This window comes from Streptomyces sp. NPDC034111, assembly GCF_055575375.1.
Window position 1 is genome coordinate 1 of sequence record NZ_JBVIST010000014.1, and the last position, 57,671, is coordinate 57,671.

49 protein-coding genes, 1 tRNA gene and 1 pseudogene (1 of these 51 running past the window's edge) are annotated in these 57,671 nt (G+C 70.6%); 33 read left to right on the top strand and 18 right to left on the bottom strand.

The genetic code is table 11. From position 1 onward, the window contains the following. From ACZ55A_RS26160 to ACZ55A_RS26170, 3 genes are all read right to left on the bottom strand, one after another. A partial coding sequence (locus tag ACZ55A_RS26160) for an AMP-binding protein (protein WP_468844640.1) occupies positions 1–807 on the bottom strand: 807 nt, incomplete at its 3' end. A 148-nt stretch (positions 808–955) separates the two neighbouring features. Beyond that, positions 956–3,286, bottom strand: coding sequence for a SulP family inorganic anion transporter (locus ACZ55A_RS26165; protein ID WP_468845046.1), 2,331 nt, complete (start codon positions 3,284–3,286; stop codon positions 956–958). Positions 3,287–3,652: 366 nt separating this feature from the next. Continuing rightward, positions 3,653–4,639 carry an ATP-binding protein gene (locus ACZ55A_RS26170; RefSeq protein ID WP_468844643.1) on the bottom strand — a complete coding sequence of 329 codons (987 nt, stop codon included), beginning with the start codon at positions 4,637–4,639 and terminating at the stop codon, positions 3,653–3,655. A gap of 101 nt (positions 4,640–4,740) precedes the next feature. On the opposite strand from ACZ55A_RS26170, the gene ACZ55A_RS26175 reads away from it, so the two are divergent. After that, entirely contained in the window at positions 4,741–5,598 is an 858-nt protein-coding gene (locus tag ACZ55A_RS26175) for a Fic family protein (protein WP_468844645.1), read from the top strand. 371 nt (positions 5,599–5,969) lie between these two features. Here the strand turns inward: ACZ55A_RS26175 and ACZ55A_RS26180 are convergent, their stop codons facing one another. Beyond that, positions 5,970–6,875: an HAD-IB family hydrolase gene (locus ACZ55A_RS26180; protein WP_468845050.1), complete on the bottom strand. Its 906-nt coding sequence runs from the start codon at positions 6,873–6,875 to the stop codon at positions 5,970–5,972. Positions 6,876–7,358: 483 nt separating this feature from the next. Between ACZ55A_RS26180 and ssd the strand changes: the two genes are divergently transcribed. From ssd to ACZ55A_RS26215, 7 genes and pseudogenes are all read left to right on the top strand, one after another. After that, on the top strand, positions 7,359–8,636 hold the full coding sequence (gene ssd, locus ACZ55A_RS26185) for a septum site-determining protein Ssd (protein ID WP_468844648.1): 1,278 nt from the start codon (positions 7,359–7,361) through the stop codon (positions 8,634–8,636). Continuing rightward, on the top strand, positions 8,633–9,805 hold the full coding sequence (locus tag ACZ55A_RS26190) for a TadA family conjugal transfer-associated ATPase (RefSeq protein WP_468844651.1): 1,173 nt from the start codon (positions 8,633–8,635) through the stop codon (positions 9,803–9,805). Before ssd ends, ACZ55A_RS26190 begins: the two co-directional genes overlap by 4 nt. After that, on the top strand, positions 9,802–10,719 hold the full coding sequence (locus tag ACZ55A_RS26195) for a type II secretion system F family protein (RefSeq protein ID WP_468844654.1): 918 nt from the start codon (positions 9,802–9,804) through the stop codon (positions 10,717–10,719). Before ACZ55A_RS26190 ends, ACZ55A_RS26195 begins: the two co-directional genes overlap by 4 nt. 417 nt (positions 10,720–11,136) lie before the next feature. Beyond that, positions 11,137–11,697: a type II secretion system F family protein gene (locus tag ACZ55A_RS26200; protein WP_468845053.1), complete on the top strand. Its 561-nt coding sequence runs from the start codon at positions 11,137–11,139 to the stop codon at positions 11,695–11,697. Positions 11,698–11,803: 106 nt separating this feature from the next. Continuing rightward, positions 11,804–11,965, top strand: a complete 162-nt coding sequence (locus ACZ55A_RS26205) for a DUF4244 domain-containing protein (RefSeq protein ID WP_468844657.1) — start codon at positions 11,804–11,806, stop codon at positions 11,963–11,965. Next, positions 11,952–12,350 (top strand): TadE family type IV pilus minor pilin, encoded by a 399-nt coding sequence (locus ACZ55A_RS26210; protein WP_468844660.1) that lies wholly within the window; start codon positions 11,952–11,954, stop codon positions 12,348–12,350. The genes ACZ55A_RS26205 and ACZ55A_RS26210 overlap by 14 nt, the downstream gene beginning before the upstream one ends. Before the next feature lie 13 nt (positions 12,351–12,363). Then, positions 12,364–12,597, top strand: a pseudogene (locus ACZ55A_RS26215) (Rv3654c family TadE-like protein); the annotation flags it as partial. Between the two features lie 171 nt (positions 12,598–12,768). On the opposite strand, the gene ACZ55A_RS26220 reads toward ACZ55A_RS26215, so the two are convergent. Next, entirely contained in the window at positions 12,769–15,234 is a 2,466-nt protein-coding gene (locus tag ACZ55A_RS26220; protein WP_468844663.1) for a DEAD/DEAH box helicase, read from the bottom strand. 81 nt (positions 15,235–15,315) lie between these two features. Here ACZ55A_RS26220 and bldG point away from each other — a divergent pair, with 81 nt between their 5' ends. From bldG to ACZ55A_RS26255, 7 genes are all read left to right on the top strand, one after another. Further along, positions 15,316–15,657, top strand: a complete 342-nt coding sequence (gene bldG / locus ACZ55A_RS26225; RefSeq protein WP_004571875.1) for an anti-sigma factor antagonist BldG — start codon at positions 15,316–15,318, stop codon at positions 15,655–15,657. A gap of 111 nt (positions 15,658–15,768) precedes the next feature. Continuing rightward, a complete protein-coding gene (locus ACZ55A_RS26230) occupies positions 15,769–16,212 on the top strand; it encodes an ATP-binding protein (RefSeq protein WP_468844666.1) in 444 nt (147 codons plus the stop codon). Positions 16,213–17,068: 856 nt separating this feature from the next. Further along, complete coding sequence (locus ACZ55A_RS26235) at positions 17,069–19,474, top strand: sodium-translocating pyrophosphatase (RefSeq protein WP_468844668.1); 2,406 nt, start codon at positions 17,069–17,071, stop codon at positions 19,472–19,474. Between the two features lie 229 nt (positions 19,475–19,703). Next, positions 19,704–20,288 (top strand): small secreted protein, encoded by a 585-nt coding sequence (locus ACZ55A_RS26240; RefSeq protein WP_468844671.1) that lies wholly within the window; start codon positions 19,704–19,706, stop codon positions 20,286–20,288. 110 nt (positions 20,289–20,398) lie between these two features. Next, positions 20,399–21,946, top strand: coding sequence for a DUF7059 domain-containing protein (locus ACZ55A_RS26245; protein WP_468844672.1), 1,548 nt, complete (start codon positions 20,399–20,401; stop codon positions 21,944–21,946). Between the two features lie 121 nt (positions 21,947–22,067). Further along, positions 22,068–22,265, top strand: a complete 198-nt coding sequence (locus tag ACZ55A_RS26250) for a hypothetical protein (protein WP_468844674.1) — start codon at positions 22,068–22,070, stop codon at positions 22,263–22,265. A 173-nt stretch (positions 22,266–22,438) separates the two neighbouring features. Further along, on the top strand, positions 22,439–22,852 hold the full coding sequence (locus tag ACZ55A_RS26255) for a hypothetical protein (RefSeq protein ID WP_468844677.1): 414 nt from the start codon (positions 22,439–22,441) through the stop codon (positions 22,850–22,852). A gap of 20 nt (positions 22,853–22,872) precedes the next feature. Here the strand turns inward: ACZ55A_RS26255 and ACZ55A_RS26260 are convergent, their stop codons facing one another. Continuing rightward, the gene (locus ACZ55A_RS26260; RefSeq protein ID WP_468844679.1) at positions 22,873–23,298 is read right to left on the bottom strand and encodes a DUF2752 domain-containing protein; all 426 of its coding nucleotides are present in this window, start codon (positions 23,296–23,298) and stop codon (positions 22,873–22,875) included. Continuing rightward, positions 23,295–23,894: a hypothetical protein gene (locus tag ACZ55A_RS26265; RefSeq protein ID WP_468844681.1), complete on the bottom strand. Its 600-nt coding sequence runs from the start codon at positions 23,892–23,894 to the stop codon at positions 23,295–23,297. Before ACZ55A_RS26265 ends, ACZ55A_RS26260 begins: the two co-directional genes overlap by 4 nt. A gap of 507 nt (positions 23,895–24,401) precedes the next feature. Between ACZ55A_RS26265 and topA the strand changes: the two genes are divergently transcribed. From topA to ACZ55A_RS26290, 5 genes are all read left to right on the top strand, one after another. After that, complete coding sequence (topA, locus tag ACZ55A_RS26270) at positions 24,402–27,245, top strand: type I DNA topoisomerase (protein ID WP_468844683.1); 2,844 nt, start codon at positions 24,402–24,404, stop codon at positions 27,243–27,245. A gap of 120 nt (positions 27,246–27,365) precedes the next feature. Beyond that, on the top strand, positions 27,366–30,626 hold the full coding sequence (tmk, locus tag ACZ55A_RS26275; protein ID WP_468844684.1) for a dTMP kinase: 3,261 nt from the start codon (positions 27,366–27,368) through the stop codon (positions 30,624–30,626). Positions 30,627–30,899: 273 nt separating this feature from the next. Beyond that, positions 30,900–32,147: a DNA polymerase III subunit delta' gene (locus ACZ55A_RS26280; protein ID WP_468844687.1), complete on the top strand. Its 1,248-nt coding sequence runs from the start codon at positions 30,900–30,902 to the stop codon at positions 32,145–32,147. A 297-nt stretch (positions 32,148–32,444) separates the two neighbouring features. Continuing rightward, entirely contained in the window at positions 32,445–34,028 is a 1,584-nt protein-coding gene (locus ACZ55A_RS26285) for an alpha/beta hydrolase (RefSeq protein ID WP_468844690.1), read from the top strand. Positions 34,029–34,134: 106 nt separating this feature from the next. Beyond that, positions 34,135–34,208 (top strand) — tRNA-Thr (locus ACZ55A_RS26290). Positions 34,209–34,558: 350 nt separating this feature from the next. On the opposite strand, the gene ACZ55A_RS26295 is transcribed toward ACZ55A_RS26290, so the two are convergent. The 5 genes from ACZ55A_RS26295 to ACZ55A_RS26315 all read right to left on the bottom strand — a co-directional run bounded on the left by ACZ55A_RS26295 (position 34,559) and on the right by ACZ55A_RS26315 (position 37,790). After that, positions 34,559–35,221, bottom strand: coding sequence for a nitroreductase (locus tag ACZ55A_RS26295; protein WP_468845056.1), 663 nt, complete (start codon positions 35,219–35,221; stop codon positions 34,559–34,561). A gap of 180 nt (positions 35,222–35,401) precedes the next feature. Further along, positions 35,402–36,013, bottom strand: coding sequence for a flavin reductase family protein (locus ACZ55A_RS26300; protein WP_468844692.1), 612 nt, complete (start codon positions 36,011–36,013; stop codon positions 35,402–35,404). Positions 36,014–36,016: 3 nt separating this feature from the next. Further along, positions 36,017–36,244 (bottom strand): MbtH family protein, encoded by a 228-nt coding sequence (locus tag ACZ55A_RS26305; RefSeq protein ID WP_468844695.1) that lies wholly within the window; start codon positions 36,242–36,244, stop codon positions 36,017–36,019. Positions 36,245–36,291: 47 nt separating this feature from the next. Next, positions 36,292–37,011, bottom strand: coding sequence for a tryptophan 2,3-dioxygenase family protein (locus ACZ55A_RS26310; protein WP_468844698.1), 720 nt, complete (start codon positions 37,009–37,011; stop codon positions 36,292–36,294). A 2-nt stretch (positions 37,012–37,013) separates the two neighbouring features. Beyond that, the gene (locus ACZ55A_RS26315; protein WP_468844700.1) at positions 37,014–37,790 is read right to left on the bottom strand and encodes a thioesterase II family protein; all 777 of its coding nucleotides are present in this window, start codon (positions 37,788–37,790) and stop codon (positions 37,014–37,016) included. 217 nt (positions 37,791–38,007) lie between these two features. Between ACZ55A_RS26315 and ACZ55A_RS26320 the strand changes: the two genes are divergently transcribed. The 3 genes from ACZ55A_RS26320 (at position 38,008) to ACZ55A_RS26330 (ending at position 40,853) form a co-directional block, all read left to right on the top strand. Then, entirely contained in the window at positions 38,008–39,204 is a 1,197-nt protein-coding gene (locus ACZ55A_RS26320) for a cytochrome P450 (protein WP_468844703.1), read from the top strand. Between the two features lie 50 nt (positions 39,205–39,254). Beyond that, positions 39,255–39,461, top strand: coding sequence for a ferredoxin (locus ACZ55A_RS26325; protein ID WP_468845059.1), 207 nt, complete (start codon positions 39,255–39,257; stop codon positions 39,459–39,461). 63 nt (positions 39,462–39,524) lie between these two features. Beyond that, positions 39,525–40,853, top strand: a complete 1,329-nt coding sequence (locus ACZ55A_RS26330; protein ID WP_468844706.1) for a cation:proton antiporter — start codon at positions 39,525–39,527, stop codon at positions 40,851–40,853. Here ACZ55A_RS26330 and sigJ read toward each other — a convergent pair. Further along, positions 40,843–41,730 (bottom strand): RNA polymerase sigma factor SigJ, encoded by an 888-nt coding sequence (gene sigJ / locus ACZ55A_RS26335; RefSeq protein ID WP_468844708.1) that lies wholly within the window; start codon positions 41,728–41,730, stop codon positions 40,843–40,845. The two genes, ACZ55A_RS26330 and sigJ, sit on opposite strands and share 11 nt — an antisense overlap. Here sigJ and ACZ55A_RS26340 point away from each other — a divergent pair. Both ACZ55A_RS26340 and ACZ55A_RS26345 read left to right on the top strand, forming a co-directional pair. Beyond that, positions 41,680–43,458 carry an MFS transporter gene (locus ACZ55A_RS26340; protein WP_468844711.1) on the top strand — a complete coding sequence of 593 codons (1,779 nt, stop codon included), beginning with the start codon at positions 41,680–41,682 and terminating at the stop codon, positions 43,456–43,458. The genes sigJ and ACZ55A_RS26340 overlap by 51 nt on opposite strands. Before the next feature lie 285 nt (positions 43,459–43,743). Further along, positions 43,744–44,238 (top strand): winged helix-turn-helix domain-containing protein, encoded by a 495-nt coding sequence (locus ACZ55A_RS26345; protein ID WP_468844714.1) that lies wholly within the window; start codon positions 43,744–43,746, stop codon positions 44,236–44,238. 111 nt (positions 44,239–44,349) lie between these two features. Here ACZ55A_RS26345 and ACZ55A_RS26350 read toward each other — a convergent pair whose 3' ends face one another. Next, positions 44,350–44,904, bottom strand: coding sequence for a YceI family protein (locus ACZ55A_RS26350; RefSeq protein WP_468844716.1), 555 nt, complete (start codon positions 44,902–44,904; stop codon positions 44,350–44,352). A gap of 86 nt (positions 44,905–44,990) precedes the next feature. Between ACZ55A_RS26350 and ACZ55A_RS26355 the strand changes: the two genes are divergently transcribed. The 8 genes from ACZ55A_RS26355 to ACZ55A_RS26390 all read left to right on the top strand — a co-directional run bounded on the left by ACZ55A_RS26355 (position 44,991) and on the right by ACZ55A_RS26390 (position 54,089). After that, the gene (locus ACZ55A_RS26355) at positions 44,991–45,875 is read left to right on the top strand and encodes a sigma-70 family RNA polymerase sigma factor (protein ID WP_468844719.1); all 885 of its coding nucleotides are present in this window, start codon (positions 44,991–44,993) and stop codon (positions 45,873–45,875) included. Positions 45,876–46,021: 146 nt separating this feature from the next. Then, positions 46,022–47,614, top strand: a complete 1,593-nt coding sequence (locus ACZ55A_RS26360) for a tryptophan halogenase family protein (RefSeq protein WP_468844721.1) — start codon at positions 46,022–46,024, stop codon at positions 47,612–47,614. Positions 47,615–47,638: 24 nt separating this feature from the next. After that, positions 47,639–48,244: a flavin reductase family protein gene (locus tag ACZ55A_RS26365; RefSeq protein ID WP_468844722.1), complete on the top strand. Its 606-nt coding sequence runs from the start codon at positions 47,639–47,641 to the stop codon at positions 48,242–48,244. Further along, positions 48,241–49,311, top strand: coding sequence for an LLM class flavin-dependent oxidoreductase (locus ACZ55A_RS26370; protein ID WP_468844725.1), 1,071 nt, complete (start codon positions 48,241–48,243; stop codon positions 49,309–49,311). Before ACZ55A_RS26365 ends, ACZ55A_RS26370 begins: the two co-directional genes overlap by 4 nt. 23 nt (positions 49,312–49,334) lie before the next feature. Next, positions 49,335–51,068, top strand: a complete 1,734-nt coding sequence (locus ACZ55A_RS26375; protein WP_468844727.1) for a non-ribosomal peptide synthetase — start codon at positions 49,335–49,337, stop codon at positions 51,066–51,068. 48 nt (positions 51,069–51,116) lie between these two features. Further along, entirely contained in the window at positions 51,117–52,328 is a 1,212-nt protein-coding gene (locus ACZ55A_RS26380; protein ID WP_468844730.1) for a cytochrome P450, read from the top strand. Positions 52,329–52,367: 39 nt separating this feature from the next. After that, the gene (locus tag ACZ55A_RS26385) at positions 52,368–53,711 is read left to right on the top strand and encodes an FAD-dependent oxidoreductase (RefSeq protein WP_468844732.1); all 1,344 of its coding nucleotides are present in this window, start codon (positions 52,368–52,370) and stop codon (positions 53,709–53,711) included. 126 nt (positions 53,712–53,837) lie between these two features. Next, positions 53,838–54,089 carry an antibiotic biosynthesis monooxygenase family protein gene (locus ACZ55A_RS26390; RefSeq protein WP_468844734.1) on the top strand — a complete coding sequence of 84 codons (252 nt, stop codon included), beginning with the start codon at positions 53,838–53,840 and terminating at the stop codon, positions 54,087–54,089. Positions 54,090–54,102: 13 nt separating this feature from the next. Here ACZ55A_RS26390 and ACZ55A_RS26395 read toward each other — a convergent pair whose 3' ends face one another. The 4 genes from ACZ55A_RS26395 to ACZ55A_RS26410 form a co-directional block, all read right to left on the bottom strand. Further along, a complete protein-coding gene (locus tag ACZ55A_RS26395; protein ID WP_468844736.1) occupies positions 54,103–55,128 on the bottom strand; it encodes an isocitrate/isopropylmalate dehydrogenase family protein in 1,026 nt (341 codons plus the stop codon). A gap of 562 nt (positions 55,129–55,690) precedes the next feature. Next, positions 55,691–56,119, bottom strand: coding sequence for a lasso peptide biosynthesis B2 protein (locus ACZ55A_RS26400; protein ID WP_468844739.1), 429 nt, complete (start codon positions 56,117–56,119; stop codon positions 55,691–55,693). After that, on the bottom strand, positions 56,116–56,367 hold the full coding sequence (locus ACZ55A_RS26405; protein WP_468844741.1) for a lasso peptide biosynthesis PqqD family chaperone: 252 nt from the start codon (positions 56,365–56,367) through the stop codon (positions 56,116–56,118). The genes ACZ55A_RS26400 and ACZ55A_RS26405 overlap by 4 nt, the downstream gene beginning before the upstream one ends. After that, positions 56,351–57,671, bottom strand: the 3' portion of a protein-coding gene (locus ACZ55A_RS26410) for a lasso peptide isopeptide bond-forming cyclase (protein WP_468844744.1). 515 nt of this gene lie beyond the right edge of the window; only the last 1,321 of its 1,836 coding nucleotides appear in the window; the start codon falls outside the window, past its right edge; its stop codon occupies positions 56,351–56,353. Before ACZ55A_RS26410 ends, ACZ55A_RS26405 begins: the two co-directional genes overlap by 17 nt.

Genomic DNA, 57,671 nt, shown 5'->3' on the forward strand with positions numbered 1-57,671 from the left:
GCCGGAGGTGTAGAGGATGAAGAGCGGGTGCTCGGCGTCGAACGCCTCCGGGGTGTGCTCGGCCGACTGGCGCCCCACGGCCTCGTGCCACCACACGTCCCGGCCCTCGTGCCAGGCGATGTCCTCCTGGCCGGTGCGGCGGACGACGAGGACGCTGCGGACGTTCTCCGTTCCCGGCCGGGTCAGGGCCTCGTCCACGGCGGGCTTGAGCGCGCTCGGCTTGCCCCGGCGGTAGCCACCGTCCGCGGTGATCACCACCCGGGCGTCGGCGTCCTCGATACGGGTGGCCAGCGCGTCGGCGGAGAAACCGCCGAAGACGACCGAGTGCGGTGCGCCCAGGCGCGCGCACGCCAGCATGGCGATGACCGCCTCCGGGATCATCGGCAGGTAGATGGCGACCCGGTCGCCGGCCTGGACGCCCAGCTCGGTGAGGGCATGGGCGGCCTTGGAGACCTCGCGCTGCAACTCGGCGTAGGTGAGCGCGCGGCTGTCGCCCGGCTCGCCCTCGAAGTGCAGGGCGACCCGGTCGCCCAGGCCGTTCTCCACATGCCGGTCCACGCAGTTGTAGGCGACATTGAGCTTGCCGTCGGCGAACCACTTCGCGAAGGGCGCGTTGGACCAGTCGAGGGTCTGGGTGGGCGCGGTCTGCCAGGACAGGCGTCGGGCCTGCTCCGCCCAGAAGCCCAGCCGGTCCGCCGCGGCCTGTTCGTACGCGGCAGCCGTGACGTTGGCATGCGCGGCCAGATCGGAGGGCGGAGCGAACCGCCGTTCCTCCTTGAGCAGGTTGGCCAGGCTTTCGTTGCTCACGACTTCTCCCATTCCCAGGGCGTGCGTTGTGTCCCAGGTCATAGCTCATCAGCCCGGGACGGACCCTGACAAGGGCTGTGGACAAAAATTGGTGTAGACCTGTAGGTCGGTGGGCTGTTCCTGGGGTGTTGGGACGCCGCCGCGCAGGTCAGGCGGTGAGCGGAGCGGGCTCGCCGCGGACCGCGCAGAACCGCCCGGTGGCCTCGTCGAGCACGTACGCCTGCGCCTCGCCGACATGGAAATACATCCCGTGCAGCGCGAGCGTGCCCTCGGCCACCCGCCGGGCCACACAGGCGTGTGCCCTGAGGTGATCGAGCTGTTGCATGACGTTGACGAGCGCCAGCCGCTCCTGGTCGTCGGTCACCGGACGTCCGCTCAGGGCCACTTCGCCCCGCCCCAGCCGTCCGATGCGCTGCATACGGGCCAGACTCGGCCGGCCGTGCCGCAGCCAGCGGGAGAGCGAGGTCGGCTCCGCATCGTCCGGCGCGGCGGAGTTCAGCAGCGCCCCCATGGCGCCGCACCCCGAATGTCCGCACACCGTGATCGAGCCGACCCGCAGCACCTCCACCGCGTACTCGACCGCCGCTCCCACGGAGTCGCAGGAGGCGTCCGAGCCGGGCGGCGGCATCATGTTGCCGACGTTGCGCACGGTGAAGAGATCACCCGGACCACTGGAGGTGATCATGCTCGTGACCAGCCGGGAGTCCGCGCAGGTCAGAAAGAGCTGGGTGGGCCGCTGGCCCTCGCGCGCCAGCCGCGCCAGCTCCTCACGGACGAGCGGGGCCGTATGGCGCTGGAACGCGCTGACCCCACCGAGGAGTTGGCCGCCGCTGCTCTCCGGGGCCGCGGTCAGCTCCGGGGCGGGACGGGTGCAGTGGTGGTTGCGCCAGGGCGTCCACGGCCGGCAGGAGTGCGCGCCGGACGGCTCGGCGAGCGGCCGCCCGGTACGGCCGCCGAGGGTCACCCAGCCGCCGTGCGCCCGATGGGCCGCACTCCAGGACTGGAGCGCCTCGTAGGCGGCGTGGTCCATGAACGAGCCGCACAGCTCGACGACGACCTCAGTGTGCGGCGGCACCTGCGCCAGCGTCCGGGTCAGCCGCGGCACCGCGAGGAACGTCAACTGGCCGCTGACCCGCACCCGGTAGGCGGCACCCTCCTGCGTGACCGAGATACGGGTGTGGGTCAGCCGGCGCAGTGCCAGGAAGGCCGCCACCGCGACACCGGCCAGTACGCCCTGGAGGACGCCGAGCAGGACGACCCCGCCCAAGGTGCCGGCGTACACCGGGAATTCGCGGTGCCGTTGCACATGCCGGATGTGCGCAAAGCTCACCATCCGTACGCCGATGACCATCACCAGTGCGGCGAGCGCGGCCAGCGGGATCAGCTCCAGCGCCGCGGCCAGCAGGGCCGTGCACAGCAGCACCCATACGCCGTGCAGGACGGTGGCGCGGCGGGTGGCCGCGCCCGCCCGGACGTTGGCCGAACCCCGGATCGCGCCCCCGGAGACCGGCAGCCCGCCCAGCAGCCCGGAGACGGCGTTGGCCACGCCCTGGCCGCACAGCTCGCGGTTGAGCTGCATCCGGCCCGTGGGCGCGCCCGGCCGCTCGGCCGCCAGCCGGTCCACGGCCACCGCCGACAGCATCGACTCCATACTGGCGACGAGCGTGACGGTCAGCACCGCTGCGGCCAGCGCCGGAACGGACGCGTCCGGCAGCGCGGGCAGCTCCGGCAGCCGCCAGGACGGCAGATTCACGCGCGGCACCGTCATCCAGGCGCTGACTGCCGTCGCGGCGAGCACGGCGGCCAGTGGGGCGGGCAGCACCCGCGCCCAGCGCCCGACGCGGCCCGGCAGCCGGTCCCAGCCGACCAGCACGGCGACGGTGAGCGCGCCGATCAGCAGCGCGGCGGTGTGCGGATGCGCCAACTGCCCTGGTAGCGCCGCCGCGTTGTCGAGCGCCGAACTGTCGGGGCTGCCGCCGAGCACCACATGGAGCTGCCCGATGGCGATGGTGGCCCCGATGCCGGCCAGCATGCCGTGCACGATCGCCGGGCTGAGGGCGAGCGCCGCCCGGGCCACGCGCAGTGCGCCCAGGGCGAGTTGGGCGAGACCTGCCAGCACCGTGATGGCGCAGGTGGCGCGCCAGCCGTAGCGCTGGACGAGGTCGGCGGTGACCACCAGCAGGCCGGTGGCCGCGCCGCTCACCTGGAGGGGAGCGCCGCCGAGCAGTCCGGCGACGAGGCCCCCGACGACCGAGGCGACCAGTCCGGACTGGAGCGGGGCACCGGTGGCCAGGGCGATGCCCAGGGACAGGGGTACGGCGAGCAGGAACACCACGATCGAGGCGGAGAGGTCCTGGCGGAATGCGGCCAGGCCGGCCTTCTTCGCAGGGGGTTCCTCGGGGTGCTGAGGAGGCCCGGGCGGGATCCCGTTGCGGTCCGGGGTGCGCGGTGGCGGCGGCGACTTCTCGATCTGCGGCATTCCCGTCTCCTCCGGGGCGACGCGGTCGCGCGGGGCGCGATCGTGGGCGGCGGTGTACTGCGGCATGACGCGAGCCGGCCGGTGGACGTCGCGCGGGGTGACGGTCCGGTGACTCTCAAGCATCGGTAAATGAATCGTAATGACAGGTAAAGGGAGCGAGAAGCCTTTGCGGGCATTTGCCGCAATCTGTCCATCTATTGGGTGAATATGGCGGTCTTTAGCTTGTCCTTTTCGTGCCTTTTTCTTGACGTGCGAGCCGTTCCTGGGTGCAGCAGAGCGGCCCGCCACCGGAAATGCGGAAAGGGGCGGGCACGGGATGTCTGGCGCGGGTCTGGAGGCCGGGCCGGCCGCGACCGGCCCGTGCGGTCAGGCGGGCTGGGGGGCGGCCGCTCCCTCGCAGAGCACGAAGGCGGGGTCCACCTGGGCGGCCAGGTCGACGCCGGTCTTCGCATTGCCCCAGCTCTCCGCGTTCTTCAGATGGAAGTGCACCATCTGGCGCGTATAGCGCTCCCAGTCGCGCTGCCCGTAGGTCGCGTCGGCCGTGTCGTGCAGCGTCTCCAGGGCGCGACGGTTGGCCTGCTCCAGGTAGGCGAAGCCGGCCGGGCGGCCCTTCTCCATGGCGCGCACCCACTCGGAGTGCCCCAGGGTCACCAGCAGGTCCTCGCCCACCTCGTCACGCAGGAACGCCAGGTCGTCGGGGCCCTGGACCTTGTTGCCCACGACCTTGAGGGGGACACCGAATTCCCGCGCGTACTCCTTGTACTGGCGGTAGACCGCGACGCCCTTACGGGTCGGCTCGGCAACCAGGAAGGTCATGTCGAAGCGGGTGAACATGCCGGAGGCGAAGGAGTCCGAGCCGGCCGTCATATCGACGACGACATACTCCTGGCGCCCGTCGACCAGGTGGTTCAGGCACAGTTCGACCGCGCCGACCTTGGAGTGGTAGCAGGCCACGCCCAGATCGGAGTCGGTGAACGGGCCGGTCGCCATCAGGCGCACCGGCGCGCCGTCGAGCTCGACCGGCCGCGCGCAGGCGTCGTAGACCGGGTTGTCCTCGACGATCCGCAGCAGCCGTGAGCCCTCGCCGGGCGGAGTGGTCTTGATCATGGATTCGGCGGACGGGATCCGGGGGTTGCTGCCGCGCAGGTAGTCCTTGATCAATGGGAGACGAGCGCCCATCGCGGGCAGTGCGGCGCACTCCTCCTCGTCCAGGCCGAGGGCGGCGCCCAGATGCTGGTTGATGTCGGCGTCCACCGCGATGACGGGCACCCGGGCCGCGGCGAGGTGCCGGATGAACAGGGAGGACAGGGTGGTCTTGCCACTGCCGCCCTTGCCTACGAAAGCGATCTTCATGTTCACCAAGGGTAATCTCGCGGTGTCGTTCGGTGAGAGATCCGCGTGAAGAAGACCACTCCTTCGAGGGGTCCGGCCTGGTGGTGCGTAGGGTCGTACCCATGGCTGGAATCTCCCGGGGGACGTCCCCCGAACCCCCGCAAGCGAGCGCCGACCCGCTCGCCACCCTGGCCTCGCTCCCGGGAGTCGCCGACTCCGTGGACTCCGTGCGCAAGGGCGTCGACCGGGTCTACGGCCACCGGATCATGCGGCGCCGCAGCAATGAGGTCACCTCCGAGGCGGCGCTGCGCGGAGCGCGTGGTACCGCGGCGCTGGCCGGGGCCGACTGGGCGCTCGAAGAGGTCAGGCGCCGTACCGACTTCGGCACCGAGGGCGAACCGCAGACGGTCGGCGCGGCGCTGCGGCTGACCGCCGAGGCCGGGCAGCTGCTGAGCGTGTGGCGGCAGTCGCCGCTGCGGGTGCTGGCGCGGCTCCACCTGGTGGCGGCCGGCGGCAAGGCGCCGGACGAGACCGTGGGGCGGCCGCGACTGGCCGGTGAGCCGGTGGACGAACCGCTGATCGAGCTTGCGCTGCCGGACGCCGACGAGGTCGCCGGGCGGCTGGACGGCCTGTCGCGGCTGCTGCTGGGCGGCACCGAGGCGCCGGCCCTGGTGGTCGCGGCCGTGGTGCACGGTGAACTGCTCGCGCTGCGTCCGTTCGCCTCCCACAACGGGCTGGTGGCCCGGGCGGCGGAGCGGATCGTGCTGATCGGCAGCGGGCTGGACCCGAAGTCGATCTGTCCCGCCGAGGTCGGACACGCCGAACTGGGGCGCGCGGCATACCTCGCCGCCCTGGAGGGCTATGTCTCGGGCACTCCGGAGGGCGTCGCCGCATGGATCGCGCACTGTGGGCGCGCGGTGGAACTCGGCGTACGGGAGAGCACCGCGGTCTGTGAGGCGCTCCAGCGCGGCGCGGCCTGAGAACGGCATAAGCGGCGCGGACGAAGCCCCGGGCCGCCGTCCCGGAATTCGGCCGTCCCGCATTCGTCCCTGAACAGGGTTGCGGCGGTACCAATGGGTGGTACCGCCGCTGGCATGTCCGCCGGGTTACCAAGCGTGCTCGAATATTTGCCCATCAGGTCGGAATCTTCGTCCGGTTACCTGGTGCGGCTGGCCCGTAATCGACGGGTCGGCGTCGCGTGGGTGCTCGACATTCATGCATCGGTCCGTGGGCCACTTGCTGCGTTAAAGGTGTTCCTCTCGGATGTCCTTGGTCTCGCGGGCCGTTAAGTCCTTTGTACTACTCGGGCCGGTGAAGTGGAACCCCGGACCACAGATCTTTACGTTTGGCTTCAAACACGGGCATTACGGGCGACGTCGACAGGGCCAATTCGGCCAAGTCGCAGCTTTGTGGTTTTCCGTCGGCTCGCGTACCAGACGAGCGTCGCGGTGGCCATGGCCGCACCGACCGCGGCCATCGCGGCGAGGGCCGGCCGTGAGGGCATCGACAGCTCCGGCAGTCGCTGCTTGAGCGGGACCGGACGGCTGAAGGTGAGCACCGGCCAGCCGCGCGCGGCCGCCTCGCGGCGCAGCGCCCGGTCGGGATTGACCGCATACGGGTGACCGACCGCCGACAACATCGGGACATCGGTGGCCGAATCGCTGTACGCATAACAGCGCTCGAGGTCGTAGCCCTCGGACTCGGCGAGCTCCCGCACCGCCTCGGCCTTCGTCGGGCCGTAGGCGTAGTACTCCACCTCTCCGGTGAAGCGGCCGTCCGCCCCGACGACCATACGGGTGGCCACCACCCGGTCGGCGCCCAGGAGTTCACCGATCGGTTCGACGACCTCGGCGCCGGACGTCGAGACGATGACCACGTCCCGCCCGGCGGCGTGATGTTCCTCGATGAGCGAGGCCGCCTCGTCATAAATGATCGGGTCGATCAGATCGTGCAGCGTCTCGGCGACGATCTCGCGCACCTGGGCCACGTCCCAGCCGCGGCACAACGAGGAGAGATATTCACGCATCCGCTCCATCTGATCGTGATCCGCGCCGCCGGCGAGGAACACGAACTGGGCGTACGCGGTGCGCAGTACGGCCCGCCGATTGATCAGGCCGCCTTGGTAGAACGACTTGCTGAAGGTCAGCGTGCTCGACTTTGCAATGACGGTCTTGTCCAAGTCGAAGAACGCAGCAGTACGGGGAGTCGAGTGAGGCACGGAGTGGTTTTCCACGGGGTGAGCATAGGCGCCCACCATTCGGCGTAAGGTGTGGCGCGTGGGTTTGCCTGAGAAGGCTGTCGGGTACACCATGGAAGTCACGGATCGTTCGCGACCGTGCTAACCCGGTCCGGCTCCTCCCCCCCCCGAGTCGGCCGTGGGGACGACCCCCGCTCTCCCCCCCGGCGGGGGTCGTCGCATGTCCGGACGCATTTTCCGCCGTCGGACGCCGATGTGCCTCTCGTTCCGCCCTTGCAGACCCTGCCGCGCGGACGCGCTCTTCCGGTCACTCAGTGTAGTTAACAGGATGCTCTGCGGAAGCTCGATCACGCCAGTCCTTCATGTGCCCCTCTTGCGCCCCAGAAGTAGCCCTTCGTCGCTGGAATAGGTGACAGGGATATTCACAGTCGCGGAGTTGTCCACAGATTTGGATCAAGATCCACTTGGATTTCCCGATCGCTGCATCGTGAAAGTCCGCGAGTTCGCGGATGTGCGAGTTGCGTAGCGATAGGGGGACAGAACGTGGCCGGAACCACGCGTACGGAACGACCGGACCGAACCGCCGCGGAGCGGGGTGGACCACTCCTCATCACCGAGGACGAAAGGCTCCTCGACGATCTTCTACGGCTGTGCGCGGCGGCCGGTGCGCTGCCCGAAGTGGCGCACGGCCCGCCCGGCCGCAAGGGGGCCTGGGAAGCGGCACCGCTGGTCATCGTCGGCGACGACTGCGCAAGCCGGCTGCACGGCGCCGGACGCCGCGACGGCGTCATCCTCACCGGCCGGCACACGGACGACCAAGCGACCTGGCGCCAGGCCGTCGCCATCGGGGCGGAGCGGGTCCTCGCCCTCCCCGACGGCGAACGCTGGCTGGTGGACCGGATCGCCGACGCGGTCGAGGGCACCGGGCCGCCGGCCCTGACCGTCGGCGTCATCGGCGGCCGGGGCGGCTCCGGAGCGAGCACCCTGGCGGGCGCCCTGGCCGTCACCGCCGCCCGTACGGGCCTGCGCACCCTGCTCGTCGACGGCGACCCGTTGGGCGGCGGACTGGACGTCCTGCTGGGCGGCGAGAAGGAGAAGGGCCTGCGCTGGCCCGCCTTCGTCGAATCGCGCGGCCGGGTGGCCGGCGGCGCCCTGGCGGAGTCACTGCCCCGTCTGCACTCCCTGCGCGTCCTCAGCTGGGACCGCGGCTCCGACGTCGCGATTCCGCCGGCGGCCATGCGCGCGGTGATGGCCGCGGCACGCAGGCGCGGTGGGGTCGTGGTGGTGGACCTGCCGCGCCGTGTGGACGAGGCAACGGCGGAAGCCCTGACCCAGGTGGACATGGGACTGCTGCTCGTTCCCACGGAGTTGCGCGCGGTGGCGGCGGCCCAGCGGGTGGCGGGCGGTGTCCAGCAGTTGCTCGACGACGTACGGATCGTGGCGCGCGGCACCCCTGAGCGTCACGGGCACGGTCTCCCTCCGGAGGAGATCGCCCGCCTCATGGACCTGCCCCTGGCCGGCGAATTGCCCTGGGAAGCGGACCTGTTGGCGGATCTGTCACGCGGTCTCCCGCCCGGCGCCCGGGCCCGTGGACCGCTGGCGCGGTTCTGCGCGGGGTTCTGGGCACGGGTGGCGGCCGGTGGGGGCGAGGGGGCAGCCGGGGAGGGAACGGCCTCGGGAGCCGGCCCGTGGCCTGAACCGGGGGCCGGGTCCGGCGCGGGCACGGCGCCGGGGCCGGGGGCCGCTTCGGGCCCGGGCCGGGGAGCGGCGGCGGACCAGGTGGCTTCCCCGGCGGGCGGCCGGGGCGGAGACCGGCCATGAATGCGGGGCAGGGACAGGAGCTGCTGGAGGCGGTGCGCCGGCGACTGGCCGAGGCGGGGGCCGAGCCCACACCGGCTCGGGTGGCGGTGGCGCTGCGCGAGGAGGGCCGGCTCCTCGGGGATGCCGAAGTGCTGGGCGTGGTGGCCGCGTTACGGTCCGAGATGGTGGGCAGCGGGCCCCTGGAGCCGCTGCTGGCCGCGCCCGAGGTGACCGATGTGCTGGTCACCGCACCGGACGAGGTCTGGGTGGACCGCGGTGCCGGACTGGAGCGCACGGACGTCCGCTTCCGGGACGCGACGGAGGTACGCAGACTCGCCCAGCGCCTGGCGGCGGTCGCCGGCCGGCGCCTGGACGACGCCCGCCCGTGGGTCGATGCCCGGCTCCCGGACGGCACCCGGCTGCACGCCGTGCTGCCCCCGGTGGCGGTGGGCGGGACCTGTCTGTCCCTGCGGGTGCTGCGACCGCGCGCCTTCGGCCTCGCGGAGCTGGTGGCGGCCGGGACGGTCCCGCCGGGCGGCGACCGGCTGCTGCGGGCGATGCTCGCCGCCCGGCTGTCGTTCCTGATCAGCGGCGGTACGGGCTCCGGCAAGACCACGCTGCTGAGCACCCTGCTCGGGCTGGTCGGGCCCGCCGAACGGATCGTCCTGGCCGAGGACTCCGCGGAGCTGCGCCCGGACCACCCCCACGTGGTGCGGCTGGAGACCCGCCCGGCAAACCAGGAGGGCGTCGGCCGGGTGACGCTACGGGACCTCGTACGACAGGCCCTGCGCATGCGCCCCGACCGGCTGGTGGTCGGCGAGGTGCGCGGCGCCGAGGTCACGGACCTGCTGGCCGCGCTCAACACAGGACATGAGGGCGGCTGCGGCACGGTTCATGCCAACGCCGCCTGCGATGTCCCGGCGCGCCTGGAGGCACTGGGGTCGTCCGCGGGCCTCGACCGCGCCGCGCTGCACAGCCAGTTGGCGGCCGCGCTCTCGGTCGTGCTCCATCTGGTCCGCGACCGCTCCGGCCGGCGCCGGATCGCTGAGCTCCATGTCCTGGAGAGGGACCGCGACGGCCTCGTGGTGACCGTACCGGCCGCCGTCTGGAGCCCTGGCGGCTTCCAGGAGGCGCGCGGATGGGGGCGGTTGGTGCGGCTGTGCGAACGGGACGGGGGTGCGGGCCGATGAGCGGGGCCGGGGTGGCGGTGCCGGTGCTCGCGGTGCTCTGCGCGGGGGCCGCGGTCCGGCTGGCCACCGGTGGGCGGGGCGACGCAGCGCGGCGGGCGCGGGCGCTGTTCGGGGAACGGGACGAAGTGGGAGCGGCAGCGGGGCGGTCGGTCCGGTGGTGGGCCGAGGGGGTGCGGAAGCGGTGGTGTGCGCGGTGGCCCGCCGCGGGGGAGGCGAAGTGGCGGCGCGGCCGGTGGGGGGACATCGGGCGGGAGGTCTGGTGTCTGCCCGCAGGGCTGGTGCTGGGGGCGCTGGGCGGGTCCGTACTCCCGGTGCTCGCCTCGCCGGTGGCCTGTCTCCTCGTCCGCCGGTGGCTGGCCGCCCGTGGGGCGGAGCGGGCGCGGAGCCGGCGGACCGCGGAGGTGATCGGGGTGTGTGCGGCGGTGGCGGGCGAGCTGCGGGCCGGACGGCAGCCCGCCCAGGCCCTGGCCACCGCGGGGCCGCCGGGCCCTGGAGCGGCGGCCTCGGCGGTGGCGGCGGCGCGCTACGGCGGGGACGTACCCCGGGCGCTGCGTACCGCGGCACGGCTGCCGGGGGCCGAGGGGCTGGCCGGTGTGGCGGCCTGCTGGCAGGTGGCGGTGGAGGGCGGCGCCGGTCTCGCCTCCGGGCTGGAGCGGATCGCGGCGGGGCTGCGCGCTCAGCGGGATCAACGCGAGGAGCTACGGGCCCAGTTGGCGGGACCTCGGGCCACCGCGCTGATACTCGCCCTGCTCCCGGCCGGCGGACTGTTGATGGGCGGCGCTCTCGGCGCCGACCCGTTGCGGGTGCTGCTGCACACCCCCGCCGGCTGGGCCTGCCTCGTGGCCGGCGGACTCCTGGAGTGGGGCGGGGTGGCCTGGACGGCCCGGATCGTCGCGGATGCCGAAGGAACGTAGGAAGGGAGGGGGATTTTCGTGGTGCCGGAAGTTGTCCACAGGATGGGGATGACCATCGCGGTGGTGACGGCAGCGTTGGGGGCCTTGGCGGTGCTGCGCGTCCTGGCGCTGGTGCGGGAGGCCCATCGCGGGCGGACCGTGCGGAGACGGATCCCGGCGGTATGGGGCGGCGCCCCGTCCGGGTACGGCGGGAGAGACGGCCCCGCCGGGCAGCAGAGGCCGGCGAGCCTCCGCCGGCGCCGACGGAACGGCGACCGACAGGACGACGCCGACGGCGGCGCCCACAGCGACGGCCCCGACGGCCGACGGGACCGCCGTAGCCGTGGCAGCCGTAGCCGTGACAGTCGTGGCAGCAGTCACGGAGGGGCCGGCGGCGGACCGAGGGCGTGGGCCGGGCCCCTGGGGGCGGCCGTCTTGGTGGCTGTCCTCATCGGCGGGGTGCCCGGTGTCGTGTCAGGGCTCGTCGCGGGCTGTGCCGTACATCGCTGGCTGTTGCGCCAACGGGGCGCGGAGGCGGCGCGGTTGGCGGTCGCGGGGGTACGTGCGGAGCTGGCCCCGGCCGCTGATCTGCTGGCGGCCTGCCTCGCTGCGGGGGCCGGGCCGCGGGAGTCGGCCGAGGCGGTGGGCCGCTCGCTCGACGGACCCGTTGCCGCGCGGCTGCGGCAGGTGGCCGCGGAGCTGCGCCTGGGCGGCGAACCGGCCGTCGTATGGCGGCGGCTGGCCGCCCTCCCCGGCGCCGAGGGGCTGGCCCGCTGCATGGAGCGGGCGGGGATATCCGGGGTGCCGGCCGTCGAGTCGGTCTCCCGGATCGCCGCCGAACTCCGCGCCGAGCAGGCCAGAGCGACCACCGCGCGGGCCCGCCGGGCCGGGGTGCTGGTCACCCTCCCGCTCGCGGCGTGCTTTCTGCCGGCGTTCCTCGCCCTCGGGGTGGCGCCGGTGCTGATCGGCCTGGCAACGAGCCTGCTGGGGCGCATGTGATCCGTAACTGAGCAGTGGAACAAGCAATTTCAGGACCGGTGAAGGGGCCGGTGGAACGGGGGACGGAATGTTCGGAAGGGTTCGACGCTGGTGCACGAGGCTGCGCATGGTCGCGGCCGATGACCGCGGGATGACCACGGCGGAGTACGCCGTGGGGATGCTCGCCGCATGTGCGCTGGCCATGGTGCTCTACAAGATCGTGACGAGCGGAGCCGTCAAGGGGCTGCTCCAGTCGGTGGTCGAGCGGGCGCTCCATGCCCAGCTCTGACGTCCGGGGGACGCGGCCCCGGGCGCGTGGCGCTCCACGACCGTCGCGCGACGCCGGATTCGCGACGGCGGAGACGGCGGTGGTCCTGCCGTTGTTGGTGGCGGTCGTGGGGGCGCTCATCTGGGGGCTGATGGCCGTCTGTGCCCGTATCGAGTGTGTGGACGCGGCTCGGGCCGGTGCGCGGGCGGCGGCGCGAGCGGAACCGCGGCCGGCGGTGATCGCGGCGGCCCGCGGTGTGGCTCCCCGGGGCGCGCACATCGCGCTGGCGCGGGAGGGAGAGCTGGTGCGTGTACGGGTCGAGGCCGAGCTGCCCGGTGTGGCGCGGTTGACGGTCCGGGTCGGAGGGGAGGCGGTGGCTCTTGCCGAGGAAACCGTGCGGGGATGAGGGCTCGGCGACGGTGTGGACGGTCTTCGCGGCGGCGGCGCTGTGTGTGGTGTTCCTGGCCCTGCTCGGCGTGGGCCAGGCCGTCACGGCACGCCACCGGGCGGGCGGCGCCGCGGACCTCGCGGCGCTGGCAGCGGCGGACCGCGCCGTGCAGGGCGCCGACCGGGCGTGTGCGGCGGCCGGGCGGGTGGCGGCCGCCCAGCGCACCCGCCTGGTGCGCTGCTCGGTGGACGGGGCGGTCGCGGATGTCTCCGTCGAGGCGGGCGGCCCTCCCTTCACCTCGCGGATCAGGGCTCGCGCGGGACCGGCCGGGGCGGCGCCAGGCCTCGCCGGCCGACGTCACCCGCGAGCCCGGGCGCGTACGGGACCGGCCGGGGCCCGGCGGTCGTACCGCGCGCCTCCCACGTACCGGCGCCTGCTAGCCGCCTTCCGGCCGCTGCCCCGCGTCCCCGGGTGCTCCCCGCAGGAGTTCGGTCAGCAGGCGGATGGCGCCCCGTTTGTGGAGCGGGTCGTTGCCGTTGCCGCACTTGGGGGACTGGATGCAGGAGGGGCAGCCGGCCTCGCACTCGCAGGAGGCGATGGCCTCGCGGGTAGCGGTGAGCCAGTCGGCGGCGGTGTGGAAGGCCCGCTCGGCGAAGCCGGCGCCGCCCGGGTGGCCGTCGTAGACGAACACGGTCGGCAGCAGGGTGTCCGGGTGGAGCGGGATGGAGACGCCGCCGATGTCCCAGCGGTCGCAGGTGGCGAAGAGCGGCAGCATGCCGATGGAGGCGTGTTCCGCGGCGTGCAGGGCGCCGCCCAGCTGTTCGGGGTTGACCCGGGCCGCGTCGAGTTGGTCCTCGGTGACGGTCCACCAGACGGCGCGGGTGCGCAGTGTGCGGGGCGGCAGGTCGAGCTTGGTCTCGCCCATCACCTCGCCCGTGAGCAGCTTGCGGCGCAGGAAGGAGACGACCTGGTTGGTGACCTCGACGGAGCCGAAGCACAGCCGGGCGTCGCCCCAGGGGATCTCGGTATCGGTTTCGAGGATGGAGATGGCGGTGGTGTCGCGGGCGGTCGTGGAGTACGGCGGGCTGGCCTCCTCGACCAGGGCGACGTCGTCCTCCAGATCGAGGTGCTGGACGACATAGGTGCGGCCCTGATGGAGGTGGACCGCGCCGTCGTGGACGGTGGTGTGCGCGGCACCTGCGTCCACGGTGCCCAGCAGCCGTCCGGTGCCCGCCTCCACGACCTGCACCGGCGCGCCGCCCTGGCCGCGGATGTCGGTGAGGTCGGCAGCCCGCTCGCGGCGCGTCCAGTGCCAGGCGGTGGCGCGCCGGCGCAGCAGCGCGGCGGCCTCCAGCTGCGGCATGAGGCCGGCGGCCGCCGGGCCGAAGAGCGGGAAGTCGTCCTCGGTGAGCGGGAGTTCGGAGGCGGCGGCGCAGAGGTGCGGGGCGAGCACATAGGGGTTGTCGGGGTCCAGGACGGTGGACTCGACGGGCTGGTCGAAGAGCGCCTCGGGGTGGTGGACGAGGTAGGTGTCCAGCGGGTCGTCGCGGGCCACGAGCACGGCCAGGGCGCCCTGCCCGGAGCGGCCGGCGCGGCCGGCCTGCTGCCACAGGGAGGCGCGGGTGCCCGGATAGCCGGCGATGACGACGGCGTCGAGTCCGGAGACGTCCACGCCCAGTTCGAGCGCGGTGGTGGCGGCCAGCCCCAGGAGATCGCCGTTGTGCAGGGCCCGCTCCAGGGCGCGGCGTTCCTCGGGCAGATAGCCGCCCCGGTAGGCGGCGACCCGCGCGGGCAGCGAGCGATCGACCTCGGCGAGCCGTTCCTGCGCGATCAGCGCGATCAGCTCGGCGCCGCGCCGGGAGCGTACGAAGGCGACCGTGCGGACGTTCTGGACGGCCAGATCGGTGAGCAGATCGGCGGTCTCGGCGGTGGCGGTGCGGCGGACCGGGGCGCCCTGCTCACCGTGGAGTTCGGTCAGCGGCGGCTCCCACAGGGCGAAGACCAGCTCGCCGCGCGGCGAGGTGTCCTCGGTGATCTCCACCACGGGAAGACCGGTGAGCCGGGTCGCGGCCCGGGCGGGCTCGGCGGCGGTGGCGGAGGCGAGCAGAAAGACAGGTTCGGAGCCGTACCGCGCGCAGATGCGGCGCAGCCGGCGTACGACCTGCGCGACATGGGAGCCGAAGACACCGCGGTAGCTGTGGCATTCATCGATGACGACATAGCGCAGCGCCCGCAGGAAGGAGGACCAGCGCGGGTGCGACGGCAGGATGCCGCGGTGCAGCATGTCGGGGTTGGTCAGGACGTAGTTGGCGTACTGGCGGACCCATTCGCGCTCCTCGACGGGGGTGTCACCGTCGTAGACCGCGGGCCGGACGGCCGTGCCCAGCGGGGCGGCCAGTTCGCGTACGGCGCGCCGCTGGTCGGCCGCCAGCGCCTTCGTGGGGGCCAGGTACAGAGCCGTGGTCCCCCGGCCGTTGGGAGCCTCCGAGCCGTCCAGGAGGGTGGAGAGGACCGGCGCGAGGTACGCCAGGGACTTGCCCGAGGCGGTGCCGGTGGCGACGACGACCGATTCGCCGCGCAGCGCGTGTTCGGATGTCCGTGCCTGGTGGGCCCAGGGGCGCTCGATTCCGGCCGAACGGATGGCGTCGATCACTTCCGGCCGGATCTGTTCCGGCCAGTCGGCATGGCTGCCGATCCGCGGGGGCAAGTGCTCCGTATGAGTGATGCGCGCAGCGCGGGTCGCGCCCCTGGCGAGACGTTCGAGAATCATGCCTGGGGTAGGACGCGCGCCCGCATCCGGTGGGAGTCGATTGGAGGCCATCGGCACCGAGTGTGTCACCGGAGTGACGGACAATGCTGAAAGGGCGTCGTGCACGCCTGCTGGTAAGTGATTGAATGCCATCGCGGCTGCCAGATCCGCCCCTACCTTCGGTGGGGAGGCCCCAGGGGGGCGACCGCTCGATAGCAAGGTGCTGGAGGATCCGTGGACCTGTCCCTGTCGACCCGGACCGTTGGCGACCGTACGGTCGTCGAGGTCGGTGGCGAGATTGATGTATACACCGCGCCCAAGCTGCGCGAGCAGCTGGTCGAGCTTGTGAACGACGGAAGCTACCACCTCGTGGTGGACATGGAACGTGTCGACTTCCTGGACTCCACTGGGCTCGGCGTGCTGGTTGGCGGGCTCAAGCGGGTGCGTGCCCATGAGGGCTCGCTGCGCCTGGTCTGCAACCAGGAGCGCATTCTCAAGATCTTCCGTATCACCGGTCTGACCAAGGTGTTCCCGATTCACACCTCGGTCGACGAAGCCGTCGCAGCCACTGACTGACGGCTTGCCGGTCCCCCGCGTCAGCCCGGCGCGGGGGGAGGAAGTAGTGGGGGGTACCGGACGAAGTGTCCGGCCCCCTGCGTCGCACGCCCGCATATCGAGGGGGATGGCATGGCCACCGTCGAACTTCGTTTCAGCGCCCTTCCCGAGCATGTCCGCACCGCCCGACTGGTCGCGGCTGCCGTGGCACGGCGCGCGGGGGTGGACGAGGCCGTGCTGGACGAGGTGCGGCTCGCCGTGGGTGAGGCATGCAGCCGCGCTGTAGGGCTGCATGAGAGCCATGACATCGCGGCGCCGGTGCGGGTCCTGCTGATCGAGGACGAGAAGAAGTTCTCGATCGAGGTCGGCGACGGGGTGCCTGGTGGCTCCGGCGCGGCCGGTGCGCAGGGCGCCGAAGCGGCCGGTGGCGTCGCGGAGAGCGATACCGAGGGCGAGGACGAAATGGGCCTCGCGGTCATCAGCGGGCTGGTCGACGACGTCGAGGTGACCGCCGGCAAGGAAGGCGGCATGATCCGCATGACCTGGCCCACCACGACGGCAGCCGTTCTGCCGTAGCGCCGATAGCGCCGATAGCGCCGCTGAGGGGCGCCTACGAGCTGGTCTTCGTCCGTAGTCGTAGTCGACGGGGGACGAACCGTTACGTCCACCACCCCGGCACACCCGCACCCGGCCGGGTCCGGGTGTGCCGGGTGACGCCTCCTGGCTGATCAGCGACGCCGTCGTGAAGGCGGGTCCGGGAGACGCGCTGTCTTACCGCCGTGCACGTCGAGAAGGGCGACGGGGCGAGCGCGCGGCCTCGGAGGCCGGCGGCGCCGACGCTGCCCCGCATGAGGGCGAGGGGCGGGTCCAGCCCCGCTGTGCGCGGTCGGCCTCGGTACGCGCCGGCCACTGCTGACGACTGAGGTGCCCCCGTTGCCTGTGACGACGCGCCCGGGGCGCGGGTCCGCTTGCACTGCCTTCGTCCAGGCACTTGAGCCGGCCGCACAGCCTCCGCATGCGTTGCGATCCGGACTCGATCTGACGTCCTGTCACTGCACCCAGGGCCGTGGCCCGGGCGTCCCGGGCCACCCGTTCGGCCGCGGCCGGGCGGCTCAATTCTCCCCGGCGTCCCGCGTGCCCCTATCGGCCCAGTTCCCGCAGCGGCGTCCTTGAGCAGCGACGATCAGTGGCCGGACCGAGGGCGATCAGTACGACAGCGAGATCATCGGCCGGCGGTCAGCGAATTCGTGGCTTTCCTTCGTCCGGGCGAATTCTGCGCACCGTCAGCCTATTGATCTTCCCGGCTACCGGCGAATTCCCTTTGACGCGCCCTGTTTTGATCAACCGCGGCTCCCTACAATCCGTCCACATCTTGCTCAGGACGCCTGAGCGTGCTTCCGCGCGCCCATGTGCCAAACGTCAAGGAGGACGAATGGCGGGGCCTTACACCCCTCAGTTGCTTGACACCCCCTCTTTTCTGGCCGGGCCCTCGCTCACGGCGGGCAACCGCGGCATTGTGCTGGTGATCGCCGCGGTCGCCCTGGCAGCGTTGGCTGTCGCGGCGGTGCTGGTCCGCCAAGTGCTCGCGGCCGGCGAGGGAACCGACCGTATGAAGAAGATCGCGGCGGCGGTGCAGGAAGGCGCAAATGCCTACCTGGCACGGCAGTTGCGGACCCTCGGGGTATTCGCCGTCGTGGTGTTCTTCCTGCTCATGCTGCTGCCCGCGGAGAATTGGACGCAACGCGCCGGACGCAGCGCCTTCTTCTTGATCGGTGCCGGATTCTCGGCGGCCACCGGCTATATCGGCATGTGGCTCGCGGTACGCAGCAATGTGCGGGTGGCGGCGGCCGCCCGGGAGGCGACTCCGGCCGAGGGCGGTAACCGGGAAAAGGATCTTACGGCGGTCTCTCATAAAGCGATGAAGATCGCTTTCCGTACCGGTGGCGTCGTCGGCATGTTCACCGTGGGACTGGGCCTGCTCGGCGCGTCCTGTGTGGTGCTCGTGTACGCCGTCGACGCCCCCAAGGTGCTGGAGGGCTTCGGCCTCGGCGCCGCGCTGATCGCGATGTTCATGAGGGTCGGCGGCGGCATCTTCACCAAGGCCGCGGACGTCGGCGCCGACCTCGTCGGCAAGGTCGAGCAGGGCATCCCCGAGGACGACCCGCGCAACGCCGCGACCATCGCGGACAACGTGGGCGACAACGTCGGCGACTGCGCCGGTATGGCGGCCGACCTCTTCGAGTCGTACGCGGTGACCCTGGTGGCCGCGCTCATCCTCGGCATGGCCGCCTTCGGCGACGCCGGACTGGCCTTCCCGCTGCTGGTGCCGGCCATCGGCGTGCTCACCGCGATGATCGGCATCTTCGTCGTCGCGCCGCGGCGCCGCGACCGCAGCGGCATGACGGCCATCAACCGCGGCTTCTTCATCTCCGCGGGCATCTCGCTGGTCCTGGTGGCCGCCGCGGTCTTCACCTACCTGCCGTCCAGCTACGGCGACCTGACCGGTGTCACCGACCCGGGCGTCCTGGGCCACAGCGGCGATCCGCGGATGCTGGCACTGGTCGCGGTCGCCATCGGCATCGTGCTCGCCGCGCTGATCCAGCAGCTGACCGGCTACTTCACCGAGACCAGCCGGCGGCCCGTGCGGGACATCGGGAAGACCTCGCTGACCGGCCCGGCCACCGTCGTCCTCGCCGGTATCTCGGTCGGGCTGGAGTCCGCCGTCTACTCGGCGGTGCTGATCGGCCTCGCCGTCTACGGGGCGTTCCTGCTGGGCGGTGCCTCCATCATGCTGGCGCTGTTCGCGGTGGCGCTGGCCGGCACCGGCCTGCTGACCACCGTCGGCGTGATCGTGGCGATGGACACCTTCGGCCCGGTCTCCGACAACGCGCAGGGCATCGCCGAGATGTCCGGCGATGTGACCGGTGACGGTGCGCAGGTGCTGACCGACCTGGACGCGGTCGGCAACACCACCAAGGCCATCACCAAGGGCATCGCCATCGCCACCGCCGTACTGGCCGCGTCCGCGCTCTTCGGCTCGTACCGGGACGCGATCGCCACCGCGGTGCGGGAGATCGGCCGGGCGGCCGGCGGTATGGGGCTGAGTCTGGACATCTCGCAGCCCAACAACCTGGTCGGGCTGATCCTCGGTGCCTCGGTCGTCTTCCTGTTCTCCGGACTGGCGATCAACGCGGTGTCGCGGTCGGCCGGTGCGGTGGTCTTCGAGGTGCGCCGGCAGTTCCGCGAGCACCCCGGGATCATGGACTACACCGAGAAGCCCGAGTACGGGCGGGTCGTCGACATCTGCACCAAGGACGCGCTGCGCGAGCTGGCCACCCCCGGGCTGCTGGCGGTGCTCACCCCGATCGCGGTCGGTTTCTCGCTCGGTGTCGGCGCGCTCGGCTCGTTCCTGGCCGGGGCGATCGGCACCGGCACGCTGATGGCCGTCTTCCTCGCCAACTCCGGCGGTGCGTGGGACAACGCCAAGAAGCTGGTCGAGGACGGCCACCACGGCGGCAAGGGCAGTGAGGCGCACGCCGCGACGGTCATCGGCGACACCGTCGGCGACCCGTTCAAGGACACCGCGGGCCCGGCGATCAACCCGCTGCTGAAGGTCATGAACCTGGTGGCGCTGCTGATCGCGCCCGCCGTGGTCAAGTTCTCGTACGGCGAGGACAAGAACATCGGCGTACGGCTCGTGGTCGCGCTGCTGGCGATCGCCGTCATCGTCGGTTCGGTCTACGTCTCCAAGCGCCGTGGAATCGCCGTGGGTGACGAAGACAACTCCGAAGACCCGGAAAAGCTCGCCAAGTCGGCGACGACGGCGGTGGCGTCCTAACCCGGAAGCACCGTCAGCAGGGCTCGCGGAACGCTCAACTGGGCGGGTGGAAGGCGTTTTTTACGGACGCCGGCCACCCGCCCTCCGCATGCAGGGACGGCCGTGCGGTCCGCGCCCGGTCCTTGGTGCAAATGGCTGCAATGAGGGGCGGCCGGGATGCCCGACCCATGGACCAGGCCCTTTGGACGTGTATGTTCCGGGGCCGAGAGCCATGGAAGGGACCAATCCGGTGAACAAGAAGCTTGTGGCTGCACTGTCCGGCGGTGCCGCACTGGTGCTCGCGCTGACCGGCTGCAGCGAGGACAACACCAAGAAGCTCAACGACTGGGCGAAGTCGTTCTGCGACCCCGCGCAGGCACAGTTCAAGAACATCCAGGACGCCAACGCCGCCATGCAGAAGGCCGACAGCGGCAACACGGACTCCAAGAAGGTCCAGCAGACCGACTCGGCGGCCTTCCAGAAGATCTCCTCCGCCTACGCCGCGCTGGCCAAGTCCCTGGACCAGGCCGGGCCGCCGCCCACCGAGGAGGGCAAGCAGGCCCAGGAGAACGCCGTCAAGGAGCTCAACTCGCTCTCCAAGGGCTACGCGGACCTCCAGAAGCAGGTCAACAAGCTCGACACCTCGAACAAGCTCAAGTTCGCGGACGGGCTGCGCGAGCTGTCCAACGGCATCAACAAGCTCAACAAGCAGAGCGAGGCCGCCTTCAAGAACCTGGAGGCCGGTGACGTCGGTGCGGCCATGGCCAAGCAGAAGGGCTGTCAGAACCAGGCCGCGTCCGGTTCCCCGGTGCCCACGCCGTCCAAGAAGGCGTAGCGCAACGGCCGTCGCACACACGTACCCGCGACGGCCCGGCACGGCCCGGCGACGCGCCCGAGACGGGCGTGGCGCCGGGCCGTCGCCGATTGTCAGTGGCAGGGCCGACAATGGGGCATGTGAGTACGCACCTCCCCACCGCAGATGCCCGGGACCCCGAGAGCAGCGCCCGCACCACTCGGCTGCGCGAGGCGCTGCTGGCTGCCGCCTTCACCGCCGACGGGCTGCTGGACCTGCTCGGCGCACCGGCCTACGCCGCGCTGGCCCGCAGCGAAACCGTCCCCGCGCTGCGGGCGACCCGCGGCGACAGCCCACTGGAGACGCTGGTACGGCTGTTCCTGTTGCAGCGTCCGGTGGCGCTGCGGCGCGCCCGGGCGGCCCTGCCGGTCGAGGACTGCCTCGCCGACGGCTGGGTGGTGCAGGACGGTGACGAACTGCGCGCCACGGTGGACGTACGCCCGTACGGCGGCCCCGAGGGGCAGGACTGGTGGATCGTCTCCGACCTGGGCTGCGCGGTCGGCGGCGCCGGCGGCATCCAGGGCGTGGGGGAGGCCGACCGATCCCAGCTGGTGCTCGGCGTCGGCGGCGCGTCCACGACCCTCGCCGGGATCACGGTGCGCCGGCCGGTCGCCAAGGCGCTCGACCTCGGTACGGGCTCCGGCATCCAGGCGCTGCACGCCGCCCAGTACGCGACCGAGGTCACGGCCACCGACCTCAACCCCCGGGCGCTGCGGATCGCCGCGCTGACGCTGGCGCTCTCCGGGGCGCAGCCGGCGGATCTGCGCGAGGGCTCGCTGTTCGAGCCGGCCGGGGACGCGACGTACGACCTGATCGTGTCCAACCCGCCGTTCGTGATCTCGCCCGGGGCCCGGCTGACGTACCGCGACGGCGGCATGGGCGGCGACGACCTGTGCCGCACGCTCGTCCAGCAGGCCGCCGGGCATCTCAATGACGGCGGGTACTGTCAGCTGCTGGCCAATTGGCAGCATGTGGAGGGCGAGGAGTGGCACGACCGGTTGCGCTCCTGGGTGCCGCGGGGCTGCGACGCCTGGATCGTGCAGCGTGAGGTGCAGGACATCACCCAGTACGCCGAGCTGTGGCTGCGGGACGCCGGGGACCACCGCGCCGGCGACGAGGCGTACGCCGCGCGGTACGACGCCTGGCTCGACGAATTCGAGGCGCGCAAGACCAAGGCCGTCGGTTTCGGCTGGATCACCCTGCGCAAGTCCGGGTCCGACAGCCCCTCCATCACGGTCGAGGAGTGGCCGCACCCCGTCGAACAGCCGCTGGGGGAGTGGGTCGTGGGGCACTTCGACCGGCAGGACTATCTGCGCGCCACGGACGACGCGGCGCTGCTGGCCGGCCGCTTCCGGCTCTCCGGCGAGGTGGTCCAGGAGCAGGTCGGGCTGCCGGGCGCGGAGGACCCCGAGCATGTGCTGCTCCGTCAGAACCGCGGGATGCGGCGGGCGACGAAGGTGGACACGGTCGGCGCGGGCTTCGCCGGGGTGTGCGACGGTTCGCTGCCCGCCGGGCGGATTCTGGACGCCATCGCCCAACTCGTCGGCGAGGACCCGGTTCTGCTGCGGGACCGCACACCGGCCGCGATCCGGATGCTGATCGAGCAGGGCTTCCTGGAGCCGGTGCCGGCGGAGGACTGACGGCAGAGGACTGATCGCAGAGGACTGAGAGGGGGATGCGGAGGGGAACGCATGGGGGACGGGCGGACGTCGTTCATCCGGAGTTCGCCCGGATGCCGTACCGGGGTGCCACGCTGCCCGCATGGAGAGTGGACCCGAGGCGTTCGCCGGTGCGGCGTTCGCGCTGTTCGGCGCCGGACTGCTGGCATGGACGGGCGTATGCGCACGGACCGGGGCGCCGGTCGCCGAGGGGGTCAGTCGGCCGGTCGCCACCGTGGCGGCGCTGCTGGCCGGTGTGGTGTTCCTGGCCACCGGGGGCTGGCTCCTGGCGGCGCTGTAGCGGCCGCCTCCGGCGGCGTTCAGGGGGGCGGTACGTACCCTTTCCCGCCTGTTCTGTAACAGCTGCCCGACAGATGGCCGATATGAGTTGTTGCGTGGAACGTCCCCTTGTCCGCCGCCGTGTTCCTCGGTGAAGGTCACCCACGGCCAACCCACCGTCAGTGAGGAACACCCATGAACCGTGCACTTCGCCACGTCGCCGTCGGCGTCATCGCCGTCTCCCTGCTCGCCGGGGGCTCGGCGGCCGCCTTTGCCGCGCCGCAGGACCTCCACTCGGCCAAGCCGGTCGTCGCCGCCGCCCCGGCCGCCCCGGCTGCCGCGTCGCTCACGGCCAAGGCCAGCGCGACCACGGTCAAGGCCTGGCAGGAGTTCCGGATCTCCGGCGTCGCCAAGGGCATCAAGGCGGGCAGCAAGGTGACCGTCCAGCAGAAGCAGGGCAAGAAGTGGGTCTCGCTGCCCGCGCAGACGACGGTCAACAAGAGCGGTTCGTACTCGGTACGGGTCAAGCTCGGCATCAAGGGTGTCAACCAGCTCCGGATGGCCGGGGGCAGCACGCTCTCGCCGGTGCTCACCGTCACCGTTCGCTGAGTCCAGCCGGTCCGGCGCCCCTAACCGACGAGATTGCGGGCGATCATCCACACCGCGGCGATGCCGAGCACCACGGCATTGCCGCGGGCCGTCAGCCGCAGCCGGCAGGGGCGTCCGCGGAGCCCGTCGGCCAGCCAGCGCACGGCGAGGTACGCCACGGCCGGCAGGCCCAGGGTGAGCAGCACGGCGTTGTCGTGGAACGCCGCCACGACATCGCCGTGCATCAGGTCGTACGCCATCCGCGTACCGCCGCACGCCGGGCACAGCACCCCGGTGGCCCATCTGAACGGGCAGGGGAGCAGCAACTGCCCGGGCCGGTGCGGGTTGGTGTGCCAGAGATAGACGGCTGCCGCCGCACCGGCGCCGAGCGCGATCGACGCCCGGCGGACGGTACGGCGGCGGAGCGTCGCCCCGGTGGGCGCCCCGTCAGGCTGCACGGTGCTCACACGCTCAACGACCGCGCGTAGTTGACCTGGTTGAGCACGAACATCACCTGCTCACGGGACTGCACCGGGACCATCGTGGAGTGGTGCCGGCCGCCGCTGTTCACGGTGACCTGCACGAAGCCGGTGGTCACCCGCTCCTTCATCAGCAGGAAGAGCAGTCCGAGCAGACAGAAGAGGAAGAAGATGATGGCGAGCACGACCGCGTGCGCCGGGACCTTCTCCTCCGTCCGTGACATGTCCGTCGCCGTCCAGATGGCGCCCTTGAGCGGCATCGGACCGGCCGGCGTCATGATCGTGTCGCCGGTCACCGCTATATCGCCGAGCGACAGCGCCATCCCGCCGGTCTGCGGACCGGCCTGGAAGCCCCCGGGGGCCGGGGGCGGGGGAGCGGTCGGCGGCGGGAAACCGGGAGCCGGCGGCTGCGAGCCCGCCTGCGGATAGCCGTATCCGGGCTCCCCGGGGCGGCCGCCCTGCGGGTAGCCGTAACCGGCGTCGGCGTGCTGACCGCCCGGCGGCGTGGCGTACGGGTTCTGGGCAGGCTGGCCGGGCTGACCGGGCGGCTGCTCCGGTGGCGGTCCGGGGTACTGGTTCGCCATGGGTGAGGTTCCCCCCGAGAGTGTGCGTGACCGCGGCGGTACTCGGCCCGAGCGGTGGGCCGCGCCGGGGTCATCCTGCGTCCATCCTGCCAGCCCGCTCACATGGCGTATCAAGGCGATGACAGGATCCGGCGCCGCCTTGTGACAGACGCGGGTCCGGCCGGCCCGGCGTACGGCCGGGTAACCGGAAGCGGTCCGTCACTGTGTGGAATCACCGGTGGTGCGCCCAGGGACGACGCGCCGGAGTCGGCGCGCCGCCGGGCCGCCGGGCCGGGACCCGCCATGATCCAGGAGGACTCGCTGCGGGGCCTGTAGTAGGCGGCTGATGCGGTCCGGGCGGCATGAAGGCATGTAGTCGGGTTACCGTTCGAGTGGCGTTGCGGGGTTTTTCCGTTTGACACGGGGGCGGGAGGTACCGTCACACTCCGCAGCGTCAAGCGTCACCGCAGTGCGTCCCGGCGTCCGGCCGGGGAGCAATCCCAGCGTCGACCGGAGAGAAGAGCGAAGTTGTCCCCGACCAGCGAAGCCACAGAGGGCGGCGGCCGCCGACTTGTCATCGTCGAGTCGCCTGCCAAGGCGAAGACGATCAAGGGCTACCTCGGCCCTGGCTATGTGGTCGAGGCCAGCGTGGGGCACATCCGTGACCTGCCCAACGGCGCGGCAGAGGTTCCGGCGAAGTACAAGGGCGAGCCCTGGGCCCGGCTCGGTGTGAACGTCGACGCCGACTTCCAGCCGATCTATGTGGTCAACAGCGACAAGAAGGACCAGGTCAAGAAGCTCAAGGAGCTGCTGGCCGAGTCCGACGAGCTCTACCTGGCCACAGATGAGGACCGCGAGGGCGAGGCCATCGCCTGGCACCTCCAGGAGATCCTCAAGCCCAAGGTCCCCGTCCACCGGATGGTCTTCCACGAGATCACCAAGGACGCGATCCGCGAGGCCGTCGCCAATCCGCGCGATCTGAACCAGAAGCTGGTCGACGCCCAGGAGACCCGCCGGATCCTCGACCGCCTCTACGGCTACGAGGTCTCGCCGGTCCTGTGGAAGAAGGTCATGCCCCGGCTGTCCGCCGGCCGGGTGCAGTCCGTGGCGACCCGTCTCGTCGTCGAGCGGGAGCGCGAGCGCATCGCCTTCCGCTCCGCCGAGTACTGGGACCTGACCGGCACCTTCGCCACCGGCCGGGCCGGTGACGCCAGCGACCCGTCGACGCTGACCGCCCGGCTGAACACCGTCGACGGCCGCCGGGTCGCCCAGGGCCGTGACTTCGGTCCCAATGGGCAGCTCAAGAACGGTGTGCTCCACCTGGACGAGGCGAACGCCCGCGCGCTCGCCGCCGCCCTGGAGAACACCGACTTCGCGGTGCGCTCGGTCGAGTCCAAGCCCTACCGCCGCTCCCCGTACGCCCCGTTCCGTACGACCACCCTCCAGCAGGAGGCCAGCCGCAAGCTCGGCTTCGGCGCCAAGGCGACCATGCAGGTGGCGCAGAAGCTGTACGAGAACGGCTACATCACCTATATGCGTACGGACTCCACCACGCTCTCGGACACCGCGGTCGCCGCGGCCCGGGCGCAGGTGACCCACCTGTACGGCGCGAACTACCTGCCGGACAAGCCGCGCACCTACGCCGCCAAGGTCAAGAACGCCCAGGAGGCGCACGAGGCGATCCGCCCCTCCGGCGACCGCTTCCGCACCCCGGCCGAGACCGGGCTCACCGGCGACCAGTTCAAGCTCTACGAGCTGATCTGGAAGCGGACCGTCGCCTCGCAGATGAAGGACGCGACGGGTAACTCCGTCACCGTCAAGGTCGGTGGCAGGGCCTCCGACGGGCGGGACGCCGAGTTCACCGCGTCCGGCAAGACCATCACCTTCCACGGCTTCCTCAAGGCCTACGTGGAGGGCGCGGACGACCCGAACGCCGAGCTGGACGACCGCGAGCGCCGGCTGCCGCAGGTCGCCGAGGGCGACGCGCTGGCCGCGCAGGAGATCACCGCCGACGGGCACGCCACCAAGCCGCCCGCCCGCTACACCGAGGCCACGCTGATCAAGGAGCTGGAAGAGCGCGAGATCGGCCGCCCGTCGACCTATTCGTCGATCATCGGCACGATCCTCGACCGCGGTTATGTCTTCAAGAAGGGCACCGCGCTCGTGCCCTCCTTCCTCTCCTTCGCGGTGGTCAACCTCCTGGAGAAGCACTTCGGCCGGCTGGTCGACTACGACTTCACCGCCAAGATGGAGGACGACCTCGACCGCATCGCCCGTGGTGAGGCGCAGTCCGTGCCGTGGCTGCGGCGCTTCTACTTCGGCGAGGGCCATGGCGAGGGCGGCGCCGCGGACGCCGGCAACGGCGACGGCGACCACCTCGGCGGGCTCAAGGAGCTGGTCGAGGACCTGGGCGCGATCGACGCCCGGGAGATCTCGTCCTTCCCGGTCGGCAACGACATCAAGCTGCGGGTCGGCCGCTACGGCCCGTACGTCGAGCGTGGGGAGAAGGACGCCGAGGGCCACCAGCGCGCCGACGTCCCCGACGACCTGGCGCCCGACGAGCTGACCGTCGAGTACGCGGAGGAGCTGCTGGCCAAGCCGAGCGGCGACTTCGAGCTGGGCAAGGACCCGGAGAGCGGCCACCAGATCGTCGCCAAGGACGGCCGCTACGGCCCGTACGTCACCGAGATCCTGCCCGAGGGCACCCCGAAGACCGGCAAGAACGCGGTCAAGCCGCGGACCGCCTCGCTGTTCAAGTCGATGTCCCTGGACACCGTCACGCTGGAGGACGCGCTCAAGCTGATGTCGCTGCCGCGCGTCGTCGGCAAGGACCCCGAGGGCGTGGAGATCACCGCGCAGAACGGCCGCTACGGCCCGTACCTCAAGAAGGGCACGGACTCGCGCTCCCTGGAGAACGAGGAGCAGCTCTTCACCATCACCCTGGACGAGGCGCTGGCGATCTACGCTCAGCCCAAGCAGCGCGGGCGGGCCGCCGCCAAGCCGCCGCTGAAGGAGCTGGGCACGGACCCGGTCAGCGGTAAGCCGGTGGTGGTCAAGGACGGCCGCTTCGGTGCGTACGTCACCGACGGCGAGACCAATGCCACGCTGCGGCGGGACGACGACGTCGAGACGGTCACCCCCGAGCGCGGCTATGAGCTGCTGGCGGAGAAGCGCGCCAAGGGCCCGGCGAAGAAGACCGCCAAGAAGGCGCCGGCGAAGAAGACGACCACGGCGAAGAAGACGGCGGCCAAGAAGACGACCGCCAAGAAGACCGCGGCGAAGAAGACGACCACGGCGAAGAAGACGACCGCCAAGAAGGCCACCGCGAAGACCGCGGCGGCCAAGAAGACGGCGGCGACGGCCGAGGACTGAGACCGCGCACCCCAGCCGGTGCGCGGGACAAGGGCGGGCAAGACGGACACGTGCCGTCGAGCCCGCCCGTTTGTTCGGGTGGGCGCCCGGAGGCGCATACCGTCCCGATAGGCTGGCGAGATGACGCGTGCCGAGCAGCCAACGGTCGTGACCCCCACTTCAGGCGCCCTCGCAGCGGATTCCCGCGAGCGTGCGGTGCGAGCACTGCTGCGCTTCCCCCCACTGAAGCGACTGTGGAGCGCCCAGTTTGTCGGGGGCATCGGCGATGCCCTGTCCATGCTTGTCCTGGTACTGCTCGCCCTCCAGGCGGCGCTGTACGTGCCGCTGGGAGGCGAGGCCGTCTTCGGCGGCGGATACCGGGGCGCCGCCCTCGCGGTCACCGCGGTCTTCGCGGCGCGGATGCTGGCGATGCTGCTCTTCGGGGCAGTCCTGCTGGGCCCGCTGTCCGCGCTGACGGCGCCCGCCGGGCCGCTGGACCGGCGCTGGACGATGATCGGCGCGGATCTGCTGCGGCTCGCCCTGCTGGTCATCGCGCCCCTGTGGATCGACTGGACGCCGGGCGACGCACTGGCCTGGCTGCTGGTCACGGTCTTCGTCACCGGTGTGGCCGAACGCTTCTGGACCGTCTGCCGGGAGAGCTCGGCGCCCGGACTGCTGCCCACACCTCCGCCCGAGGGCGCCGCCGTACGGCCGCTTCCGGACAACCTGGACGCGCTGCGGCGCCTCTCGCTGCGCACCACCTTCGTCGCGCTGCCGGTCGCGGCCGCCGCCCTGGTGGTCGTCACGCTGCTCAGCAAGCTGCTGGGCACCGGCATCGACTGGTTCCACCTCCACCAGGCCGCCCTCGGCTCCTACGTGGCCGCCGGTCTGTTCGCCGCATCCGTGTCGATCCTCTACTTCATCGAACTCCCCGGTACGGCCACGCCGCGGCCGCGCTCCCCTCTGGAAGGGCTGCGCCGCCCGAAGGCCGCGCCCCAGGGGGAGAAGGCCGGTGCCGAGAAGGGCCGTACGGGCGCGATCCCGCTGCTGGTGCTGGCCTGCGCGGCCGTCGCCGCCGGGATCGCCGCGGCCGTCGCGCTGGCCGTGCTGCACGCCTACGACCTGGCCGGCGGCCCGGCCACCTTCGCGCTGCTGGTGCTCGCCCTGACCGGCGGAACGGCCGTCGGGATCCGCGGTGCCCGCCGGGTGCTGCCCGGGCTCTCCCGGCGCCGGCTGCTCGCCCTGGCGGTGGCCGTCACCGGCCTGGCGCTGCTGGCCATGGGTCTGGTCCCGGACGTGACGACGGTCCTCTTCCTCGCGCTGCTGGCCGGCGGCGGCGCCGGCATCGCCGCCAATACGGGACACGTCCTGCTGGACCAGGAGTCCGAGGAGTTCCGCACCACCCGTACGACCGAGCATCTGCACGCCGTCGTACGGCTCGCGGTCGCGCTGGCCGCCATCGTCGCGCCCCTGCTCGCGGCCGTCATCGGCCCGCACCGTCTGGGCAACGGCGCCTTCGGCCTCTCCTACGGGGGCGCCGCCTACACCCTGATGCTGGTCGGCGCGCTGCTGCTGCCGGTCGCCGCCTGGGTGCTCGGCAAGGTCGACGACCGGCAGGGCGTACCGCTGCGGCGCGATCTGCGGGAGGCGCTGCGCGGCGGCGACCCGGACCAGGCGCCCGCCCCCACCGGCTTCTTCATCGCTCTGGAAGGCGGCGACGGCGCCGGCAAGTCCACCCAGGTCGAGGCGCTCGCCGAGTGGATCCGCGGTAAGGGCCATGAGGTCGTGGTGACCCGCGAGCCGGGCGCCACCGCCATCGGCAAGCGGCTGCGCTCGATCATCCTGGACGTCTCGACGACCGGACTCTCGGACCGTTCGGAGGCGCTGATGTTCGCCGCCGACCGGGCCGAACACGTCAACAGCGTCATCCGGCCCGCCCTGGAGCGCGGCGCGGTGGTCATCACCGACCGGTACATCGACTCCTCGGTCGCCTACCAGGGCGCCGGCCGTAACCTCGCGCCCACGGAGATCGCCCGGATCAACCGCTGGGCAACGGACGGCCTCGTCCCGCACCTGACCGTCCTCCTCGACATCTCCCCCGAGACCGCCCGCGAGCGCTTCACCGAGGCACCCGACCGTCTGGAGTCCGAGCCCGCCGCCTTCCACCAGCGGGTACGGGCCGGCTTCCTGACCCTGGCCGCCGCCGACCCGGCGCGCTACCTGGTCGTCGACGCCGGACAGGAGCCCGAGGCCGTCACCACCGTCGTACGCCACCGCCTCGACCAGGTGCTCCCGCTGTCCGAGGCCGAGCTGAAGGCGCAGGCCGAGGCCCGTAAGGCGGCCGAGGAAGAGGCCCGCCGCCGGGCCGAGGAGGAGGCCGCGCGCAAGGCGGAGGAGGCGCGCCTGGAGCGTGAGCGCCAGGAGCAGCTCGCCAGGCTGCGCGCCGAGGAAGAGGAGCGCAAGCGCCAGGAGGCCGAGCAGGCCAAGGCGCTGGAGGAGGCCCGCCAGGCCGAGGAGGCGCGCCGCCGGGCCGAGGAGGCCCGTGAGGCGGCCGAGGCCGAGCGCCGGCGCCGGGAGGCCGAGGAGCGGGCCCGCCAGGCCGAACAGGAGCGGCTGCGCAAGCAGCACGAGGAGCAGGCCCGGCTCCGCCAGGAGGCGGAGGAGCGCCGCCTGGAGAAGCAGCGCAAGGCCGAGGAGGCCCTGCTGCGCGCCGAAGAGGCCCGGCGGGCGGCTGCCGAGGAGGCGGCCGCCGCGGAGGCCAGGGCGGCGGCCGAGGCTGCCGAGGCGGCCGACGCGCCGACCGCGGAGACTCCGGTGGCGGACCTGCGCAAGCGGTACGTGGAGGGCGCGGGCGAGGCCCCCGCGCCCTCCGGGGCTCCCTCGTCCGGTACCGGTGCGGACGGCGAGCGCACGGAGGCGCTGTCGTGGCCCGAGGCGCCGTGGCCCGAGGCGCCCGGCGCGGCGGACGAGACCGCCGTGCTGCCTCCGGTGCACGAGGGGCGGGGCAGCCATGGCCCCGACGCGGACGAGACCGCCGTGCTGCCGCCCGTACGGGAGGACGGCCCGCGGGGCGATGACCGGCGCGGCGATGACCCGGCCGACAGGGTGCCGCCGTGGATGTTCCGTAAGGAGACCCCGGACGGGGCGACGCCCGGGGAGCCCTCCGCCGCCGATTCGGGCGTCGAGCGGACCCGTGAGCTCCCGCAGATCGACCCGGAAACGGGCCGCCCTGTCGAGAGCCCGGCCCCGCAGCGCGGCCGTCGCCGCCCCGAATGGGCGGAGGAGACCCCACTGGACGATCTGCCGACGCTCGCCGACGAACTGCTCGGCCCGCGCGGGGACGAGGAGGCGGACGACGGCGCCGGTGACGACGGCCGTCGCGGCCGGGGAGGACGTCGCTAGCGGGACATAGAGGGACGCCGCAGCCCAGGAGGTACGCCGAACGGGCCGCAGGCCGGGCACCCCGAATGGGGGCGCGGACCGAGGAACCCGTCACACCTCTCGCACCGGCCGTGGCCGCAGCGCACCTGCTGCGGCCACGGCCGTTCTCCCCGTCCTGGCGCCCGCCGCCGGGCAGTCCGGACCCGCCTTCCGGATTCGTTTGTCAGTGGGTTGCACCACAATGGGTCAGGCGAGTCATGAGCAGCACGGCACGGACAGGAACGGCAGGCAGCGATGGCGGTATGGGACGACGTGGTCGGCCAGGACCGGGTGACGGCACAGCTGGCCGCTGCCGCGCGCGAGGCGGACGCCCTCGTCACCGCTGAGCACGCGGCGGCGCAGACGCGGCCCGGCGCGCAGCCGGAGCCCCCGGCCGACCGCAGCGGCGCCTCGCAGATGACCCACGCCTGGCTGTTCACCGGCCCGCCCGGCTCGGGCCGGTCCACCGCCGCCCGCGCCTTCGCCGCCGCCCTCCAGTGCGTCAGCCCCGACCGCGCCCTGGGGGGCGCCCCCGGCTGCGGCTTCTGCGACGGCTGCCACACGACGCTGATCGGCACCCATGCCGACGTCGAGATCGTCCGTACGGACCTGCTCTCCATCGGCGTCAAGGAGACCCGCGACCTGGTCCGCCGCTCCTCGCTCTCCCCGGCCGGCGGGCGCTGGCAGGTGATCGTCCTGGAGGACGCCGACCGCCTCACCGAGGGCGCGGGCAACGTCCTCCTCAAGGCCGTGGAGGAACCAGCCCCCCGTACGGTCTGGCTGCTCTGCGCCCCCTCCATCGAGGACGTCCTCCCCACCATCCGCTCCCGCTGCCGCCACCTCTCGCTGCGTACGCCACCGGTCGACGCGGTCGCCGATGTCCTCGTACGGCGCGACGGCATCGACCCGGAGGCCGCCGCCCGCGCCGCCCGCGCCACCCAGGGCCACATCGGCAGGGCCCGCCGCCTCGCCACCGACGAGCGCGCCCGGGCCCGCCGCACGGCGGTCCTCAAACTCCCGCTCCGCATCGACGACATCGGCGGCTGCCTCAAGTCCGCCCAGGAGCTGATCGACGCCGCCGGGGAGGACGCCAAGCAGGTCGCCGAGGAGATCGACACCAAGGAGACCGAGGAGCTGCGCGCCGCCCTCGGCGCCGCCGCCGGGACCGGCGGCCGGCTGCCGCGCGGCACGGCCGGCGTGATGAAGGAGCTCCAGGACAAGCAGAAGCGCCGCTCCACCCGCACCCAGCGCGACAGCCTCGACCTGGCCCTGGTCGACCTCACCGCCTTCTACCGCGACGTCCTCGCCCTCCAGATGGGCGCCGCGGTCGCGCTCGCCAACGACGAGGTGCGCGACAGCGTCCAGCGGATCGCCGCCGGCTCGACCCCCGAGCGCACCCTCCGCCGCATAGAGGCCGTCATCGCCTGCCGCGACGCCCTCGACCGCAACGTCGCCCCTCTCCTGGCCGTGGAAGCGATGACAGCCGCCCTCCGCGCCGGCTGACCCCACCGCCGCCACCGGCCGGCCCCCGACCACACGCCACACCCCGGACCACCCCCGACACCTCCCACCAGAACCCTCAACCACCCCATCCAGGAGACGACCACACAAAGCCCCCACACAGACACTCTCCGCTACCACTCCCGACCCGCAGGCTCCCGCACCCCCAGCCCGCAGCACCCGCGCACCCCACATCCACCCCGCCACCACCACCACCTACACCCCTCCCTCCCCGCTCCCCTCCCCTCCCTCCCTCCCCATCCAGGCTCCGGACCCAGGGGCCGAGACCAAGGGACCGCCATGGCCACCAGCCGACTGCTCCGCACCTCCGCCGCCGTCCTCGCGGCCACCGCTCTGCTGATCTCCGGCTGCTCCTCGGGGAGTTCGGGCGCCGAGGCGTCCCCAGGCCGTACGACGGAGGCCGGGGCCCAGCGCCCCGCCGAGGACGCCTCCCTCGAACCCCTCCCGAGCGCCACCCCGGCCAATCTGCGTCCGTACTACGACCAGAAGCTGAGCTGGCATCCCTGTGGGGTGGACGGCTTCGAGTGCGCGACGATGAAAGCGCCCCTGGATTACGCCAAGCCCAGTGCGGCCACGGACCTGAAGCTCGCGGTGGCCCGTAAGAAGGCCACCGGCCCCGGTAACCGGCTCGGGTCCCTCCTGGTCAATCCGGGCGGCCCGGGCGGCTCGGCGATCGACTACCTCCAGAAGTACGCACCGCAGCCCGCCGCGGTCCGTGCGCGCTACGACATGGTGGCGCTCGACCCCCGAGGGGTGGCCCGCAGCGAGCCGGTCGAGTGCCTGTCCGACAAGCAGATGGACCGCTACACCCAGACCGACCAGACCCCGGACTCCCCGGCCGAGACCAACAAGCTCATCACCGCCTACCGCGACTTCGCCAAGGGCTGCGAGTCCCGCTCCGGCAAGGTGCTGCCGCATGTCTCCACGATCGAGGCGGCCCGCGACATGGACGTCCTGCGCGCCGTCCTGGGCGACAAGAAGCTGACGTACATGGGCGCCTCCTACGGCACCTTCCTCGGCGCGACCTACGCCGGCCTCTTCCCCACCCGCTCCGGCCGCATGGTCCTCGACGGCGCCATGAACCCGGACCTCGACGCCCGCGCCATCAACAGGGACCAGACCGCCGGCTTCAACACCGCCTTCACGGCGTTCGCCGCGGACTGCATCAAGAAGAAGGACTGCCCGCTCGGCCACAAGAACGCCCAGGACGCCGGCCGGCAGCTCTCCGCCCTCTTCAAGAAGCTGGACGCGCACCCGGCGGAGACGGGCGAGGAGCGCAAGCTCACCGAATCCCTCGCCACCACCGGCGTGATCGCCGCGATGTACGACGAGCGCGCCTGGCCCGTGCTGCGCGAGTACCTCGCCCAGGCCAAGGCCGGCAACGGCCGCGGCCTCCTCACCCTCTCCGACAGCTACTACGAGCGCGACCCCAACGGCAGCTATGCCAACCAGATGTACGCCAACCCTGCCGTCAACTGCCTCGACCTCGCCCCCGCCTTCGCCACCCCCGACCAGGTCCGCGCGGCCCTGCCCAGCTTCCGCAAGGCCTCCCCGGTCTTCGGCGAGAACTTCGCCTGGGCCGCCCTGAACTGCGCCTACTGGCCGGTCAAGCCCTCCGGCACGGCCCACCGCATCCAGGCCAAGGGCGCCGACCCGATCCTCGTCGTCGGCACCACCCGAGACCCGGCCACCCCCTACTCCTGGGCCAAGGCCCTCGCCGGCCAGCTCGCCAACGCCACCCTCCTGACCTACGAGGGCGACGGCCACACCGCCTACGGCCGCGGCAGCGACTGCATCGACTCCGCGATCAACGCCTACCTCCTCGACGGCACCGTCCCGCCCAAGAACAAGCGCTGCACGTGACCCACCCCACACCCCCGCCCCACACACCCGCCCACCCTCCCCTGACCAGCCCCGGAAGTGGTTACAAAGCACCCCTCAGTGATGTGTAGACTGGGCCGCGCACCACGCCGCCTTAGCTCAGTTGGCCAGAGCAACGCACTCGTAATGCGTAGGTCTCGGGTTCGAATCCCGAAGGCGGCTCCGTTAAAGACCAGGTCAGACCCTGTCTGACCTGGTCTTTTGCGCTGCGATCCTGATGGGTTATCAGGTTGAGGCCAGCGTTGGAGCAAGGGGAGCGCGAGGGGAGCGCATGAGCCCAGGGATTCGACTCCCCTGGGCTCTACCTGTGATATGCCTCTGACCTGTGGAAATGCGGTTCAGGGCATTTTTAGTGTGTACACAATGCGTACGTGTGCGCACAGGAGCATGACGGGCGCTGTTGTCGGCCTTGATATTCGGGGGCTGGATGCCTCATCGTCCCCCGTTGATCCACTGATATCCCATCGGCGGGGCAGCCAGGTAGGTCGTCACCACGACCACGGCGGTCTCGGTCAGTCGAGGAAGGTCACCGTCTCGTCGAGCGGTGCGCGGTCCACGCGGACGCAAGGTCTGGCCGGGTCCGCATGGCCCACCGACATGCCGCAGAAGAGGAGGAGGGGCTCAGCGGGAGACACGATCTCCGCGACGGTCCTGTGGTACACCGACCATGCCATCTGCGGGCAGCTGTGCAGTCCCTCGGCCCGCAGGAGCAGCATGACGGTCTGTAGGTACATGCCGACGTCGGCCCATTGGGCCGGTCCCATGTTCCGGTCGATGTAGCAGAAGAGGGCGGCGGGCGCGCCGAAGCAGCTCCAGTTCGCGGTGACCGCCTTGTTCCGCGCGGTTCTGTCCTCGCGGGGGATGCCGAGCGCGCTGTACCGCTGCTCAGCGGCAGCCCAACGCCGCTCGCGGTAGGGGGATTTGAGGTCCGGCGGGTACATCTCGTACTCGGGCTCGTCCCCGGGGTCCCCCGCGGCCGCACGTGCGACGGCGCGTTTCTTGAGTTCGTCCAGCCGTTGGCCGGTCAGCACATAGATGTGCCATGGCTGAAGGTTCGCCCCGGACGGAGCCCTGGACGCAGCCGAGAGCACCCGCTCAAGCACCTCATTCGGCACGTGATCACGGGTGAACCCCCGCACCGCCCGACGAGTCGCCACCGCCTCGTAGACATCCAAGAGGCACATCCTCCGCATCTCCTCACCGTCTTGCGGTCGCCCCTTGTGCGGGGCTTCCCATACTTCTGAACGGCGTGGAACCGGCAGAGGTGACTACCGGGCACCGTGATCGAGTCACGATGCGCGACACGGCCGGTGGCGGGTGCCCGGCCGGGCGTCATGCGTGCGGGCGGGGTGGCATCATCCGTCGACGACGTAGCGGTCCAGGGTGCGGACGTAGTCCGCGGCACCCATGCGGCCGACGGACCCCAGCCGGTCGAGGTCGACGTGGAAGTCGGTCTCGTCGATCAGCCCATCGTCCGCGGTGACGTGGACGACCTCCCCGATGACGACAAAGTGATCACCGACCGGCATGACCGCGGATGTCCGGCATTCGAAGGCAATGGGGGACCCGTCGATGCGCGGGGAGCGAACCCGCCGCCCGGGGAGCGGCCGCAGCCCGGCCAATTCGTACTCCGACTCGCCGTGTGGCAGGGGTTTCGCCGAGGTGGTGGCTGCCTCGGCCTGCTTCTCGATGAGGACGTTGACGGTGAACTCCCCCGTGCCTCCTTCAGCCGGAACCCGGGCGTTACGGCACGAGTCCTTCTCTGTACCATCGGCCCGCCGACCCGCGCAGAAGAGCAGGGCCATCGGGGAGTACCCCACCGCTGTGTAGTACGAGAAGGGCGCCAGATTGACTGCGCCACTCGGGGAGACCGTGCTCACCATGGCGATCGGCCGAGGGACCACGCTCCACAACAGCAGCCGCTCGCGCTGCCTGACGGTCATGTCCGCTACGTCGATGTTCGGCATCGATCAGCCACTTTCGGTGCCGCAGGGCTGGCTGGCATCGGGACCACGCAGGCTCTGGGGGCGCATGTCCGACCAAACCCTGTCTACGTATGCGACGCACTCGTCCAGCGAGTTGGTGAAGCCGACAGGTGTCCAGCCCGCCGGGGTCGCGTTGTCCGCGGGCCAGACCGAGTACTGTCGCTCCTGGTTGATCACGACGTGATGGAGCTGGTTCGATTCGTCTACTGCCATGGAAGCCGCCTTCTGTCTCGGGGGATGAGTTCCTGGTCCGGTGGGTCTCAGGCGGGGGTGGGCGCGAGTTCATCCGCGTGGAGAGCGCCGCGCAACCGCCGCAGCTCGGGGAAGGGGAGTGTGATCCGCCGCATCAGGAACTCCTCCCCGGACGTTCCTCCGGTGCCCTGCTGCCCTCCGACCATCTTCGACATCAGGCCGAGGTGGGCCACCTTCCAGCGCCAGTAGCCGTTGCCCACGTCGAGCAGTGCCTCGGCTGCTCGGTGGAGGGCGCCGCCGACGACCCCGCGGCGGCAGACGTCGGCCACCGTGCAGCCCTGACGGGCAACGTTCTCCACGAAGGCCCGATACAGCTCGCCCTCTTCCTTGCCATCTCCCAGCAGTCGGCCGAGCACCCGGAACTGCTGCGACTGTGCCCCGCTGGCCGTACCGAGGTAGGGCCGGAACTGGACGAAGTGGCGCAGCGGGAGGCGTTCTAGTACGAGTACCTGCTCGTGCAAGACGCGGAGTAACTCGGCCGCCCGCTGGAGGAGTTCCACACTGGTCTCCGCCTCGTCAGCCGGCTGGCAGGGGGAGGACAGCAGGTCCCGCACCAGGCTCAGATCCGCGATTGCCTGCTTGAGCCACAACTCGCAGGACTGGTGGGCAACGATGAAGAAGTGCTCGGCCAGGACCACGGTCCGGTCGGCTGTCGGGGGAATCTGCGTTTTCTGGAGCGAGAGCAGTGTCTCCATCTGGAGATAGGAGGAATAGCTCAGCTCAGCCATGGTCAGCTCCTTGTCAATGAGTTCGTGTCGAGTGTGGTGCCGAGGAAGGCGACGATGTCGGCGAGGAGGCTTTCGGCGTCCTGGAACGGGTGGAAATGGTGGCCCTCTCGTTCGAGCAGGCTGAACGGACCCGTGGTGACGGGGGCCCAGTCGGCCAGCAGGGCTCCGTCCACGAGTGGGTCCTCAACGCCGTGGTAGCAGCGGACGGGGCAGGACAGGGTGACGGGCCGGGGCTCCGGTCGGTACTGCTCGTGCGCCGTGATGTCCGCGCGCAGCACAGGTAGCAGCACCTCCGTCAGTTCGGGGTCATCGGCCGCTGTGGGGTCAACCCCGCCCAGGGAGCGGATCAGGGACCACAGTTCGCCGTCGGCGATCAGTCCGGCACGCACCCGGCCGGCTGTGCCGGGGGGCGGGCAGCTGGATGCCAGCAGACCGGACGGCGGGCGGCCCAGGGCGCTGAGGGTCAGAGCGGCCTCGTAGGCGACCAGGGCGCCGAGGCTGTGCCCGAACAGCACGGTGGGCAGCGGTCGCAGGCGCAGTAGTTCGGAGGCGAGTTCCGAACTCAGCCCGCGCACATCGGCCGACAGCGGCTCGCCAAAGCGGTCGCCGTGCCCTGGATACTGCGCTGCCAGCAATTCGACGACTGGAGGGAGATCGGTGGCCCACGGGCCGTAGCTGGCCGTGGTGCCGCCGGAGTGCGGGAGACAGACGAGCCGTGCGGTGGGTGTGGACGCTTGGGTCAGCGTCCGCAGGCAGTGATCCCGGCGAGTACGAAGCATGATGCGCTCCTCCGCTTCGGATGTGGTCGTAAGTTCTCACGGCGTACCGGGGCGGCAGAACAATCTTTCGGCTCTCCGTCACTGCCTGGTCCGGCCGCGAAAGACTTCTGACACAACTGGAGTGGGTCGGCTTGGCCCTCTGTGATGATCCGCGTATCGGAGCCAATGCCGGGCACTGCGAGCAGTGCGTTTCAGTCTTCAGTGGGGATTGCGGACGATGAGCCGAACAGCGGTCGCCTCGCTCGATCTGACCGACTCGCGCACGTTTATGGAGCGCGATCCATTCGAATTCTTCGCGGAAGTGCGAGCGAGTGAGCCGGTGTACTGGCACGCCGCCTCGGACGGTCGGCCCGGGTTCTGGGTGGTGGCCGGGTACGCCGACGTCGTCTCCTGTTACGGCGCTTCTGGCGCCCTGGCGTCGGGCCGTGGCACGGTGCTCGACGTGGTGCTGCGCGGAGACGACTCCGCCGGGGGCAGGATGCTGGCTGTCACGGACCGGCCCCGTCACCGGGAACTACGTGCCCTGATGTGGCGCGCCCTGTCGCCGAAGGTGCTCGACACGGTCGCCCGGAAGGTCGAGCAGCGCACCGCCGCACTCATCGAGCGCGCCGTCGGCCTGGAATCCTTTGACTTCGCCACCGAAGTCGCGGAGCACGTGCCGTTGAGCACGATCTGCGATCTGCTGTCCGTCCCCGAGGCGGACCGGTCGGACATGCTCAGGTGGAGCAAGGGAGCGCTGACCGGGGCGGATGAACTCGCCTCCCTCGAGTCGCGCAACGAACTCGTCCTGTATTTCATGGACTTGGCCGAGCGGCGCCGAGCAGACCCGGGCGACGACGTGATCAGCACGATCGCCACCGGACTGATCCAGGGCGAGCAGCTAAGCCTGGAAGAGGTCGCGCTCAACTGCTACAGCCTGATCATCGGCGGTGACGAGTCCTCGCGGGTGTCCGCCGTCAGCACGGTCAAGGCCCTCGCCGAATACCCCGCGCAGTGGCGCGCCCTTCGGGCCGGCCGGGTCGACCTGGACACCGCCGTGGAGGAAGCGCTGCGCTGGGCGACTCCCTCATTCCACTTCGCTCGTACCGCCACCCGTGACCACATCATCGGGAGCCGGCAGGTGCGGGCGGGGGACATCGTGTCGCTGTGGAATATCTCGGCCAACAACGACGAGCAGGCGTTCTCGAATCCGCGCTGCTTCGACCTGTCGCGGTCCCCGAACAAGCATGTCGCCCTGGGGCACGGACCTCACTACTGCCTGGGGGCCTTTCTCGGCCGGGCCGAACTGCGTGCGCTGCTGAGCGTGCTCGCCGCGACGGTCCGCGACGTGGAGGTCACCGGGTCGCCCACCCGGATTCAGTCCAACTTTCTCAACGGCTACAGCTCGCTGCCGATGCGCTTTCGCCCGAGGTGACGGCCCGGCAGAGGCAAGGGGACGGAATGCAAACGGAGAAGAGGAACGACATGCGTGTGACGGTCGACCAGCAGCGCTGCATCGGCTCGGGAATGTGCGTCCTCGCCGTGGGCGAGGTGTTCGACCAGCGGGAGGAGGACGGGTCCGTCCAGCTGCTACAGGAGGACGTACCGAACGAACTCCAGGACCGGGCACGCCATGCCGCCCGTGTCTGCCCCTCGCGGGCGATCACCGTTCAGCAGGAGACCGGGGCCTAGGCGGGGCGATCCGCCGGCCGTTGTCGTGGATCGTCGAAGACATCCCATAGCGGAGGACGCGTCATGCCGCCTGTCACAGCCCCGCCGCTGGGCGGACATGCGTTGCTGGTTCTGCTGGTCCAAGCATCTTTGCTGCTCTGTGCCGCGTTGCTGCTCGGTCGTATCGCCGTTCGGTTCAAACTACCTGCGGTGTCGGGTGAGTTGACAGCAGGAATCCTGCTCGGGCCCTCGGTCCTCGGCCAGCTCGTGCCCGGATTCCACCAATGGCTTCAGATGTCGGAGGCGTCCCAGGTCCACCTGCTGGACGCGGTCGGCCAGGTCGGGGTGATCCTCCTCGTGGGGACGACCGCGCTGGAGATCGACCTCGGCCTGGTGCGCAGTACTAGACGGATGTCGCTCACGGTGGGGGCCTTCGGCCTGCTGATCCCCTTGGCGCTCGGCTGCGCCGCGGGCCTCGCGGCGCCCGCGGTCCTGTTGCCGGCCGGACGTGAACGGGGCCTGTTCGCTTTCTTCATCGGTGTGGCGATGTGCGTCAGTGCCCTGCCGGTGATTGCCAAAATGTTGTCGGACATGCGGCTGCTGCACCGGGACATCGCTCAACTAACCATCGCGGTCGGTGTGGTGGACGATGTCGCTGGCTGGATGCTGCTATCCGTGGCCTCCGCCATGGCGGCGAGTGGGCTCACTCTCGGATCGGTGGCCGAGCCGCTTTGCTGGCTGCTACTGATCACGGTCTGCGCCACGGTCCTCGGCCGGCCGGCGATCCGGTGGCTGATGGCCAGGGCGCGAGCTCCGCACGCGGTCATGGGCACGGCGACCTTGGTGATCGTCGGATGTGCGGCGGCCACGCAAGCCATGGGAATGGAGGCGTCATTCGGCGCCCTCATCGGAGGCCTGCTGGCAGGCGCCGCCGGACCGGAGACGCAGAGGGGATTGGCGCCCCTGCGCTCAGTCACGCTCTCAGTCCTCGCACCGCTCTACTTCGCCGAGGCGGGCCTGCGAATGAACCTGTTCGCACTGGGCACACCGCTGATCGCGCTTGCGGCGCTGTGCGCGCTCGTCGTGGCGACCGTGGGCAAGTTCGCCGGGGCGCTGATCGGCGCCCGAGTTGCGAGGCTCGATCGCCGCGCCGCCCTGGTGCTCGGCGCCGGGATGAATGCGCGCGGGGTCATCCAAATCATCGTGGCTGGTATCGGACTGCGGCTGGGCGTGCTGAACACCGCCTCATACACCATCGTGGTGCTGATCGCGGTCGGCACCTCGCTGATGGCGCCGCCGGTGCTCCGCCGCGCCGTGCAGCGTATCGAGGTCAACGACGAGGAGCGGGCACGCCTCCAGCGGGGCAAAGACCTGGCGGGCGTCCCCCGGGGAGACGCCCTGCCTACGCCTTGAGGGCATTGAAGTCGATCGCCTCGAGGCGCTCCGGGTCCAGCAGGATCTGGATTTGCGCGATCCGGCCCTGTCGGACGGTAAAGCCCATGACGGACACCGGTACACCGTCCCGGTCGACCAGGACGCCGGGCGTGCCGTTGACGAGGACGGCGGTCACCGTCACGCCGGGCTGACGGAACAACGCTGCCCGCTCCGCCACGAGGCGGGCCCCACGGACCACGGCCGTGGCGGAGGCGAGCGCGAGTCCACCGTCCGCACGGAGTTCGACATCCGGGTCCAGTATGGCCACCAGTCCGTCGAGATCGCCGTTGCGCGCCGCGGCGAAGAAGGCGTCGACCAGCATGCGCCGGGTCGCGAAGTCGCCGCTGGAGTCCGTCTCGCGGGCGCCTTGCACCCGGCGGCGTGCCCGGCTGGCGAGCTGGCGGGTTGCCGCCGTCGTACGCCCGATGACGGCCGCGATCTCGTTGAAGGTCAGATGGAACATGTCGTGCAGCACGAATGCGACCCGTTCGGCGGGGGCGAGCGTGTCCAGCACGATCAGCAGCGCGAGGCTGACCGAGTCGCTCAGCAGCGCCTCGTCCTCGGGGCCGTGGGACGGTTCGTGCCCGACGACGGGGTCAGGCAAGTGCACCCCTACGGGGTCCTCTGGTCGCGCGGCCCGTGACCGGAGGACATTCAGGCAGATCCGGCTGGCCACGGTGGTCAGCCAGGCGGGGAGGTTCTCCACCTCGTCCGCGTTGCTGCGGCTGAGTCTGATCCAGGTCTCCTGTACGGCGTCCTCGGCCTCGGCGTGCGAGCTCAGCATCCGGTAGGCGACGGTCTTCAGATGCGGCCGGAAGTGTTCGAACTGCTCGGCCAGTTGATCGTGGTCGTGCACGGTCACACTCCTCGGTCGCAAGGGGTCATCACTAGTGGGCGGCTAGCCGACCCGATGATCGTGGACCCGACTTGGAGCACGGATGATCACTTCTTTACTGCATATCACACGGACATCGAGGGGGGAGATGACATGAGCCTCTCACTCACCGAATCGCGGCGTCGGCGGCTGACTCTGTTCGCGATGTGCATGGCGACGTTCATGACCTCACTCGATCTGACCATCGTGAACGTGGCGCTGCCGTCGATGCAGAGTGAACTGCACATGGGCGCTGCCGAGTTGGAGTGGGTGATCAGTGCCTACTCGCTGAGCCTGGCTGCGCTCATCCCGGCCAGCGGAGCGCTCGGTGACCGGTACGGCCGCAAGCGGGTCTTCCTGACCGGAATGGTCGTCTTCCTGATCGGCGTGATCGCATGCGCCGTGGCCTGGAACGCGGCCTCTCTCATCGCCTTCCGCGCCGTGCAGGGTGTCGGTGGCGCGGCGATGCTCGCCCTGGGGCTGTCGATCATCACGGAGACCTACCCGCAGGAGCAGCGGGCCGGTGCGATCGGGGCCTGGGCCGCCATCGGCGGCACCGGGTTCGGCGCCGGACCCGTCGGCGGGGGCATCCTGCTCACCTTCTTCGACTGGCCGTCGGTGTTCTGGATCAACCTGCCCTTCGCGGCCCTGGGCATTGCCTGCACGGTCGTGGCGGTCCGGGAGTCCCGCAATCCCCACGCTCGCAAGCTGGACGTGCCGGGGATGTTGCTCAGCTCCCTGGGGCTGGTCTGCCTCACCTTGGGCTTCGTCGAGTCGTCGGACCACCCGTGGAGTGCGGTTCTCGTGGCCGTGCCCTTGGCGGCCGGGACGGCCCTGCTGCTCGCCTTCTTCTGGTGGGAGCGTCGTGCTCCGCACGCCATGTTGCCGCCGGCACTGCTGCGCGCGCGGAGCTTCGCAAGCGCCTCGGGCATCTACATGCTCTGCTACGGCGGAATGAGCGGCGCACTGTTCTGGGTCACGCTGTACTTCCAGAACGTCGCCGACTGGTCGGTCCTGCGCACGGGGCTGTCGTGGCTGTTCATGAATATCCCGTTCTTGACCATGGCGCAGTTCGGCGGGCGGCTCAACGCTCGTTTTCGGGCATCGGCGGTGGCGACTACGGGGACGCTGGTGGCCGCAGCCGGCGTGTTCCTGCTCAGCCTGGCGGGGACCACCCCCTTCGTCGTCAGCGCTCTCGGATATGCGCTGTATGGCGGCGGGTTCGGCACATTCGTGCCTGCCGTGACCCATGCGGCGATGCGTGATGTGCCCTCCGGGGTCTCCGGCGCGGCCTCCGGTGTCCTCAACGCGTCACGGCAGATCGGCTCTTCAGTGTGCCTCGCGGTCCTCGGTACCGCGGGCGTGAACGCGGCCGCCTCCGCCTGGCAGGGCAAGGTGTCGAAGCTGGATGGCTCGCGGCATGCCGCGGCACTCGGGCAGTCGCACAACGTGGGCGGCGGACGCGTACACACCGTGGTGCACACGCTCGGCGCACCGTTCAGGCAGACCGCCGTCGATTCCTTCCTGCACGGCTACCAACTGGCCGTCGGGATCGCCGCAGCCTGCACGGCCATAGCCGCGGGCCTCGCCTGGAGGGGTTTCCGGAACCGGGCCGAGCGCTCGCAGTCCGAAGCACACCCGGCGTCGCCGGCCGTCCAGGAACGCGAGGCCACCGTGACTGGAAACGGCTCCCACCAGCGGAGTCAGTGATCCACATCACGGCCGAGAGGAAAGCTGAGGGGGCAGGATAGGGGTGATCAATCTGCCAGGGCGGCGTGCCCGCACCGCGTGACGCGGTGCGGGCACGCTGCCCGACTCCCGGCTTGACAACTGCGTCAGTGAGAGATGCGCACCGGCCCGGACGACCATGCCCGCCGGTGGATAGCTGAGTACCCGGCCACAGGCCACATCGCCATGACAGCCCCCCTGAGGCGCGCATCTTTCCGAAACCCAGAAGGCGAATCCCGCCTGCCTGTTTGCTACGGGGAGACACTTTTGAGCAAAGGCGTCAAGTTAATACGCTGGCCCATCGAAGCCGACGCACGGACTGACTGCATAAAGGCTGGAATTCCCCGCCTGCTGGTCGTGGAGGCCGGAAACGACGCTCCCGTCTGCGTCGACCCCACAGAGGACTGGATCAGAGCCCCAGCCCCCCGAGGCGACGTCCAAGCACGAATTCAGGCCTTGGCCCAGCGCGCCTATGGGCGGAAGGTACCGACTGTCGACTCCACCGGCGTCCTCTATTTCGGTACCGATACGGTGGCCATCTCCAGCACCCAGGTAGGAATTATGGAGCAGTTCGTCGCCCACTACGGCGAAGTGGTCTACCGGTCGGAGCTGGAGCAGCAAGTGGTCAAGGCCACTGGGAAGATCTCCAGAAACGCGCTCGACCTGCAAATCATGCGGCTGCGCCGCCGTATCGACGCGGTCGGCCTCAGCATCCGGACCGTCTGGGGCCGGGGTTACATCCTTGAGGCCAACACCGCGTGACGCGGTGCCGAGCTGTTCTCTCGGCAGCAGCCGGTCACTCGTCAGCGCCCCTCTGCCCGCTGGCCGTTTGCCACACGGGCAGAGGGTGGCTCACGTCCGTGGCCTTGCCGTTCAGGAGGCGTCGAGTGAAGCCTGGATGTCCAGGGTGATCTGCACCGTCTCACCCACCACGGCGGTGGGGACGTCCGGGGCGAGTCCGAAGTCCGTCCGGCTGACCGTCACCGAGGCGCTGATGCCGAGGACCGGCATCCCACGCACCGGGTCGGTCCCGAAACCGCCGAGTTCGGCGATGAGGGTGACCGCCTTGGCCACACCCCGCATGGTCAACTCGCCGTCGATCAGGAAACGGTCCTCGTGCTGGCGCACCTGCGTGGAACGGAAGGTCATTTCCTTGTGCTGATCGGCCGCCAGTACGTCGTCACCGCGGATGTAACCGTCGCGGGCCGAGAAGCCGGTGTCGATGCTGTCCGTCTCGATGCGGGCGGTCACCGAGGACTGCTCGGCGGTTTCTCCGGTCCGGATCGTGCCGTCGAAGACGTTGAAACGACCGTGTACCCGCGCCACGCCCAGATGGCGAACGGTGAACCCCACCTCGGAGTTGGATGCGTCGATGCTCCAAGTTCCCACAGTGAATGCAGGAATGAGCTCGGCAACGGATTCGGTCATGTCATCGCTCCTCATCGGTTGTGCGTCACACGGCCCGCGATTCACGGGTCATGAGTACGACGGACCGCGAACCGGAAAGGTGACCGATGGACCAGCGCCAATCCCTGGCAGATTGCTTCGAGGACAACCGCAGGGCCCTGCTCGGACTCTCGTACCGCATGCTCGGCTCCCCCGAGGAGGCGGAAGACGCGGTGCAGGAGACCTGGCTGCGGCTGGACCGTGCCGACACCACGGCCGTGCGGAACCTGCCGGGCTGGCTCCGCACGGTCACCTCCCGGGTCTGCCTCGACATGCTGCGCAGTCGGCACGGGGGGCGTGAGGAGTGCTGGAGCGGCGACCTCGCGCCGGCCACCGTGGCTCCAGACGACGGCAACCCCGAGCACGAGGCGCTCGAAGCGGAATCCGTCGGCCTGGCGCTCCTTGTGGTCCTCAATACCCTCAGCCCCGCCGAGCGGGTCGCGTTCGTCCTGCACGACACGTTCGGCGTCCCGTTCGACGAGATCGGCGGGATCCTGGACCGCAGCCAGACGACCGCCAAGAAGCTGGCCAGCCGTGCCCGGCACAAGGTGCGCGCCCCCCGAGAGCGGCACCTAGTGGAGGTGGAGCAGCACCGCGAGGTCGTGGCTGCCTTTCAGATCGCGGCATGCACCGGTGACACCGGGATCATCGCCGCGCGTCTCGCACCGGACGTGGTACGGCGCGCCGACGCTGCGGCCCTGCCCGCGGACCGCCCGGTCAGGGCGCACGGTGCCACTGCTGTCGCACGCGAGATCAGCCGGTTCGGGGGTGCCGCACGGCACTCCGACCCCGCCCTGATAGACGGCCGCGTCGGCCTACTTGTGGCACCCGGGGGCCGGCTTCGGCTGGCCATTTGCTTCAGCATCGAGAACGGCCTGGTCAAGGAGTACGAGCTGGTGGCGGATCCCGCTCGGCTCAGGCGTCTGTGCATCAGGCTGCTGCCCGGACAGTGAGGCGGCCTGGTCCCACCTCAGCCGGCCGGGCTGGGAGGACGAGCGTCTTTCGCAAATCTTTTCCCGTCGGACGACCCTGCTGCGGCCCATGCAAGAGTCTGCGTGCAACGTCCAAGGATCTCGCCGCACCCACCAGGACGGGAAACATGATCAAGGACATAGTTATCGTCGGCGGTGGCACAGCCGGCTGGATGACCGCCACCTACCTCAAGGCGAGCTTCGGTGACCGATTGGCTGTCACGCTCGTCGAATCGAAGGCCGTTTCGTCCATCGGCGTCGGGGAGGCTACCTTCAGCACGGTGCGGAGCTTCTTCCGGCACTTAGGGCTGAAAGAGCCGGAGTGGATGCCCCGGTGTCACGCCTCGTACAAGCTGGCCATCCGGTTCGAGGACTGGAGGGCGAAGGGCCATCACTTCTACCACCCCTTCGAGCGGCCGCGTGTCGTCGACGGCTTCCCGCTCGCCGACTGGTGGGTGCAGGATGGCCCCAGCGACCGCTTTGACAAGGACTGTTCGGTGCTGTCCGCGCTGTGCGACGCCAAGCGCTCACCCCGCCGTCTCGACGGGGGCCTCTTCGAGGAGGTCTTCGAGACGGGGGAGGCACGGGACATGGTTCGCGCTGTCCCCGAGGGCCAAGGGACGCAGTTCCCGTACGCCTACCACTTCGACGCCACCCTGCTCGCCGAGTTCCTCAGCGAGTACGGGGTGGAACGCGGCGTGCGGCACATCCAAGACGACGTCCTAGAGGCACGCCTCGACGAGGACGGCTACATCTCCGATGTGCTGACGAAGGAGCACGGAGCGATCGACGGAGACCTGTTCGTCGACTGCACCGGCTTCCGCGGGCTGCTGCTGAACCAAGCGCTGGGCGTGCCCTTCATCTCGTACCAGGAATCCCTACCCAACGACAGCGCGGTGGCCTTGCGCGTCCCCGTGGACGTCGCCACCGCGGGCATGCGGCCGTGTACGACCGCAACGGCACAGGACGCCGGCTGGATCTGGACCATCCCACTGCTCGACCGGATCGGAACCGGCTACGTCTATTCCAGTGCTTACACCACGCCCGAGGAGGCGGAACGCACGCTGCGCGCGTTCGTCGGACCGGACGCCGCCGACATGTCCGCCAACCACATCAAGATGCGGATCGGCCGCAGTGCCGAGTCCTGGGTGAAGAACTGTGTGGCCATCGGCCTGTCGAGTGGCTTCGTCGAGCCGCTGGAGTCGACCGGGATCTTCTTTATCCAGAACGCCGTGGAGCAGCTGGTCAAACGTTTCCCCAGCACCCGTGACGACGAGCCGCTTCGCCGGTCCTACAACCGCCAAGTGGGTGGTGTCATGGACGGTGTTCGGGAGTTCCTCTTCCTGCACTACTACGCCGCCGCCCGATCGGACAACGCGTACTGGCGGGACGCGAAGACCCGCCCGATGCCCGATGGCCTGGCCGAGCGGCTCGAACAGTGGCGTACCACGCTGCCGGACGAAAACTCCGTTTTCCCGCGCTTCCACGGCTTCGAGCCGTATTCGTACACCGCCATGATTCTGGGGCTTGGCGGACTGCCTGTCCGGCCGCTGCCCGCGCTCGGCCGGCTGGACCCGACCAGCGCGCGTCACGAGTTCCAGCGCGTACGCGCCCAGGCATCGGCGATGATCGACCGCCTGCCCAGCCAGTACGAGTACCTCGTTCACCAGGCTGCCGGGTTCGACGACGCCATGGCCGGGCACCTCGTCCCCAGCGCCTGACGGCATGCCAGGAGGTGCGCCACCATGCTCATACCCATGGCGGGGGCCGACGACCGGACCGCGGCCGAGCCGGTCTCTGCAACCGCATTCAGAACCCTGATGGCGGCTTTCCCGGCCGGAGTCGCGGTGCTGACCGCCGCTGACGAGGACGGACGACAGTACGGCATGACCTGCACTGCCGTCTCCAGCGTGTCCGTCAGCCCGCCGACGCTGCTGGTGTGCCTGCAGCGCTCAAGCCGCACCCTCGCCGTCCTTGCCAGGACGGGCAGCTTCGCCGTGAACTTGCTGGACGACCAGGCTCGTGCGGTCGCCGAACTGTTCGCCAGCCGGGGGCCAGATCGCTTCGAGCACGTGTCGTGGACCGCTCGGCGGGGCGGGGGCGGACCGCATCTCGAACGGGACGCCCACTCCATCGCGGACTGCCGTGTCGCCGGGTCGGTGACCGTCGGCGATCACGTCGTCGTCTTCGGGGAGGTTTTCCAGGTCACCACGGAGAACGATGTGCGGCCCCGCCCGCTGGTCTACGGAATGCGCGAGTACTGGTGCCTCGGCCGCGCCGGCGCCGCGCCGGAGCACTGCCCCCCCTCGCCGGGCAATCAATCGGACTCGGATACGGAGACGTTGAGATGACGAGTTATGGGATTTCGCTGCTGCCGGACACATCGCCGCAGCAGCGCAGCGCCAAGGATTACTACGCCAACCTGCTCGCGGCGTCCGAGCTGGCCGAGGACCTCGGGCTCGACTACGTCAAGATGACCGAGCACTACCTGCACCCCTACGGCGGCTACTGCCCTGATCCGCTCGCTTTCTTATCTGCCGTCGCGGCGCGCACCAACAGGGTTCGGCTGATGACCGGGGGCATCCAGGCATCCTTCCACCACCCGATTCAGCTCGCGGCGCGCACCGCGCAACTGGATGCGCTCAGCAACGGGCGACTGGACGTCGGCTTCGCACGTGCCTTCCTGCCGTACGAGTTCGACTCCTTCGGCATCGACATGGACAGCAGCACGGACCGCTTCAGGGCCACCGTCGATGCTGTGGTCAAGCTGTGGACTGAGTCCGATGTGAGCGAGGAGACGCCGTTCTTCCGCTACCACGGCGCCGACTCCTTGCCGCTGCCGACGCAGAACCCGCATCCTCCGGTGTGGGCCGCCGCGCTGCTCACCCGCTCTAGCTTCGAGTGGATCGGGGACTCCGGGTACAACCTGCTGATCGCTTCCGCGCCCAGCCGGGAGCAAGTCGGACAGGTGCGCGAGATGATCGAGCTGTACCGGAGCAGGTTCGCCGCGGCACCGAAGAACGCCGGAAAGCAACCCCAGGTCGCTATCAGCGTTGCGCTGTACCTGGCCGACTCGGATGAGGAAGCGGTGGAGCAGGGCACGGCGGCGCTGCGTCGGCACTGGGAGACATTCGGCTCGGCCGCGGACGCATGGCGCAGCCGCACCTCCACGTCGTACCAGGGCTACCGCGAGGCCATCGTGGACAAGCACCGGGCCGGCCCGAGCGAGGCTGCCGGCCTGGCGGTGATCGGCTCGCCCCGTAGCGCGGTCGAACAACTGCGGCAGATCGAGCGGGAACTGGGAACGGACATCGTCCTGTTCCAGCTCGACTACGGTCAGCAGCCCCTGGAGACGATGGAGCGCAGCCTGAAGCTGTTCGCGTCCGAGGTCCGTCCCCACCTGGGCGGGGCGCAGTGACCGGCAGGCCGACTGGTCGCACCGTGCCCGAGCTGTTCGAGGCGCAAGCGGCGCGCTGTCCGGACGCGCCCGCCGTGCTGTACAAGGACACCTCGCTCACCTACGGCGCCCTCAACAAGCGGGCCAACCAACTGGCCCGGCTGCTGATCGACCGGGGTGTGGGCCCGGACCACCTCGTGGCGCTGGCCGTGCCACGCTCCCCTGAGCTGGTGGTGGCGCTGCTGGCGATCCTGAAGGCGGGCGGCGCCTATCTGCCCCTCGATCCCCGCTATCCCGCAGCCCGCAAGGCGTTCATGGTCCAGGACGCCGCCCCGCGGCTGCTCGTGCACGCGGGAGCGGGGCGGGCCGAAGGAGTGGAGCTGGACGAGGTCGTGCTCGACTCCGGGGCGTGCGCCGAGGCCTGCTCCCGGTACAGCGGCGCAGACGTGCGGCAGGCAGAGCGCCGGGAACCCCTGTCGGACCGCCACCTGATGTACGTGATCTACACCTCCGGCTCCACCGGGACACCGAAGGGCGTCGCGGTCACCCACGAGGGCGTCGCGGACCTGGTCGCCACCCAGGCGGACCGGTTCCGGCCGACTCCTGGCGACCGGGTGCTGGCCTGGGCCTCGATCAGCTTCGACGCGGGATTCTGGGACATCGCGCTCGCCCTGCTGCACGGGGGCACCCTGGTCATGGCCGACGACGAGGACCTGCTGCCGGGCGACGCTCTGCACGAGACCCTGGTCAAATACGAGATCGACCACGCGGTGCTGCCGCCGGCCGCACTCAGTGTCACGGACAGCCAGGGAGTGCTGCCGGGCGGCACGATCATGTCGACCGGTGATGCCTGCACCCCGGCCCTGGTGCGCACCTGGGCACCAGGTCGGCGCATGTTCAACGGCTACGGCCCCACCGAGGTGACCGTCGGCTCCACCATCGCCGGCCCGATCGCTGAAGCGGACGGCGTCGGTATCGGTGTTCCGTGGGCCGGGGGTCGGGTTCACGTGCTTGACGAGCACCTGCGCCCCGTAGCTGACGGCGAGGAAGGCGAGCTGTTTCTGGCCGGCTCCGGACTGGCCCGCGGATACGTGGGCCGTCCTGGGTTGACCGCGGCGAGGTTCCTGCCCGATCCCTTCGGGCCGCCGGGCAGCCGTATGTACCGCTCGGGCGACCGCGGCCGACGAGATGCCGAAGGCCGATTCCACTTCGCCGGCCGGGCCGACGGGCAGGTAAAACTGCGGGGATTCCGCATCGAACTGGGCGAGGTCGAGACCTTCCTCACCGGACAGCCGGACGTGGATCTGGCCGCTGCTGTCGTAGAAGGAACACTCGCCGACGCACGGCTGGTCGCCTACGTAACAGCCCGCCCCGGCGCCGCTGTCGACTCCTCGGACCTGCGGGCGCGGCTGGCCGCCGCCCTTCCGGAGTTCATGGTGCCGGCGCGCATCGAGATACTCGACGCCTTCCCCACGCTGCCCAATGGGAAGGTCGACCGAAGCGCCTTGGCCAGCGGGGGCAGTACCGATGCACACGAGCGGCCCAGCGCACCCCGTGAGCCGCACTCGCCGCAGGATCGGCTGTACGACACGGTCGCCCGGCTGCTCGGCCTGCCTAAGGCTGATCCCGAGGCGAACTTCTTCGACCTGGGCGGTAATTCCCTGCTCGCAGGCCGGCTGATCGGCTCGCTGCGCGAGGAGCTGGGCGTGCGCGTGCCCATCCGGGTGGTTCTCGGTGCGCGCGATCTGCGGGAGATCGCCCAGTCCCTGAATGGGTGACACACCAAAGACTGCCGCACAGCGGACCGCGGCCCAGTGTGGCAAGGAATGGAGACTTCCGTGACTGAACAGTTAGTCCACTTCCCGATTCTGAAGGAGCCGGCCTGCCCCTTCGATCCGTCGCCCGCCATGCGCGCGCTGGGTGACCCGGTCCGGGTCAGGCTCTGGGACGGCAGCACCCCGTGGCTGATCACCGGATACGATCTCGGGCGCAAGCTCCTGGTTGATCCCCGCGTCAGCGCCGACTCGACGAAGCCCGGCTATCCGCACTTCGACTTGGGCAGCCGCGAGCGGCGCAAGGACGGGCGCTCGTTCGTTGCCTTGGACGACCCCGAGCACGCCCGCCAGCGCCGCATGGTCTCCTCTCCGTTCACCATCCGGAATATTGAGGCGCTCAGGGGCGACGTCACCGACATCGTCAACGGGCTCATCGACGACCTGCTCGTCGGCCCCAACCCGGCCGACCTGGTCAGCCGGTTCGCTTTCCCCACCTCCACCCAGGTCATCTGCCGGATGCTCGGCGTGCCCTACGCCGACCACGAGTTCTTCCAGGAGCAGAGCACCCAGATGCTGCACCGGGACAGCTCACCCGAGATAGTGGTGGGAGCCCAGGAAGCGCTGCGCGGCTACCTCAGGGAACTGATTGACCGACAGCTGAAGGAGCCCGCGGACGGCCTGATCTCCTCGGTGATCGAGACCCAGGTGCGCACCGGCGCGCTCAGCCCAGAGCAGCTGTCGTACATCTCCATGACGCTGCTGGTCGCCGGGCTCGAGACCACCGGGAACATGATCGCCCTAGGCACGCTGGCCCTGCTACGCAACCCCGACCAGCTGGCCCTCCTGCGGGAGACCGAGGATCAGACGCTGATCAACCGCGCGGTCGACGAACTGCTCCGCTACCTCAACATCTCGCACTCCGGCCGCAGGCGCGTGGCCACACAGGACATCACCATCGGGGGCATCACCATCCGCGCCGGCGAGGGGATCATCCTGGCCAGCGAATTGGCCAACCGGGACCCGGACAACTTCCCCGACCCCGACCGCCTGGACATCACCCGCGACGCCCAGCACCACCTGGCCTTCGGCTTCGGCACCCACCACTGCCTCGGCCGCCCGCTGGCCACCCTCGAACTACAGGTGGTGTACGGCACGCTCTACCGGCGCATCCCCACCCTGCGCCTCGCCACCGACTTCGCGGACGTCCCGTTCAAGTACGACGGTGTGGCCTACGGCGTCCGTGAGCTGCCGGTGGCCTGGTAGCCGGACCACGTGTCCGCTCTGTCTCAGTAGGAGCCATTCATGCACGACTCGCACACGTCCGCTCCGGCGGCGAGCAGCGGCATCGTGGTGGTCGGAGCCGGACTGGCCGGTCCGGTCGCCGCTATCTATCTGGCACGGCGATTCGGCCGGGTCACCGTACTCGAACGGCATGCAGATCCCCGACACATCCCAGCCGGGCAGGGCCGGTCCCTCATGGTGATCCTTTCGGACCGTGGATGGCGTGTGTTGCGCGAACTCGGCCTGGACGAGGCCGTGCGTCGGATCTGCGTTCCGCTAACGGCTCGGTGCGGTCATCTGCCGGACGGCAGCGCGGTGGTGACCCCCTACAGCCGGGATGGGACGCCGATCTGGGCTGTCGAACGGCGCCGGCTGCACCGCCTTCTGCTGGACGCGGCAGAGGCCGAGCCAGGAGTGCGTCTCCATTTCGAGCGGCCGGTCCTCGCTGTCGACCTGGAGGCACCAGCGCTTCTAGTGCGGGCGGGCACCACCGTACGGTGGATTCCCTGCGAGCACGTTCTCGGTTGCGACGGCGTCCACTCCATGGTCCGCGCCGCCATGGTCGAGCGGGGTGCTCAGGAGCAGGTGAGCACCCTGGAGCTGGCCTATCAGGAGATCGTCTTGGACCTGCCCTCCTGCGATCGCGGGCTCATGCACTACTGGCCGGCTGGTGACGCGCTTTTCGGGGCCTTCCCGCTGGTCTCATCCTCGATGTTCGCGGGCTCGGTGTTCTTCCGAAGGGAAGGGCCCCGCCCCTCCTATGCAGCCGCGGTCGGCGGCCGCTCTCTGGCACAGCAGTTCGCCGAGGTCTTCCCCGGCCTGGCCGCCGGCATTCCGGACCTGGAGCAGCAGTTGGGGACCAAGCCGGTCTCCGCCGTGCGGCTCACGCGGTGCGACAGATGGGCCCTGGGCGGCAAGGCTGTGCTCATCGGCGACTCCTGCCATGCCATGGCACCTTTCATGGGGCAGGGCATGAACTGCGCTTTCGAGGATGTCCGCACGCTTGTGGGCTGTTTGGACCAAGAGCGGGACTGGGAGAGGGCTTTCGCGGCGTACGAGCGGAGACGCAAGAGCGACGGTGATGCGATTGCGGACATCTCCTACCAGCACTACCGGACGATGTCGCGGTTGCCGGACCCCCGGCACGAGGCCGAGGAGGCCATCGCCCGACGGCTGGTCGCCTTGCTGCCGGATCACTTCGTTCCCCTCTACGAGCGCTGTGCGTTCAGTGAGGAGAGCTACAGTTCGGCGCTTGCCGAGGAACGCCGTTTGCGCGAACTCGCCCGGCGGATCCTCAGCCGCCACGGCTCCGCCGCCATCCACCTGCCCGATCGGCGGCTACGCGCGTGCGTCTTATCCGCGTGAATCCGTGTCGCGCACCAGATCCATCCACACAAGAAGAAATTGCCGGGAGGCACAGTGATTTTGGTCGTCTTCAGATCGCGTTTCTCCGAGCAGGTCGATGACGCATACGGCACGACGGAAGACCATTTGGCCAAGAAGGTACGGGAGATGGCCGGCGATGATCTCGTCCATCTCAAGAACTACGAGGCCGAAGACGGCGAACGCGTGGCTCTGGTGTGGTGGCGGAACCCCGAGACGTTGGAGAAATGGCGAAACGATCCCGAGCACCAGGACGCTCAGCAGCTCGGCCGTGATAAGTGGTACGAGTTCTTCGAACTAAGCGTTGCCGAGGTCGTTCGCACCAGTTCCAGCGTCCCCGAGGAGTACCCGGCTCCGTGAGCCGCAGTGTCGCTCACAGCGTGGCGAGCACCGCGCGCGTCACCTCCCGAGTGCTCAGTGAGCCTCCCAGGTCCGGAGTAACTCGCCCGGCCGCGATCAACCCGGCGACTGCCGCGTCGATCGCGGCCGCCTCGGTCTCGTATCCCAGATGGCGGATCAGCAAGCCGGCCGTGAGCAGACACGCGAAGGGGTTAGCGATGCCCTTCCCCGCGATGTCTGGTGCCGAGCCATGCACCGGTTCGAACAATCCGAAGCCCGTCTCGGGGTTGAGACTCGCAGACGGGGCCAGACCGATCCCGCCGGCCAACGCGGCCGACAGGTCGCTGAGGATGTCGCCGTAAGAGTTGCTCGCCACGATGACGTCGAAGCGGCCCGGTTCGGTAACGAGCTTCATCGCGGCGGCGTCGATGTAGAGATGCCTTGTGGCCGTCTCGGGATGGCGCTCCGCAGTCCCCCGCCAGCACTCCTGCCACAGGCGGCCGCCGGACCGCACGGCGTTGGCCTTGTCCACGAGGCACACCTCGCGGCGGGCCGTGGAGAACGCGAAATCCAGGATTCTGGAGACACCGTGCCAGGTGTTGACGTCGGCGTCGATAGCCACTTCGTGGGGCGAGGACGTACGGAGGTTCCCGCCAATGCCGCTGTAGAGCCCCTCGGTGTTCTCTCGGACGATCACGCAGTCGAGCATGCGCCTCGCCGGGTCCCGCAGCGGGCTGAGGCGGTCGTGCAACAGCCGGACCGGTCGGCAGTTGGCGTACAGGTCGAAGCTGTGTCGCAGGCGCAGCAGAACACCGCGTACGTAGTCGGTCTCCTCCAGGTCGGGCCGCCCGATGGCGCCCAGCAGGACGGCGGAACTCGCGGATACGCGCGCCAGGTCCGCGTCGCTCAGCGCCAGGCCCTCACGGCGGTACCGTTCCGCGCCGACGTGGTCGAGGACGTCGACCGGCAGACCGATGCCAAGAGCATCCAGCACCTGAAGCGCGCATTCGACGACCTCAGGGCCGATGCCGTCGCCGGGGATGACAGTGATGGAATCCAACAGGTCACCTTTTCTGGAGTCGGAAAAGGGAGCATCCGCCGACCGCTCGAGGGTGTCGGTCCGGCGTACGGCCAGGCTAGGTGCCTCGCGTTCGCCGACCCTCGGTTCTGTCACGGTTCATTCACCACCGTGCCCGGACGCCCCCTGGCTCTTTCGCATGCCGGGTTCCGACCTGAACGCCAGCTTGTCGGATCTCGACAAGCTGGCGTGACCGGGCAGGCTGCGGCCACTGTCCGGCAGCAGAGCGTCACTGACGAAGATCAGGGGAGCGCAAGGGGAGCGCGGACGCCTTTGGACAGCGCAACACGTGACGCGAACAGCGGGACGTGACATGTGCTCTGATCTGGGAAAACGGGATCTGGTACAACCACATGGCACAGCCCAGCACGATCCCTATCGGCTCGTAATGCGTAGGTCTCGGGTTCGAATCCCGAAGGCGGCTCCGAGAAAGGCCAGGTCAGAGAAGTTCTGACCTGGCCTTTTCGTGTGTGTGGAGAGGGCTGCTGCCGCTGTGGGCACCGCCGCGGCGCCGCGAGGGCGCCGCGGAGGGCGTGCGGCCGGCTCAGGGGCGGTCGTGTCCCACCGGGGGTATGGAGATCAGTGGTCGGTAGTGGCCCTTGGGGTGGGGTTCGCCGATGGGTTCGTTGTCGGCTTCCACCCAGGCGTGGGCGGCGAAGGGGTGGGTGCGTACGCCGGTGCACCAGGTGGGCCAGGCGCCGCGGGTGCGGCAGAGCAGGGCGGTGGCGATGGAGCGTTGCAGGCAGCCCTGGCCGGCGCAGCGCAGGCTGACCGAGACGACCGCCTGGCGGGCCGCGAGGGCCTGTTCGGCGGTGGCCGGCGGGGCGCCACGGCGGACGAACTCCAGGACGGTGCGCAGCCGGGCCGGTTTGGCCTTGGCCAGCAGGCGGGCGATGCCGACCGTCAGCAGGGGCATGATGCGGCGGTGCGGAGGGAGCCGGTGGCGTTCGGCGAGGGCGACGGGCAGGCTCACGCGATCACCAGGTTCGCGGTACGCAGTTGTCCGAGGACGGCCGTGACGTCCTGCTCGGCCCGTGCCGGGTCGATCCCGTGCCGGGCCGCGACATCGGCGGCGATCTGATCGGGTGCGTGGCCGTCGAGGAGGCGGCGCAGCACCTGCGCGCCGGTGGCGTTGAGCTGCCAGTACCGGCCGGTGCGTTCGTTCAGCAGCACGGTGCCGTCGTCGGTGTCGGTGGAGACCACGTCAGGATGCAGCCGCATGGGCGTCGAACCTCCAGGCAGGGGTGGGTTGGGTGGCGGCGCGCAGCCAGGTTTCACAGCCGATCAGCGGTTCCAGCGCAATGCCCGTGGCGTTGTCCGCCTGGGGGGCCAGCAGCCGGGTGCGCAGTTCGGCGGGGTCGATCAGGCCGTGGGCGGCCAGGGCCGAATCGTCGAACATCTCCAGGATCGCGGGCAGATTGCGGCGCAGCCCGGAGCTGGCCTCCTCGCTGAACTCACCCTTGGTGGAGCGGCCCAGCACCGTCTCGGGCACGATGCCGCGCATGGCCTCGGCCAGCAGCGGCTTGTACCGCCACGGGCCGGCGTGTTCATGGGCGCGGACGGTCAGTACGGCTTCCACCACGCGGTCGTCGAAGAACGGCGAGTCGAGCTGGACTCCGGCGGCCGCGAACGGGCGGGCGAGCAGCCGGTACCAGGGGGCGCTGGTGCGCACCGCGCTCAGCAACTGGTGCTGCCCCAGGTCGGCGGAGAGCGGCTGGGTGCTGGCCGCGGTCTCCCGCAGCGTTTCGCGGGCTGCGTCGATCGCGGTGCCGGTGACCCAGGACGGTGCGCGCAGCGGCCACAGTCCCCAGCCCAGGCTGGGGCGGCGCTTGCGCAGGGGCGGGTCGGTGAGGTGTTCGGCCTGGGCCCGCCACCAGGACGCCTCGTCACCGGGGCGGGTCAGGGCGGCCAGGGTGTGCAGTACGGGCCAGCGCTTCAGCGCGGCGTACCCGCGGACATGGCGTAGCGCGGTCAGCGGGCGGCGCCGGAGCAACGGGTGGAGATAGCCGGGGAAGGGGGTGAACAGCTCGTCCCCGCCGTGCCCGGCCAGATGGCGGTGCGATCCGCGGTCGGCGAGCAGGCGTGCGGTGTGGTGTGTGCGAGCGGCGGTACGGACGAAGGGGTAGGGCTCTTCGGTGTCCATCGGCGCGTCGACGTCGGCGAAGAGCGGCGGGAGTTCGCCGGGCGGCACCACCAGATGCTCGGCCCGGTCGAGGGAGCCGATGGAGTGGGTGGCGAAGGCGGCATCGTCGTTGCCGGCCTCGGCCTCGCCCCAGCGGAAGGTCAGCAGGTCCGGGACGTTCCGGGCGGCGAGGAAGCACAGGGAGGTCGAGTCCATACCGCCGGACAGGTCCGTGCTCAACCGGCCCTCGGCCGGTCCACGGTCCTGAAGTGCGGTGCTCAGTGCCGCCCGTACGGCTTCCGCGCCCGCCGCCAGCGGCTGCTCGGGGGCCGGTGGCTGCCACCAGCGCACCTCGCGCGCCCGCTCGCCGTCCCAGACCAGACAGTGGCCGGGGGTGAGCGCA

Coding starts and splice junctions, on each gene's coding strand:
- ACZ55A_RS26190 (WP_468844651.1), top strand. CDS start 8,633: ATGAATGCGGGGCAGGGACAGGAGCTGCTGGAGGCGGTGCGCCGGCGA.
- ACZ55A_RS26205 (WP_468844657.1), top strand. CDS start 11,804: ATGGTCGCGGCCGATGACCGCGGGATGACCACGGCGGAGTACGCCGTG.
- ACZ55A_RS26280 (WP_468844687.1), top strand. CDS start 30,900: ATGGCGGTATGGGACGACGTGGTCGGCCAGGACCGGGTGACGGCACAG.
- ACZ55A_RS26255 (WP_468844677.1), top strand. CDS start 22,439: ATGAACCGTGCACTTCGCCACGTCGCCGTCGGCGTCATCGCCGTCTCC.
- ACZ55A_RS26365 (WP_468844722.1), top strand. CDS start 47,639: ATGCTCATACCCATGGCGGGGGCCGACGACCGGACCGCGGCCGAGCCG.
- ACZ55A_RS26245 (WP_468844672.1), top strand. CDS start 20,399: ATGGGGCATGTGAGTACGCACCTCCCCACCGCAGATGCCCGGGACCCC.
- ACZ55A_RS26325 (WP_468845059.1), top strand. CDS start 39,255: ATGCGTGTGACGGTCGACCAGCAGCGCTGCATCGGCTCGGGAATGTGC.
- ACZ55A_RS26380 (WP_468844730.1), top strand. CDS start 51,117: ATGGAGACTTCCGTGACTGAACAGTTAGTCCACTTCCCGATTCTGAAG.
- ACZ55A_RS26175 (WP_468844645.1), top strand. CDS start 4,741: ATGGCTGGAATCTCCCGGGGGACGTCCCCCGAACCCCCGCAAGCGAGC.
- ACZ55A_RS26235 (WP_468844668.1), top strand. CDS start 17,069: ATGGCGGGGCCTTACACCCCTCAGTTGCTTGACACCCCCTCTTTTCTG.
- ACZ55A_RS26310 (WP_468844698.1), bottom strand. CDS start 37,011: ATGGCTGAGCTGAGCTATTCCTCCTATCTCCAGATGGAGACACTGCTC.
- ACZ55A_RS26320 (WP_468844703.1), top strand. CDS start 38,008: ATGAGCCGAACAGCGGTCGCCTCGCTCGATCTGACCGACTCGCGCACG.
- ACZ55A_RS26340 (WP_468844711.1), top strand. CDS start 41,680: ATGCGGCCGGAAGTGTTCGAACTGCTCGGCCAGTTGATCGTGGTCGTG.
- ACZ55A_RS26210 (WP_468844660.1), top strand. CDS start 11,952: ATGCCCAGCTCTGACGTCCGGGGGACGCGGCCCCGGGCGCGTGGCGCT.
- ACZ55A_RS26350 (WP_468844716.1), bottom strand. CDS start 44,904: ATGACCGAATCCGTTGCCGAGCTCATTCCTGCATTCACTGTGGGAACT.
- ACZ55A_RS26370 (WP_468844725.1), top strand. CDS start 48,241: ATGACGAGTTATGGGATTTCGCTGCTGCCGGACACATCGCCGCAGCAG.
- ACZ55A_RS26250 (WP_468844674.1), top strand. CDS start 22,068: ATGGAGAGTGGACCCGAGGCGTTCGCCGGTGCGGCGTTCGCGCTGTTC.
- ACZ55A_RS26285 (WP_468844690.1), top strand. CDS start 32,445: ATGGCCACCAGCCGACTGCTCCGCACCTCCGCCGCCGTCCTCGCGGCC.
- ACZ55A_RS26300 (WP_468844692.1), bottom strand. CDS start 36,013: ATGCCGAACATCGACGTAGCGGACATGACCGTCAGGCAGCGCGAGCGG.
- ACZ55A_RS26220 (WP_468844663.1), bottom strand. CDS start 15,234: ATGGCATTCAATCACTTACCAGCAGGCGTGCACGACGCCCTTTCAGCA.
- ACZ55A_RS26230 (WP_468844666.1), top strand. CDS start 15,769: ATGGCCACCGTCGAACTTCGTTTCAGCGCCCTTCCCGAGCATGTCCGC.
- ACZ55A_RS26170 (WP_468844643.1), bottom strand. CDS start 4,639: ATGAAGATCGCTTTCGTAGGCAAGGGCGGCAGTGGCAAGACCACCCTG.
- ACZ55A_RS26405 (WP_468844741.1), bottom strand. CDS start 56,367: ATGCGGCTGCATCCTGACGTGGTCTCCACCGACACCGACGACGGCACC.
- ACZ55A_RS26305 (WP_468844695.1), bottom strand. CDS start 36,244: ATGGCAGTAGACGAATCGAACCAGCTCCATCACGTCGTGATCAACCAG.
- ACZ55A_RS26165 (WP_468845046.1), bottom strand. CDS start 3,286: ATGCCGCAGATCGAGAAGTCGCCGCCGCCACCGCGCACCCCGGACCGC.
- ACZ55A_RS26180 (WP_468845050.1), bottom strand. CDS start 6,875: ATGGTGGGCGCCTATGCTCACCCCGTGGAAAACCACTCCGTGCCTCAC.
- ACZ55A_RS26385 (WP_468844732.1), top strand. CDS start 52,368: ATGCACGACTCGCACACGTCCGCTCCGGCGGCGAGCAGCGGCATCGTG.
- tmk (WP_468844684.1), top strand. CDS start 27,366: ATGACGCGTGCCGAGCAGCCAACGGTCGTGACCCCCACTTCAGGCGCC.
- ACZ55A_RS26355 (WP_468844719.1), top strand. CDS start 44,991: ATGGACCAGCGCCAATCCCTGGCAGATTGCTTCGAGGACAACCGCAGG.
- ACZ55A_RS26360 (WP_468844721.1), top strand. CDS start 46,022: ATGATCAAGGACATAGTTATCGTCGGCGGTGGCACAGCCGGCTGGATG.
- ACZ55A_RS26195 (WP_468844654.1), top strand. CDS start 9,802: ATGAGCGGGGCCGGGGTGGCGGTGCCGGTGCTCGCGGTGCTCTGCGCG.
- ACZ55A_RS26265 (WP_468844681.1), bottom strand. CDS start 23,894: ATGGCGAACCAGTACCCCGGACCGCCACCGGAGCAGCCGCCCGGTCAG.
- ACZ55A_RS26315 (WP_468844700.1), bottom strand. CDS start 37,790: ATGCTTCGTACTCGCCGGGATCACTGCCTGCGGACGCTGACCCAAGCG.
- ACZ55A_RS26330 (WP_468844706.1), top strand. CDS start 39,525: ATGCCGCCTGTCACAGCCCCGCCGCTGGGCGGACATGCGTTGCTGGTT.